The sequence below is a fragment of the Sphingopyxis sp. genome (genome assembly GCF_016793825.1).
Taxonomy (GTDB): domain Bacteria; phylum Pseudomonadota; class Alphaproteobacteria; order Sphingomonadales; family Sphingomonadaceae; genus Sphingopyxis.
On record NZ_JAEULM010000033.1, the window covers coordinates 1 to 55,460 of the forward strand.

At 64.5% G+C, this 55,460-nt stretch carries 59 protein-coding genes and 1 tRNA gene (1 of these 60 running past the window's edge); 23 read left to right on the top strand and 37 right to left on the bottom strand.

Going from position 1 to position 55,460, the window contains the following annotated elements; all coding sequences use genetic code 11:
* The first annotated feature begins 208 nt into the window (after positions 1–208).
* On the top strand, positions 209–1,792 hold the full coding sequence (locus JNM03_RS09785) for a TonB-dependent receptor (RefSeq protein WP_294036267.1): 1,584 nt from the start codon (positions 209–211) through the stop codon (positions 1,790–1,792).
* Between the two features lie 473 nt (positions 1,793–2,265).
* Here JNM03_RS09785 and JNM03_RS09790 read toward each other — a convergent pair.
* From JNM03_RS09790 to JNM03_RS09835, 11 genes are all read right to left on the bottom strand, one after another.
* Positions 2,266–2,342 (bottom strand) — tRNA-Met (locus tag JNM03_RS09790).
* A gap of 61 nt (positions 2,343–2,403) precedes the next feature.
* Positions 2,404–2,589: a hypothetical protein gene (locus tag JNM03_RS18950; RefSeq protein WP_367235743.1), complete on the bottom strand. Its 186-nt coding sequence runs from the start codon at positions 2,587–2,589 to the stop codon at positions 2,404–2,406.
* A 9-nt stretch (positions 2,590–2,598) separates the two neighbouring features.
* Positions 2,599–2,889 (bottom strand): 2'-5' RNA ligase family protein, encoded by a 291-nt coding sequence (locus tag JNM03_RS18955; RefSeq protein WP_367235744.1) that lies wholly within the window; start codon positions 2,887–2,889, stop codon positions 2,599–2,601.
* 230 nt (positions 2,890–3,119) lie between these two features.
* The gene (locus JNM03_RS09800) at positions 3,120–3,872 is read right to left on the bottom strand and encodes an alpha/beta hydrolase (protein ID WP_294036268.1); all 753 of its coding nucleotides are present in this window, start codon (positions 3,870–3,872) and stop codon (positions 3,120–3,122) included.
* Positions 3,872–4,963: a hypothetical protein gene (locus JNM03_RS09805; RefSeq protein WP_294036269.1), complete on the bottom strand. Its 1,092-nt coding sequence runs from the start codon at positions 4,961–4,963 to the stop codon at positions 3,872–3,874. The genes JNM03_RS09800 and JNM03_RS09805 overlap by 1 nt, the downstream gene beginning before the upstream one ends.
* Before the next feature lie 87 nt (positions 4,964–5,050).
* Entirely contained in the window at positions 5,051–5,995 is a 945-nt protein-coding gene (gene mltG, locus JNM03_RS09810) for an endolytic transglycosylase MltG (RefSeq protein WP_294036270.1), read from the bottom strand.
* A gap of 232 nt (positions 5,996–6,227) precedes the next feature.
* The gene (gene fabF / locus JNM03_RS09815; RefSeq protein ID WP_294036271.1) at positions 6,228–7,490 is read right to left on the bottom strand and encodes a beta-ketoacyl-ACP synthase II; all 1,263 of its coding nucleotides are present in this window, start codon (positions 7,488–7,490) and stop codon (positions 6,228–6,230) included.
* A 163-nt stretch (positions 7,491–7,653) separates the two neighbouring features.
* Positions 7,654–7,890: an acyl carrier protein gene (locus JNM03_RS09820; RefSeq protein WP_003039428.1), complete on the bottom strand. Its 237-nt coding sequence runs from the start codon at positions 7,888–7,890 to the stop codon at positions 7,654–7,656.
* A 47-nt stretch (positions 7,891–7,937) separates the two neighbouring features.
* Positions 7,938–9,140, bottom strand: a complete 1,203-nt coding sequence (locus JNM03_RS09825) for a serine hydrolase (protein ID WP_294036272.1) — start codon at positions 9,138–9,140, stop codon at positions 7,938–7,940.
* Between the two features lie 31 nt (positions 9,141–9,171).
* Positions 9,172–10,944, bottom strand: a complete 1,773-nt coding sequence (locus JNM03_RS09830; RefSeq protein WP_294036273.1) for a tetratricopeptide repeat protein — start codon at positions 10,942–10,944, stop codon at positions 9,172–9,174.
* A 591-nt stretch (positions 10,945–11,535) separates the two neighbouring features.
* Positions 11,536–12,060 carry a DUF3617 domain-containing protein gene (locus tag JNM03_RS09835; protein WP_294036274.1) on the bottom strand — a complete coding sequence of 175 codons (525 nt, stop codon included), beginning with the start codon at positions 12,058–12,060 and terminating at the stop codon, positions 11,536–11,538.
* 62 nt (positions 12,061–12,122) lie between these two features.
* Between JNM03_RS09835 and uvrB the strand changes: the two genes are divergently transcribed.
* The 3 genes from uvrB to JNM03_RS09850 all read left to right on the top strand — a co-directional run bounded on the left by uvrB (position 12,123) and on the right by JNM03_RS09850 (position 16,836).
* Positions 12,123–14,309: an excinuclease ABC subunit UvrB gene (uvrB, locus tag JNM03_RS09840; RefSeq protein ID WP_294036275.1), complete on the top strand. Its 2,187-nt coding sequence runs from the start codon at positions 12,123–12,125 to the stop codon at positions 14,307–14,309.
* Between the two features lie 89 nt (positions 14,310–14,398).
* Positions 14,399–15,205 carry a hypothetical protein gene (locus tag JNM03_RS09845; RefSeq protein WP_294036276.1) on the top strand — a complete coding sequence of 269 codons (807 nt, stop codon included), beginning with the start codon at positions 14,399–14,401 and terminating at the stop codon, positions 15,203–15,205.
* Between the two features lie 125 nt (positions 15,206–15,330).
* Positions 15,331–16,836 carry a peptidase S10 gene (locus JNM03_RS09850; RefSeq protein ID WP_294036277.1) on the top strand — a complete coding sequence of 502 codons (1,506 nt, stop codon included), beginning with the start codon at positions 15,331–15,333 and terminating at the stop codon, positions 16,834–16,836.
* 33 nt (positions 16,837–16,869) lie between these two features.
* Here JNM03_RS09850 and JNM03_RS09855 read toward each other — a convergent pair whose 3' ends face one another.
* Positions 16,870–17,307, bottom strand: a complete 438-nt coding sequence (locus tag JNM03_RS09855; protein ID WP_294036278.1) for a hypothetical protein — start codon at positions 17,305–17,307, stop codon at positions 16,870–16,872.
* 130 nt (positions 17,308–17,437) lie between these two features.
* Here JNM03_RS09855 and JNM03_RS09860 point away from each other — a divergent pair, with 130 nt between their 5' ends.
* Positions 17,438–18,136: an NRDE family protein gene (locus tag JNM03_RS09860; RefSeq protein ID WP_294036279.1), complete on the top strand. Its 699-nt coding sequence runs from the start codon at positions 17,438–17,440 to the stop codon at positions 18,134–18,136.
* A 12-nt stretch (positions 18,137–18,148) separates the two neighbouring features.
* Here the strand turns inward: JNM03_RS09860 and infC are convergent, their stop codons facing one another.
* Both infC and JNM03_RS09870 read right to left on the bottom strand, forming a co-directional pair.
* Entirely contained in the window at positions 18,149–18,685 is a 537-nt protein-coding gene (gene infC, locus JNM03_RS09865; RefSeq protein WP_294036280.1) for a translation initiation factor IF-3, read from the bottom strand.
* A 158-nt stretch (positions 18,686–18,843) separates the two neighbouring features.
* Positions 18,844–20,031 (bottom strand): penicillin-binding protein activator, encoded by a 1,188-nt coding sequence (locus JNM03_RS09870; RefSeq protein WP_294036281.1) that lies wholly within the window; start codon positions 20,029–20,031, stop codon positions 18,844–18,846.
* Between the two features lie 10 nt (positions 20,032–20,041).
* Here JNM03_RS09870 and rsmI point away from each other — a divergent pair, with 10 nt between their 5' ends.
* The 4 genes from rsmI (at position 20,042) to JNM03_RS09890 (ending at position 22,924) form a co-directional block, all read left to right on the top strand.
* On the top strand, positions 20,042–20,902 hold the full coding sequence (rsmI, locus tag JNM03_RS09875) for a 16S rRNA (cytidine(1402)-2'-O)-methyltransferase (RefSeq protein WP_294036282.1): 861 nt from the start codon (positions 20,042–20,044) through the stop codon (positions 20,900–20,902).
* Positions 20,899–21,249 (top strand): YraN family protein, encoded by a 351-nt coding sequence (locus tag JNM03_RS09880; protein ID WP_294036283.1) that lies wholly within the window; start codon positions 20,899–20,901, stop codon positions 21,247–21,249. Before rsmI ends, JNM03_RS09880 begins: the two co-directional genes overlap by 4 nt.
* Positions 21,250–21,350: 101 nt before the next feature.
* On the top strand, positions 21,351–22,301 hold the full coding sequence (gshB, locus tag JNM03_RS09885) for a glutathione synthase (protein WP_294036284.1): 951 nt from the start codon (positions 21,351–21,353) through the stop codon (positions 22,299–22,301).
* 23 nt (positions 22,302–22,324) lie between these two features.
* Positions 22,325–22,924, top strand: coding sequence for a DedA family protein (locus JNM03_RS09890; protein ID WP_294036285.1), 600 nt, complete (start codon positions 22,325–22,327; stop codon positions 22,922–22,924).
* Between the two features lie 10 nt (positions 22,925–22,934).
* Here JNM03_RS09890 and JNM03_RS09895 read toward each other — a convergent pair whose 3' ends face one another.
* Complete coding sequence (locus JNM03_RS09895; RefSeq protein ID WP_294036286.1) at positions 22,935–23,825, bottom strand: tyrosine recombinase XerC; 891 nt, start codon at positions 23,823–23,825, stop codon at positions 22,935–22,937.
* Positions 23,826–23,855: 30 nt separating this feature from the next.
* On the bottom strand, positions 23,856–25,001 hold the full coding sequence (hemW, locus tag JNM03_RS09900; RefSeq protein ID WP_294036287.1) for a radical SAM family heme chaperone HemW: 1,146 nt from the start codon (positions 24,999–25,001) through the stop codon (positions 23,856–23,858).
* Here hemW and JNM03_RS09905 point away from each other — a divergent pair.
* Positions 25,000–25,302, top strand: a complete 303-nt coding sequence (locus JNM03_RS09905) for a hypothetical protein (RefSeq protein ID WP_294036288.1) — start codon at positions 25,000–25,002, stop codon at positions 25,300–25,302. The two genes, hemW and JNM03_RS09905, sit on opposite strands and share 2 nt — an antisense overlap.
* 12 nt (positions 25,303–25,314) lie before the next feature.
* Here JNM03_RS09905 and rdgB read toward each other — a convergent pair whose 3' ends face one another.
* The 3 genes from rdgB to JNM03_RS09920 form a co-directional block, all read right to left on the bottom strand.
* Positions 25,315–25,938: an RdgB/HAM1 family non-canonical purine NTP pyrophosphatase gene (gene rdgB, locus JNM03_RS09910; RefSeq protein WP_294036289.1), complete on the bottom strand. Its 624-nt coding sequence runs from the start codon at positions 25,936–25,938 to the stop codon at positions 25,315–25,317.
* Positions 25,939–26,035: 97 nt separating this feature from the next.
* Entirely contained in the window at positions 26,036–26,752 is a 717-nt protein-coding gene (gene rph, locus JNM03_RS09915) for a ribonuclease PH (RefSeq protein WP_294036290.1), read from the bottom strand.
* A 47-nt stretch (positions 26,753–26,799) separates the two neighbouring features.
* Positions 26,800–27,600, bottom strand: coding sequence for a dienelactone hydrolase family protein (locus JNM03_RS09920; protein ID WP_294036291.1), 801 nt, complete (start codon positions 27,598–27,600; stop codon positions 26,800–26,802).
* Positions 27,601–27,692: 92 nt separating this feature from the next.
* Between JNM03_RS09920 and hrcA the strand changes: the two genes are divergently transcribed.
* Entirely contained in the window at positions 27,693–28,736 is a 1,044-nt protein-coding gene (gene hrcA, locus JNM03_RS09925) for a heat-inducible transcriptional repressor HrcA (protein ID WP_294036292.1), read from the top strand.
* Positions 28,737–28,740: 4 nt separating this feature from the next.
* Positions 28,741–29,289, top strand: a complete 549-nt coding sequence (grpE, locus tag JNM03_RS09930; RefSeq protein WP_294036293.1) for a nucleotide exchange factor GrpE — start codon at positions 28,741–28,743, stop codon at positions 29,287–29,289.
* Between the two features lie 104 nt (positions 29,290–29,393).
* On the opposite strand, the gene def is transcribed toward grpE, so the two are convergent.
* The 3 genes from def to recR form a co-directional block, all read right to left on the bottom strand.
* Positions 29,394–29,927 carry a peptide deformylase gene (gene def, locus JNM03_RS09935; protein WP_294036294.1) on the bottom strand — a complete coding sequence of 178 codons (534 nt, stop codon included), beginning with the start codon at positions 29,925–29,927 and terminating at the stop codon, positions 29,394–29,396.
* A gap of 31 nt (positions 29,928–29,958) precedes the next feature.
* The gene (locus JNM03_RS09940; protein WP_294036295.1) at positions 29,959–30,168 is read right to left on the bottom strand and encodes a hypothetical protein; all 210 of its coding nucleotides are present in this window, start codon (positions 30,166–30,168) and stop codon (positions 29,959–29,961) included.
* A gap of 223 nt (positions 30,169–30,391) precedes the next feature.
* Positions 30,392–30,988: a recombination mediator RecR gene (gene recR / locus JNM03_RS09945; protein WP_294036296.1), complete on the bottom strand. Its 597-nt coding sequence runs from the start codon at positions 30,986–30,988 to the stop codon at positions 30,392–30,394.
* A gap of 35 nt (positions 30,989–31,023) precedes the next feature.
* On the opposite strand from recR, the gene fmt reads away from it, so the two are divergent.
* Together fmt and truA are read left to right on the top strand one after the other, a co-directional pair.
* On the top strand, positions 31,024–31,944 hold the full coding sequence (gene fmt, locus JNM03_RS09950; RefSeq protein WP_294036297.1) for a methionyl-tRNA formyltransferase: 921 nt from the start codon (positions 31,024–31,026) through the stop codon (positions 31,942–31,944).
* Positions 31,941–32,681 carry a tRNA pseudouridine(38-40) synthase TruA gene (gene truA / locus JNM03_RS09955; RefSeq protein ID WP_294036298.1) on the top strand — a complete coding sequence of 247 codons (741 nt, stop codon included), beginning with the start codon at positions 31,941–31,943 and terminating at the stop codon, positions 32,679–32,681. The genes fmt and truA overlap by 4 nt, the downstream gene beginning before the upstream one ends.
* Positions 32,682–32,735: 54 nt before the next feature.
* Here truA and JNM03_RS09960 read toward each other — a convergent pair whose 3' ends face one another.
* Entirely contained in the window at positions 32,736–33,263 is a 528-nt protein-coding gene (locus JNM03_RS09960; protein ID WP_294036299.1) for a CarD family transcriptional regulator, read from the bottom strand.
* Positions 33,264–33,575: 312 nt separating this feature from the next.
* Here JNM03_RS09960 and JNM03_RS09965 point away from each other — a divergent pair, with 312 nt between their 5' ends.
* Positions 33,576–34,394, top strand: a complete 819-nt coding sequence (locus tag JNM03_RS09965) for an SDR family NAD(P)-dependent oxidoreductase (RefSeq protein ID WP_294036300.1) — start codon at positions 33,576–33,578, stop codon at positions 34,392–34,394.
* Positions 34,395–34,496: 102 nt separating this feature from the next.
* Here the strand turns inward: JNM03_RS09965 and JNM03_RS09970 are convergent, their stop codons facing one another.
* The 5 genes from JNM03_RS09970 to hisG form a co-directional block, all read right to left on the bottom strand.
* Positions 34,497–36,611, bottom strand: a complete 2,115-nt coding sequence (locus JNM03_RS09970) for a sodium-translocating pyrophosphatase (protein ID WP_294036301.1) — start codon at positions 36,609–36,611, stop codon at positions 34,497–34,499.
* A gap of 199 nt (positions 36,612–36,810) precedes the next feature.
* Entirely contained in the window at positions 36,811–37,743 is a 933-nt protein-coding gene (gene thiL / locus JNM03_RS09975) for a thiamine-phosphate kinase (protein ID WP_294036302.1), read from the bottom strand.
* Positions 37,744–37,921: 178 nt separating this feature from the next.
* Entirely contained in the window at positions 37,922–38,371 is a 450-nt protein-coding gene (gene nusB / locus JNM03_RS09980; RefSeq protein WP_294036303.1) for a transcription antitermination factor NusB, read from the bottom strand.
* 133 nt (positions 38,372–38,504) lie between these two features.
* The gene (gene hisD / locus JNM03_RS09985) at positions 38,505–39,800 is read right to left on the bottom strand and encodes a histidinol dehydrogenase (protein WP_294036304.1); all 1,296 of its coding nucleotides are present in this window, start codon (positions 39,798–39,800) and stop codon (positions 38,505–38,507) included.
* Complete coding sequence (hisG, locus tag JNM03_RS09990) at positions 39,787–40,443, bottom strand: ATP phosphoribosyltransferase (RefSeq protein ID WP_294036305.1); 657 nt, start codon at positions 40,441–40,443, stop codon at positions 39,787–39,789. The genes hisD and hisG overlap by 14 nt, the downstream gene beginning before the upstream one ends.
* Positions 40,444–40,481: 38 nt before the next feature.
* On the opposite strand from hisG, the gene JNM03_RS09995 reads away from it, so the two are divergent.
* The gene (locus JNM03_RS09995; RefSeq protein WP_294036306.1) at positions 40,482–41,561 is read left to right on the top strand and encodes a DUF2332 domain-containing protein; all 1,080 of its coding nucleotides are present in this window, start codon (positions 40,482–40,484) and stop codon (positions 41,559–41,561) included.
* Between the two features lie 37 nt (positions 41,562–41,598).
* Here JNM03_RS09995 and JNM03_RS10000 read toward each other — a convergent pair whose 3' ends face one another.
* The 3 genes from JNM03_RS10000 to JNM03_RS10010 all read right to left on the bottom strand — a co-directional run bounded on the left by JNM03_RS10000 (position 41,599) and on the right by JNM03_RS10010 (position 42,920).
* Positions 41,599–42,060, bottom strand: coding sequence for a hypothetical protein (locus JNM03_RS10000; protein WP_294036307.1), 462 nt, complete (start codon positions 42,058–42,060; stop codon positions 41,599–41,601).
* 60 nt (positions 42,061–42,120) lie between these two features.
* The gene (locus JNM03_RS10005) at positions 42,121–42,606 is read right to left on the bottom strand and encodes a DUF1465 family protein (protein ID WP_294036308.1); all 486 of its coding nucleotides are present in this window, start codon (positions 42,604–42,606) and stop codon (positions 42,121–42,123) included.
* Positions 42,607–42,722: 116 nt separating this feature from the next.
* Positions 42,723–42,920 (bottom strand): DUF465 domain-containing protein, encoded by a 198-nt coding sequence (locus JNM03_RS10010; RefSeq protein ID WP_294036309.1) that lies wholly within the window; start codon positions 42,918–42,920, stop codon positions 42,723–42,725.
* A 126-nt stretch (positions 42,921–43,046) separates the two neighbouring features.
* Here JNM03_RS10010 and JNM03_RS10015 point away from each other — a divergent pair, with 126 nt between their 5' ends.
* Positions 43,047–43,205, top strand: coding sequence for a YdcH family protein (locus JNM03_RS10015; RefSeq protein WP_294036310.1), 159 nt, complete (start codon positions 43,047–43,049; stop codon positions 43,203–43,205).
* Positions 43,206–43,256: 51 nt separating this feature from the next.
* Here JNM03_RS10015 and JNM03_RS10020 read toward each other — a convergent pair whose 3' ends face one another.
* The 3 genes from JNM03_RS10020 to JNM03_RS10030 all read right to left on the bottom strand — a co-directional run bounded on the left by JNM03_RS10020 (position 43,257) and on the right by JNM03_RS10030 (position 45,936).
* The gene (locus tag JNM03_RS10020; protein WP_294036311.1) at positions 43,257–43,643 is read right to left on the bottom strand and encodes a PilZ domain-containing protein; all 387 of its coding nucleotides are present in this window, start codon (positions 43,641–43,643) and stop codon (positions 43,257–43,259) included.
* A 104-nt stretch (positions 43,644–43,747) separates the two neighbouring features.
* Positions 43,748–44,209 (bottom strand): RNA polymerase-binding protein DksA, encoded by a 462-nt coding sequence (gene dksA / locus JNM03_RS10025; protein WP_294036312.1) that lies wholly within the window; start codon positions 44,207–44,209, stop codon positions 43,748–43,750.
* Between the two features lie 707 nt (positions 44,210–44,916).
* Entirely contained in the window at positions 44,917–45,936 is a 1,020-nt protein-coding gene (locus JNM03_RS10030; RefSeq protein ID WP_294036313.1) for a hypothetical protein, read from the bottom strand.
* Between the two features lie 207 nt (positions 45,937–46,143).
* Here JNM03_RS10030 and serS point away from each other — a divergent pair, with 207 nt between their 5' ends.
* The 3 genes from serS (at position 46,144) to JNM03_RS10045 (ending at position 49,527) form a co-directional block, all read left to right on the top strand.
* Entirely contained in the window at positions 46,144–47,418 is a 1,275-nt protein-coding gene (serS, locus tag JNM03_RS10035; RefSeq protein ID WP_294036314.1) for a serine--tRNA ligase, read from the top strand.
* Between the two features lie 114 nt (positions 47,419–47,532).
* Positions 47,533–48,300: a 5'/3'-nucleotidase SurE gene (surE, locus tag JNM03_RS10040; protein WP_294036315.1), complete on the top strand. Its 768-nt coding sequence runs from the start codon at positions 47,533–47,535 to the stop codon at positions 48,298–48,300.
* 129 nt (positions 48,301–48,429) lie between these two features.
* Positions 48,430–49,527: a TrkA family potassium uptake protein gene (locus JNM03_RS10045; RefSeq protein ID WP_294036316.1), complete on the top strand. Its 1,098-nt coding sequence runs from the start codon at positions 48,430–48,432 to the stop codon at positions 49,525–49,527.
* Here the strand turns inward: JNM03_RS10045 and JNM03_RS10050 are convergent.
* Positions 49,484–49,810 (bottom strand): DUF423 domain-containing protein, encoded by a 327-nt coding sequence (locus tag JNM03_RS10050; protein WP_294036317.1) that lies wholly within the window; start codon positions 49,808–49,810, stop codon positions 49,484–49,486. The genes JNM03_RS10045 and JNM03_RS10050 overlap by 44 nt on opposite strands.
* Positions 49,811–49,886: 76 nt before the next feature.
* On the opposite strand from JNM03_RS10050, the gene JNM03_RS10055 reads away from it, so the two are divergent.
* From JNM03_RS10055 to JNM03_RS10065, 3 genes are all read left to right on the top strand, one after another.
* Positions 49,887–50,606 carry an alpha/beta hydrolase gene (locus JNM03_RS10055; RefSeq protein WP_294036318.1) on the top strand — a complete coding sequence of 240 codons (720 nt, stop codon included), beginning with the start codon at positions 49,887–49,889 and terminating at the stop codon, positions 50,604–50,606.
* Positions 50,607–50,625: 19 nt separating this feature from the next.
* Complete coding sequence (gene rimO, locus JNM03_RS10060) at positions 50,626–51,996, top strand: 30S ribosomal protein S12 methylthiotransferase RimO (RefSeq protein WP_294036319.1); 1,371 nt, start codon at positions 50,626–50,628, stop codon at positions 51,994–51,996.
* Positions 51,997–52,155: 159 nt separating this feature from the next.
* Complete coding sequence (locus JNM03_RS10065) at positions 52,156–53,637, top strand: DUF4403 family protein (RefSeq protein ID WP_294036320.1); 1,482 nt, start codon at positions 52,156–52,158, stop codon at positions 53,635–53,637.
* On the opposite strand, the gene JNM03_RS10070 is transcribed toward JNM03_RS10065, so the two are convergent.
* Together JNM03_RS10070 and JNM03_RS10075 are read right to left on the bottom strand one after the other, a co-directional pair.
* The gene (locus tag JNM03_RS10070) at positions 53,638–54,651 is read right to left on the bottom strand and encodes an inorganic phosphate transporter (RefSeq protein WP_294036321.1); all 1,014 of its coding nucleotides are present in this window, start codon (positions 54,649–54,651) and stop codon (positions 53,638–53,640) included.
* A 104-nt stretch (positions 54,652–54,755) separates the two neighbouring features.
* Positions 54,756–55,460, bottom strand: partial view of a DUF47 family protein gene (locus tag JNM03_RS10075; protein WP_294036322.1) — the 3' portion only. Its footprint extends 420 nt past the window's final position; only the last 705 of its 1,125 coding nucleotides appear in the window; the start codon falls outside the window, past its right edge; the stop codon is at positions 54,756–54,758.

A 55,460-nucleotide genomic window follows, 5' to 3' on the forward strand; every position in this document is an offset into this window, starting at 1 on the left:
GAACCACTGTCTCCACGATCAACATCCCGTTCTCGCCAACTGATCAAAACCAGTCGGCCGACTAAATCCCCGGGATGAAGGGGTCCTTTTTGCACGCCGATCACCCCACGAAGGGGGTGCCTATTGCACGCTGATCCTCAACATCGACGTCCGGAGCACCGTCAATTTCGACAATGATGCAGATTATGCGGGCTATTCGGCGTCCGGCATGATCGGGACGCGACAGGACAAATGGTATGCACAGGCAAGCTACGCCCGCAGCTTTACAGATCATTGGGACCTGCCCGACGGTTTCACGCCCATCGTCCCCGCGCTCGAGGACGGCGGCGAACGCGACTTTTCGCGGACGCGCGACTGGCGCGCCAACATCAAGCTCGGCTTCACCCCCAACAACACCGACGAATATACGATTAGTTACACCAAGCAGGCCGGCGCGAAAAACGCGCCGCTGCACGTCAGCGATCTTGTCACGACGCCGCGCTTCTGGAACTGGCCGCAGTGGGACATCGACAGCATCTACTTCCTCTCGACCACCGCGCTCGGCGACCGCGCGACGCTCAAGACACGCGCCTATTACAACCAGTTCGATTCAATGCTGCGTTCGTTCAACGACCGCACGCAGACCGCGCAAAGCCGGCCGTTCGCCTTCGACAGCCCCTATTTCGACAAGGCGTGGGGCGGCTCGACGCAGCTCGACGTTCGGATCGGCGATGCCGACACGCTGCGTCTCGCCTTCCACTACCGGCACGACAAGCATGTCGAGGCGCAGACGAGCTTCTCGACCGCCGGCGTCGGCACGACCGAACCGCCGCAGACGCAGACCGAAAGCAGCTTCTCGATCGCGCTCGAGAATGAGGTCGCGCTCACCAGCGCACTCCGCTTCACGCTCGGCGGCAGCTTCGACTGGCGCGACCTCAAGCGCGCCGAAGAATTCGGCTCGCCGCTCGGCACCTCGGGCACGCCATCGGTCATCTATCAATATCCGCGCCGCGATGCCAAGGCCTGGAACCTCCAGGGCAGGCTCGACTGGAACGCCGGCGGCGCGCTCGCGCTGCACGCCAGCCTCTCATCCCGCGCGCGTTTTCCGACGATTTTCGAACGCTTCAGCCAGAGGTTCAATACCGCCATCCCGAACCCCGCGCTCAAGGCCGAGCGCGCCACCAATGCCGAGGTCGGCGGCCGCTGGACCAGCGGCGACCTGCGGCTCGACGGCGCACTCTTCTATAGCTGGATCGACGATGCGATCTTCGGCGTGCTGACGCCTGCCTACCCCTGTACCGCATCGACCACGCCGCCGGCGACACCCACCCCGGGCTGTACGCTGCGGAACCTGACCCAGAGCCAGAATGTCGGGAGCGGCGAATATTATGGCGCCGAGGCGTCGCTGTCGGGAACGATTGCGCCGGGCCTCGACGTCGGCGCCAACTACACTTTCATCAAGCGTGACCTGACTTACGCGGCAAACCCCGGCTTCCGCCCGACGGGGGTCCCGACGCACAAGGGTCTGATCTATGCCGACTGGTCGCCGCTCGGCGGGCTGCACATCCAGCCGAGCGTCGAGATCGCCTCGAGCCGCTGGACGCTGTTCACCGCCACGCCAACCACGCAGCCGGCGCGCTATTACCGGACCGGAGATTATATCACCGCCGCGCTGCGGGTCGACTATGCGATCACCGACACAATCGAACTCGGCGTTGGCGCGCGAAACCTGTTCGACGAGGACTATAGCCTCACGGACGGATTTCCCGAACCGGGCCGCTCGCTCTATGTAACGCTCCGCGCGCGTTATTGATGCGCCGCGAAACGGAGCGGGCCGACGTAAGATAACCGTCGGTTGCTACGCCGGCCCCTCCAGTCGAATTAACGCGCCAGCAACGCAAGCGCCGCCTAGAAGGTCCCTTGTTTCAGGATCAACGAAAGCTAGTCAAAAATCTGGTTGAACAAGGAAAATCTGTCCCGTGCCTGAAGGGCGGCACCGAGCGCGCTGATTACCAAGATCGGGTTGATCATCGCGCCCCGCGGAGCGAACGGCCGCTTTTGAGGCAACGGCATTAGGGTGGGAGCGACCGCCTCAGGGTGCGAAGCGGATGATCTTTCCTCAGACGGCTCGGTCGATACCCCCCAACCTGTAGCCTGATCCGAACTTTCTGCGCTCATGAGCGAACATGAAATAGCAATATTTCAATCACTTAATTTCACGATCTTCGAATATGGCATCCAATCCACACCTAAGAAAATCGTTTATTTTCAATATCTTAGATAGGATGGTAGCGGAGGAGGGACTCGAACCCCCGACACGCGGATTATGATTCCGCTGCTCTAACCTGCTGAGCTACTCCGCCCCGAAAGGCCGCCGCTTTGGGCGAGCAGCGCCTATAGGCAGGGTCTTTGGCCGGGTCAATATCATCTGCGAAGGCCGCGGAAATTGCGGGTGAAGGCAGGCTCCCAAGGGCCGCCGCGATAATGATAGGCGGCGAGTCCGGTGACCTCCAGCGACGCCGGACGAAAGCTTTTCGAGAGATCGGCCAGCAGTTCGCGCGCCGCCGCTGGCGTCACCTTGTTCTGGACGGTGACGTGAAGCCGCGGCACGCCCTGATCCTACACTGTCAAAAGGCCGTGGAACCGGTCGGCAATGCGCGCGCGGATCGCCAGCAGGTCGGGGCTGTCGATACGAAAGGCGACCCCGCCACCCAACGAATAGATATCGCGGACCAATGCCGCAGGCCGCGGAGTATCCCGCGCGATGACCGCGATCAGCCGTTCGAGTTCATCCAGACAGGAAGGCGGAAGCTGATGAAACAACGTGATATGCGCGGCCAGATGGTTGCGTTCGGGCGGAAAATGCGCGGTGCGCAGCGCATCGAAGAAGCGCTGGTCTGCCGCGCCCATCGTTCCAGTCAGAACAACAGGCGCGGCGCCAGCAACCCGGGTGGGAAGGGGGATGGCCCGGATCACCATGCGCGAGAGGGGATGGCCGACGCGATTGCGGGAGGCATGCCGTCGTCCATGGGACGCCCTGTCTCGTTGGCTGGCGCCTTGGCCGACAGCGGCACTACGATCCAATCGATTAATTGGGTCACTATGATCGCCCTCGACGATGACCTCGAAAAATCACGGACTTAGAGCGTCGCCCAGAAGCCGTGCAGCGCCGCCGCGACGTCGGCCGGGCGCTCGGCGATCGCCCAATGCCCTGCCCCGTCGATTACCGTCAGCGGCGTTCCCGTGCGCCGGGCGAAGCGCTCGGCAACCGACAGTTCGACATAGGGATCGCCCGCGCCCCATATCAGCGCGCCATTCGCGGGCAGCCGGCCGATATCGCGCGCCCAGTCATGTTCGAAACTCAAACCCTTCGCCGATCGATACAGTTTCAGGATCGCCCGGCGCTTGTCCCGGTTCGCCCATTGCACCGCCTCTTCGTCGGCGATATCGGCGGGCATCCCCTGCTCCGCCAGCCCCTTGGCAAGCGCGGCGGGCTTGCTGAGCGCCATGAAGATCTCGCCAAGGATCGGCGTGTTCCAGATGCGCGCGACCCGGTGACCGCGATAGTCGGGATCGATCACCGCATTCGATACGGCCCAACTGCGCAGCAAGTCGGGTCGCAGCATCGCAACGCGCTGTGCGATCAATGCCCCCCAGTCGTGACCGACGATGTCGATCGGTCCATGCTGCGCGAACAGCGCGGCGACCTGATCGATCGCCCAGTCGGCATAGGCCTCTTTCGTGGCCGGAAAACCGGCGGGAAGCGGGGCGGTAAAGCCCGGTAACGCCGGAACGACAACCGGCGTGTCGCCAAGGTCCAGCGCCGCGAGCAACGGACCCCAGATGGCGGGGCTGTCCGGAACGCCGTGGAGGAACAACTTGGCAGTGGTCATCAGCTTGCTCCTCGCGGCAGGTGGATGATCCAGCTCCGGTCCGTCGGCTCGATCTTTCCTTCCCGATAGCCGCCAGCGAGCAACGCGGTCCGTTCGTCAGCGCGTACCAGGGTCATGTAATTCCATTGTCCGCCCAGATCATGATCCACCGGCACGGCGGTTCCGCTGGCGACATCGAAAATCTCGGGCGCCGTGTCGCCCGCCGCCACCAGCACGCGATTGCCGGGCAGAAGCAACAGACCGTCGGCCAGTTTGAAACGGGCGCTGGCGAGCGTTCCGGCGGACAGGAACCGGCCCTGCGCCACGTCGAAACGTTCCACCGAACGCATCTTGCCGCCATAATCGCGTTCGTCCGAGCCGCCGACAATCAGCACGTCGCCATTGTCGAGGCGCACGGCACCATGTTTATAGCGCCCCTCCGCCATTCGCCCCGTGGGCTGGAAACGGCCGGTCGATGGATCGAATATCTCGGCGCTCGCCAGCGCAACGCGCGGCTCGGCATCCGGGCGCCCGCCGCCCGCAATCAGCACGCGGCCATCGGCCAGCAGCGTTCCCGTGGCGCCGCTCCGGGCCACGCCGAGCGATCCGGTGGCGACCATTTTTCCGTTCGAAGGGTCGAAGATGTCGGCGTCGGCACGCACATCGCGGCCACCAAAGCCGCCCGCAATCAGGATGCGCCCATCCGACAGTCGCACCACCGTCGCGCCCGACCGCGGCCCGCCGAGCGCTGGCCCCGCCTGCGACTCCCCGGTCGCGGGGTCAAAGATTTCGGACGTTGCGGACACCCGTCCGTCGACCCAGCCGCCGAGCACAAGGATACGGCCATCGGGCAACAGCGCGGCGGCAGGTTGAATGCGCGCCGCGAGCAGCCGGCCCGTTCTGGCGAGCTTCATCGTGCGCGCATCGATGATATCGACCGTGGCGCTGGCAGGCCCCGCTTCGCAGCCGGCGCGGACGCACCCGCCGATGACGACAAGATAGCTGCCGGAAGTGACGAGTTGGTGCGTGGCGCGGGGCGCCGAAAGCCTGGGGCCCGCCTCGATCCGGACATCGGTTGCGGATTGTCCCGCGGCGCTGCCGCCATTGGCCATGCATGCGGTCATTGCGAAGGAAATCAACGCATATATCGACAGGTTCCGCATCACCGCTCTCCCACTCGTCGGACCGGTCGGCGCCGGCTATTCGATCTCGCCCCGTTCGCGGCGGAGCGCATACCATTTCTGCACATTCGCATTATGCTCCGACAGCGTCCGGGCAAAGATGTGACCGCCATCGCCCTTGGCGACAAAGAACAGATAGTCGTTCGCTTCGGGGTCGAGCACGGCGGCGATCGACGCCTTGCCGGGGTTCGCGATCGGTCCCTTTGGCAGGCCGATCATGCTGTAGGTGTTATAGTCGTTCACGGCGAGAATTTCGGAACGCAGGATGCGGCGACCGAGCGGCTTGCCCCTGGTGATCGGATAGATGATCGTCGGATCGGCCTGAAGCCTCATGCCCACGGCCAGTCGATTGGTATAAACGCCGGCAACGGTCCGGCGCTCGGCCGGCACGCCGGTTTCCTTCTCGACGATCGAGGCCAGCGCGATCGCTTCGTTGCGATCCTTGGCGGCGGTGCGCGGGCTGCGTTTGGCCCACAGAGCATCGAACGCCTTGGTCATCGCCGTCTGCATCCGCTTGACGACGGCGGCGCGCGTCTCTCCGGAGGTGAAGGCATAGCTGTCGGGCAGGATGCTGCCCTCCGCCGGGACAGGAATATCCCCCTTCAGGCGCGGTTCGGCCATCAGCCGTTCCCAGACCATGATCGAGGGCATGCCCTCGGGGATCATGACGATCCGCTGGATGGTCTTGCCCGACTGGAGAAGGCTGAGGACCGCACCGGCGCCCATCCCCTTGCGAACCTGATATTCGCCGGGCTTGATCGGATTGTCGCCGCCAAAGAAGCGCGCATGGTTGCGGAAACCCGACGCCGACGAGACTGCGCCCGCCTTTTCAAGAATCTCGCCTGCCTTCGCGATGCTGGTTCCCGGCGGAATGACGACGACGGTGTCGCGTGGCGCGCCGCCCGAGCACGCAGCGAGCGACAGCGCAAGGATCGCGATCGTCAGCCAGCGGAACGGGTGCACCAGATTCTCCCTATTCGGCGCTTAAGGCGACAAAGGATACGGACGTGCGCGCCGCAACTGTCTCCTTTGTCGCCTTAAGCCGAAATCCGGCGACAGGGTGATAGAGCATGGCCGGCGAGTGTAGGAAAGAGGGTTTTGACAGGCCGTGGGGAGATGGCGACCCGAACGGGTGATGCCCCTCCACCACATATGGCCCCTCCCCACCGCCCCGCGGCGAGGAGGATATGAAGGCTCAGTCTTCGACCGCCTTGACGATCAGGCTGGCGTTGGTGCCGCCGAAACCGAAGCTGTTGTTGAGCGCTGCGCGAACCTTGCGCTTTTTCGCAACGTGCGGAACCAGATCGGCGCCTTCGGTGCCTTCGTCGGGGTTGTCGAGGTTCAGCGTCGGCGGGACGACCTGGTCGCGGATCGCGAGGATGCAAAAGATCGTTTCGACCGCGCCCGCGCCGCCGAGCAGGTGGCCGATCGCCGACTTGGTCGAACTCATCGAGACATTGCCCATCGCATCGCCGAACAGGCGCTTCACGGCGCCGAGTTCGATCGTGTCCGCCATGGTCGAGGTGCCGTGGGCGTTGATATAGTCGATGTCGGCGGGGGTCATGCCCGCCTTCTTGAGCGCCGCGCTCATCGAACGGAAAGCGCCGTCCATTTCGGGGTCCGGCGCGGTGACGTGATAGGCGTCGCCCGACAGTCCATAGCCGACGACCTCGGCATAGATTTTCGCGCCGCGCGCCTTGGCATGCTCATATTCCTCGAGCACGACGACGCCAGCGCCCTCGCCCATCACGAAACCGTCGCGGTCCTTGTCATAGGGGCGACTCGCCTGTTCGGGACGGTCGTTGTAGGTCATGTTGAGCGCACGCGCCTGCGCGAAGCCGGCGATGCCGATCGGGCAGATCGTCGCCTCGGCGCCGCCCGCCAGCATGATGTCGGCATCGTCGTCGCGGATCATCCGCGCCGCATCGCCGATCGAATGCGCGCCGGTCGAACAGGCGGTGACGACGGCGTGATTCGGGCCCTTCAGGCCATATTTGATGCTGACCTGCCCCGAGATCAGGTTGATCAGGCGGCCGTGGACGAAATGCGGGCTGACGCGGCCCGGCCCCTTTTCGGCGAGCAGCAGGCTTTCGCTTTCAATGCCCGGCAGGCCGCCGATACCCGACCCGATCGAACAGCCGGCGCGGACCTTTTGCTCCTCGGTGAGTTCGGCGAGACCCGCATCCTCGAGCGCCTGTCCGGCAGCGTCGATGCCGAAGATGATGAAGGGATCGACCTGGCGCTGCACCTTGTGATCGACGCGCTTGCCGGGGTCGAAGCCATATTCATGGTCGGGGCCCTTGACCTCGCATGCGATCGTGCATTTCTGGTCCGAGGCGTCGAAATGGGTGATCGGACCAGCGCCCGATTTGCCGGCGATCAGATTGGCCCATGTGGTTTCCACATCGGCGCCCAGCGGCGTCACCAAACCCAAACCCGTCACCACAACCCGGCGCATAGACATTCCTTTCGTCGGCCCTGCCCCCGCAGGAGTCCGTATTCACCATTATCGCGATCCCAAGAAAAAAGCTTCCCGGTCACAGTGCGCAAGGCCCTGGACCGGGAAGCCGGAAACGCGCGGGCGCGCGGCGCCCATATCCGGCTATGCCGGACAGGCTACCTTAGCCCTTGTTCGCTTCGATATAGTCGATCGCATCCTTGACGGTCGCGATCTTTTCAGCCGCGTCGTCAGGGATTTCGACACCGAATTCTTCTTCGAACGCCATCACCAGTTCGACGATGTCGAGGCTGTCCGCACCCAGATCGTCGATGAAGCTTGCCTCTTCGGTGACCTTGTCGGCTTCGACGCCGAGATGCTCGACGACGATCTTTTTAACCTTTTCAGCCGAATCGCTCATGCACAATTCCTTTTTTTCTGACTATGGCGTGAATGTTGGGATTTGCCCTAGTGCGCAGCGGCAGGGCTGGCAAGAGGTCTGGCATCGGTCGGTCGGTGAACCGCCTTGTCGATCAGCGTTTCTTCGGCGCTGCTGTAGGCTGAACGCCCCCCTTTCTGGCCATCCGGTACCTGCGTGATGAAATAGGCAATGCCATCGCCCGCTTCAAGATCGAACCACAACCCCGATCGCAGGCCATAGGCATCGCCCGAATGGCCGAGCCGGAGACGGCCGTCGCCGAACAGGTCGTCGTGGCACGCGGGATCGGCGAGCGCCGAGCCGCCGGTGCTGTGCATCGCCATCCCATATTCGCAGAAGAATCCGTCCGTCCCCTCCCCGCTTGTCGGATGCACCGCCGCCATCGCCGCCAGTCGGGTCAGGCTTTCGGGCTTCAGGAACGTCTCCCCGCCGCGAAGGAACAGGATACCGATCCGCGCGAGACCGTTGGCCGAAATGCGCAGGCCGCCCTGCGGGCTGAAGCCCGCGCCATGATGCGCGAGGCGGTATCGGGTCAGGTCGCAGCCGCCGTCCGATGCGGGCACGACCGGGCAGTCGGGGCGCCGGCCACCCAGATCGTCGCGCTGGACCGCGCCGTCGGCGCCGTACAGCACGACCGCCCGTGCCACCGCGGCGTCGCCGCACGTCGGCCAGTTGAAACAGGCGTCGAGGCCGAGCGGCTGGAAGACAAGGCGTTGCATCGCCCGATCGAAGCGTTCCCCGGTTGCGCCCTCGATCACCGCCGCGACGACCGGATAGTTCATATTGGCATATGCGAAGGCGCCGCCGGGCGGGCGGGCGCCGTCCCACGCTGCCGGTTTGGCCAGTTCGGCCTCAAGGTCGGCGTCCAGCGGCAGCGCATAATCGACGTCGTCGGTCAGCCCGGCGCGGTGGCCGAGCAAATGTGCGAGCGTGATCGGGCGATCCGGAAAGGCCGGATGTCGCAGGCGCCAGCCGAGATAGTCGGACACGTCGCGGTCGAGGTCGAGCTTTCCCGCCTCGACGAGCCGCATCACGCCGAGCGCGACGATCATTTTGGAAGCCGACGCGACGCGCACCGGATCGTCGGGGGTCACCGCGCGGCCGCTAGTCCGATCGGCCAGGCCCTCGACCACGCGCGCCTCGACCTGTCCCTGACGGTCGAAATGCACCGCCACGGCGGCAGGCGGCGGCGCAATCGACGCGGCGATCAGAAAGGCAAGGCCGGTTGGCATCCGGCCAGCTTCGCCGCCGCCCTGCCCGCCGTCAAGGGGCGGATCGGCGTCCCGTGGCGGGCGCGACGACGCCCGAGTCGCGAAGCGCGGCGGCCGATCGCTGGATCACGATCGGCGTGATGATGAACTGCTGGAGCACTTTTTCCGCCGGCGCGCTCGCCGGCTGCTTCGTATAGGCAAGAAGGTCGCGCCACAGGGCGCGGGCGGCGGGCAATTTACCCTGCCGCGCGAGCACGATGGCCCGCACCATCAGGAATTGCGGTTCGCGAGCGCTCGACGAGGGCACCTGGTCGAGAATTCCCATCGCGGCGTCCTGATCACCGCCCTCGGAGCGGAGAAAAGCCAGGGTTACCGCAGGGACGCCGGGATAGGAGGCATCGAGGTCGAGCGAGCGCTGCAGCAGGGCGGTTCCCTCTTCGGGCTGATGGCACGCCAGCTTGAACAGTCCCAGAAATCCCGCAAGATCGGCATCATAGGGGTTGAGACGGGCCGCCGTGTCGCCCATCGCGACGCCGCCCGCGCAATTGCCCGCATAGACGTTGGCACGCGCCATCGCGAACTGCCCGGCCGACGTCCCCGCGCCATTTTCATACGCCCGTTCGGCCAGCGCGCGGGCTTCGGCAAACGCGGCGGCGCCCGCCGGCGTACCACGCAGCGGTTGCCAGTCGCCGAAGCGCAGCAGCGACAGCGCATTCAGCGCCACCGGGTCGTGCGGGCTGCGATCGAGCGTGGCGCGCAGGCAGGCCTCGATCTGACGGGCATTCGTCCCCGTGCGCATCTGGCGCATGCGATTGAACTGCGCGAGGCAGGCAAACCCCGGCGCAAAATTGTCGGGCTGGCGCTGCACCTGATCGCGTACGATGACCCCATAGTCGCCGGCGATCTGCGCGATCGCGGTATCCACCGCCTCGAACCCCGGCATATCATTGCCTTCGACGTGGAATTGCTGCGACCAGATCGTCCGCTGATCGGCAACGCGATTGAGCACCAGCGTGACCTCGGCGACTTGACCTTCCAGCTGGCGCACGATCGACACGTCGAGTCGATAGTCGGCGCGATCGGCGGCGGGCGTATTCGCCGGAGCGCGGGCGCTGCGCAGGTCGACCAGATCGAAGCGGCGCAGTCCATCGCGCAGTCGGCCCTCCAGCCCGCGAGCCAGCGCTCGTGACGGCGGCGTGTCGCCGGAGAGCGGCGCACTGATTTCCAGCAGCGGGATATCCACCGGCGCCTTGTCGAACAAGCGGTCCCATTCGCTCGCCAACCACCAGCCGCCCGCGACGAAGAGAACCGCCAGGGCAGCCAGCGCCGTCCACAGTCCGTACCGCACCCGCTGTTCCGGAGCCCCGGGCTGGCGCAATGACGTCATGTCTCCGGCGACCGCCGACCCCATGAATTTCGGATCGACTTCCTCGGCGCCGTCCGGCGCCGATCGCGCCGGCGGCGATGTCCGGTGCTGCACGACGATCTCGTAACTGCCCTGCGGCACCCGGAGCCGGTGAACCCACGGCGTCTCGGCATAATAGCGGTCGAGCAAGGTACGCAGCCGGCCGACCATGACTCGTGGATAGCTGTCGACCGCGGGATCGAAATCGGCGTTGCGTCCCAGCGCCTCGGTCGCGATCGCGTAAGCCTTGGGCGCGCTGCGCCCGCCACGCATCCGATGTTCGACCAGAAACTGCAGCAGACGCGACAATACGGGCGAACGTGTGAACAGCGGCGACGCCAGAAGCCGCTGGAACTCTTCCGCTATAATCCGGTCGGTTTCGCCGGTCTCCGGTGTGTCGTTCGCTTTAACGCGGTCCATGCAACCCTCTAATGCCCTCTGGCGTGGCGGGGCGGTAGATACGCCAATCGGAAGACACGGCCAGCAGGTTTACCGCCATGTAACGGTAACAGCAGGCGGCAGCCTTATAACAAAATCGAATCCTCGCGCCAAATATGGCGAAAATCGGGGCCAAATGGTTAAGAAACCCTTTCCGTTCGGCTACATGCCGCGACGTGACCCCATGTAACTGTCCTCTTCCCGAACAGCGTGGGAAAGTCCCATCGTCGCGATGCGCCCTGTGCCATCGTGGTCTGGGCTGGGCATCCGCCTGGGTTGGACGAATGAGGTCGACAGACCGAAGGGTGCGAGCTGGTCCCTGGCGCCGTTCGAATATTCTGTCATCCTCATAAACAGTGACTTCGCCGGGCAGGATCGTAGCCCCACCTACATCCTGCCCGGCAAGTCCGCCCTTCATCCTTCAAGCCCCCGAATCCGGTTCGCCGCATAACCCGGTTCGACATGAGGATAGCCGCGACTCCGCCGGCTGCTCCCCGGGCACGATCCTACACCCCAACACAAAGGGGCGCCGGCTCGCACCGACGCCCCTTTTCGTTTTCGGCTGTTCGAGCCTCAGCTCTTGGTCGCCGCCGCGCCATCCTTGCAGGGGCCGGTATGGGTGCTGGTCATCTGCAGCACCATTTCCATTTCGCCCTGACCGGCGGGTGATTTGCCCTTGGTCGTGATCGTGACGTCGGTCTTCTTGGCTTCCATCGTCCCGGCCATGGCCATTTCGACGGTCTGGCCGTTCGCCTTGCAGGTGCCCGCGACATCGATCTTGCCGCCGCTGACATCCTTCTTTGTCCAGGTGCATTCGCTGCCATTGCCCGGACCTTTGGCGAGTTCGGCCGCGATATCTTCCTTGTCGACCTGTTCCTGCGTGAAGCACTGATCCAGGCCGCTGGCGCCTTCCAGCATCTTGCCCATGCCTTCTTTCATTTCAGGCGCCATACCGGGCATCTCGAACTTCACCAGCTTGACGTCGGTCTTCCAGTTGCCGGCTTCGCGCTTGACGGTGCCACCGGCATTTTCGCTCTTGCTGCAGCCCGCCGTCGCCAATGCGACGCCAAGAGCGGCGAATGTAATAAGCTTCTTCATATCCATCCCCTTGTGACTCATTGCGATTGTGGACCCGCCCCATCGATACCATATTGGTGGTAATGGCAATCCAGATTCGCACATCACTCGACGAAATCGATACCGCCGAAGGCTATGTCCCGCACCGTCCGGCGCGGCCGGACAAGGTCGAAGGCGGCAAACGATTTGAACTGGTTAGCGACTATGAACCCGCCGGCGACCAGCCGACCGCGATTCGCGAACTGGTATCGACCGCGCAAACCGGCGAGCGCGATCAGGTGCTGCTGGGCGTCACCGGGTCGGGCAAGACGTTCACGATGGCGAAGGTCATCGACGAGCTGCAGCGGCCCGCGCTGATCCTCGCGCCGAACAAGATTCTCGCCGCGCAGCTCTATGGCGAGTTCAAGAGCTTTTTCCCGAACAACGCGGTCGAATATTTCGTCAGCTATTACGACTATTACCAGCCCGAGGCCTATGTGCCGCGGTCGGACACCTACATCGAAAAGGAGTCGAGCGTAAACGAGGCGATCGACCGCATGCGCCATTCGGCGACACGCGCGCTGCTCGAACGTGATGACGTGATCATCGTCGCATCGGTGTCCTGCCTTTACGGTATCGGATCGGTCGAAACCTATTCGGCGATGATCTTCGACCTCAAGAAGGGGCAGACCGTCGATAACCGCGAGATCATCCGCAAGCTCGTCGCGCTCCAGTACAAGCGCAACGATCAGGCCTTTGCCCGCGGCAATTTTCGCGTGCGCGGCGACAGCCTGGAGATTTTTCCATCGCACTATGAAGATATGGCGTGGCGCGTCAGCTTCTTCGGCGACGAGATAGAGGAGATCACCGAGTTCGATCCGCTGACGGGCAAGAAGATCGCCAGCCTCAACTCGGTGCGTATTTATGCAAACAGCCACTATGTGACGCCGGGGCCGACGCTCAAGCAGGCGAGCGAGGCGATCAAGCACGAGCTCGCCGAGCGACTGAAGGAGCTCGAAGCCGAAGGTCGGCTGCTGGAAGCGCAGCGTCTGGAACAGCGGACCAATTTCGACCTCGAAATGATCGCTGCGACTGGATCGTGCGCCGGGATCGAGAATTACAGCCGTTTCCTGACCGGCCGCCTGCCCGGCGAGCCGCCGCCGACCCTGTTCGAATATCTGCCCGACAACGCCCTGCTCTTCGTCGACGAAAGCCACCAGACGATCCCGCAGATCGGCGCGATGTCGAAGGGCGACCACCGCCGCAAGATCACGCTTGCCGAATATGGCTTCCGCCTGCCGAGCTGCATCGACAATCGGCCGCTGCGCTTTGCCGAATGGGACATGATGCGGCCGCAGACGGTCAGCGTCTCGGCGACCCCCGGTACGTGGGAGATGGACCGCACGCAGGGCGTGTTTGCCGAACAGGTAATCCGCCCCACCGGGCTGATCGACCCGCCGGTCATCATCCGGCCGGTCGAGGAACAGGTCGACGATCTGATCATGGAGGCGAAGGCAACCGCGGCCAACGGCTATCGCACGCTTGTCACGACGCTGACCAAGCGCATGGCGGAAGATCTGACCGAATTCCTCCATGAGGCCGGGCTCAAGGTTCGCTACATGCACAGCGACGTCGAAACGCTCGAGCGTATCGAGATCATCCGCGATCTTCGCCTGGGCGTGTTCGACGTGCTCGTCGGCATCAACCTGCTCCGCGAAGGGCTCGATATTCCGGAATGCGGTCTCGTTGCGATCCTCGATGCCGACAAGGAAGGATTTCTGCGCAGCGAAACCAGCCTCGTCCAGACGATCGGCCGCGCCGCCCGCAACGTCGATGGCCGCGTCATCCTCTACGCCGATCGCATCACCGGCAGCATGGAACGCGCGATGCGTGAGACCGACCGACGCCGCGAAAAGCAGACCGAGTATAATGTCGAACACGGCATCACGCCGACGACGATCAAGCGCAACATCGGCGACATCATCGCGCATGTCGCATCGAAAGACGGCGTCACGATCGACATCGGCGAAGACAAGCCCGCACACATGGTCGGCCACAATCTGCGCGCCTATATCCAGGATCTTGAAAAGAAGATGCGCGACGCCGCCGCCGACCTGGAGTTCGAAGAGGCCGGCCGCCTGCGCGACGAGATCCGTCGACTGGAGGCCGACGAACTCGGCCTGCCTGCCGACGAACAGGTCGCGCCCCGCGTCGGTCGCTCGAACGAGGGCAAGCCCGGCACGCGGAAGGGACGGTTCGGGAAGCAGAGCAAGACGCGCTGGGGGCGGTGACGCGGGGCGATGAAGCACGCCAGCGCGCGTAGCGATGCCGCTTGCTGCGGGCGTTTGATAGTGCCAGTGTCGGAGCAAGGGGGAGTGATATGCCCTTTCGTTCGGCCTGGATATATGTGCTGGCGCTGCTCGCGCTGACGTTCGCCGCCTTCTGGCCCGGATATTTCACGAAGCTGCAGACTCACAGCATGGCGCACCATGCTCATGCCGCCAGCTCGGTCCTGTGGATCGTCCTCGCAATCGGGCAGAGCTGGACAGCCCACCACAATCGGCTCGCGCTCCACCGCAAGGCCGGGCTGGCAATCTTCCTGCTCTTCCCGTTCTTCCTGGTCGCGGGGATGTGGGTGATCCATGTCGAGGCCGCGACCCTGGCCGGTGATTTCACGACTGTTGAAGGCAAGCAGATCGCGCAGTTCGGTTTTTTCGATCCGCTCGCCAATGTCGCCTTCGCCTTGCTCTTCTGGTTGGGTCTGAAGCACCGCCACGAGGTCCAGCTGCACGCTCGCTATATGCTTGCAACCCTGCTGTTCGTGATTTCTCCGATCGGATTCCGGTTGCTTGCCATACTCATCCCTTTTTTTCGGCCGGACGAGAATTTTTCCTACGCCATGGCTGGCGGAAATCTGATCGCGCTGGTGATCGCGCTTTATCTGTATCGCCAGACGCCGAGGCATGGCAGGCCATTTCTGATCGCTGCCGGGTTCATTGCGGCGCAGGCCATCAGCTTCGAGACGCTGGGACGCATTCCGGACTGGGCGCCAATCTTCGCGGCCCTTTCCCGTGTCGATCTTCCCTTGCTGCTCTTCCTGACGGCCGTCCTTGGCGCAGGGATAGCCTGGCACGGATGGATTGCCGGCGCTCGCCCTCGACCTCCAAAGGTAGCGTTGGCGGCCTGATAATCGCATCGTCCGACGAACCACCCGGGCGCCTTCGACCAATGCGCCACCGTAACCGACCAGCACCCTTGCCCCCTTTTCGCACGGGGCGTAGCGTCCGGCGCTTCAACCGGGGAGAAATACCAATGAAATCGGGTCTGTCGTTGATCGCGCTGGCGCTTGCCGTCGCCGCACCTGCCGCCCTTCACGCGCAGGAGGCACCCGCCGACAAGACGAAGGCGGAGAAGGCCGAGGACGTCACGCCGCAGGTCCACACGACGAAGCTGTCGGGAACCTTCGGCGGGCAAAAGATCAACTATGCCGCGACGATCGGCGAGACGATCATCAAGAACAACGACGGTGTCCCCGAAGTCGCGGTGGTCACGACCGCCTATGTCAAGGAACCCCGCGACCCGAACCGGCCGATTACCTTCCTGTTCAACGGCGGGCCCGGATCGGGCACCGTATGGCTGATGATGGGAGCGTTCGGGCCGAAGCGCGTCGCAATTCCCGGCAATGGCACCGACGATGGCGCCCCGCCCTATCCGATCGTCGACAATCCCGACGCATTGCTCGACGTCACCGACATCGTCTTCATCGACCCCCCGGGCGCGGGCTTTTCACACCTGATCGGCAAGGCCGACCCCAAGGATTATTACGGGGTGACGCAGGATGCGAAACTGGTCGCCGAGGTGATCCGCCTCTGGCTGAATGACAATGGTCGCTGGAACAGCCCGAAATTCCTGGGCGGCGAAAGCTATGGCACCACCCGGTCCGCCGCGGTCGCCAACCAGTTGATGAACGAGACGTACAATGATGTCGGGTTGAACGGCATCATCCTGATCTCGACCGTCCTCGATTTCGCCGCCGGCGCCGACACGCCGGGCAACGAACTCAGCTACATCACCAACCTGCCTTCGATGGCAACGACAGCGCTCTATCATGGCAAGGCCAGCGCGACGTCGGTCGAAGCCTTTGCCGAAGAGGCACGGCAATGGGCCATCGGTCCCTATGCCGCCGCGCTGCTGAAGGGCCAGAAATTGCAGGGCGAAGAGCGCGCGCAGATACGCCGCGACCTTTCGCGCTTCACCGGCCTTTCCGAAACCTATCTCGAAAATGCCGACCTGCGCGTCACCCCCGGCCGCTTCTACAAGGAACTGCTTCGCGATCGCGGCCTGACCGTCGGACGGCTCGACAGCCGCTATACCGGCAAGGATTATGACAATGCGGGCGAGGAACCCGATAATGATCCCAGCTTCTACGGCATCGATGCGAGCTATACCGCCGCGATCAACAGCTGGAGCCGCGACACGCTGGGGTTCAAGACGACCCGGGAATATCAGTCGATCAGCGGGATCGGCGGCCTGTGGGACTGGCGCATCGGCGGACGCGACACCAACGCCTATATGAACGTCGCGCCCTATATCGGGCAGGCCCTACGCGAGAACAGCGGCCTTAGGATATTCGTCGGTCAGGGCTATTACGACTTTGCGACACCCTTTTTCGCCGCCGAATATTCGTTGTCGCGCACCGGCATCCCGCAGGACCGGATCGAGTATAAATATTATGGCGCCGGTCACATGATGTATATCCGCGACGAGGATCGGCACAAATTGTCCGCCGACATCCGCGCCTTCATCCGCGCGCGCTAAAAATTGGGGGCGCCAAGGGGCGCCCCTTTTCCGTCAGCGCAGGACGCCTTTCGCCTTCATGGCGCGGGCATAGAAGAGCAGCGCCAGCAGAACGACCCAGATGACGATGTTCATATAGAGCGGCGCATCGCCCAGCACTTTTCTGAACGCATCGCCGTTCTGGACGAGCTGGTACCAGGTCATGCCAGCCAGCCCGAGCGCGGAGAGCAGAAATGCGCTGACCGCATGGCGCGAGCGGAACAGCAGCAACAGCGAGCCGAGGAAAGATCCAAAGCCGCCGATCGCCCAGCAGATGTTCGACCAGCCCGGCCCGCCAAGGATAAGCGCTCGCTGTGCCTCGTTATACTGCGAGAGCCACGCCGCATTCTGCAGATTGGTCATCGTGAAATCGACAACGGGAAATGCGTTCCATAACAGCGACAATCCCCCGACCACCCACAGATGCCAGGGCGTTTTGACGGCTACGTCCATGTTCGTCTCCCCCTCCAGAAAGAGGGCGGAGATTATCATCATTCCCGATTGCCCGCAATCAGTGACATATCGACACAACACACCAAGGCGAACGCTTGGCAAATCGGCTCCAACCGCCGATAGGGCCTCCATGTGCGTCGTCGCCCTCGCCCACCGCGCCCACCCCGACTGGCCGCTGATCCTGATCGGCAACCGCGACGAATTTCACGCGCGGCCCGCGGCGGCGATCGCCGAATGGGATGACGACAGCGGCATCGTGGCCGGGCGTGACCTGCAGGCGGGTGGAACATGGCTCGGCGTCCATCGGCCAAGCGGTCGCGTCGTCGTCGTGACCAATGTCCGCGGTGCGATGCCCGATCCGTCGAAGGAATCGCGCGGGGCGCTGGTGAGCGACATGCTGCGCGGCGAAGGGCGCTTTGCTTGCCCCGCCGCGGAGGATCTTCCGCGCTTCAATGCGTTCAACGTGTTTGCGGTGGACAGCGCCGCGGCGCGGCTGCTGACCAACCGTCCGGTTCCGCTGATCATGCCGTTGGAGTCCGGCATCCATGCGCTCGCCAACGAACCTGTCGACAGCCCCTGTCCGCGCGCCGAGCGACTGCGCAGCGCCCTGGCGGAGGTGGTCGAAACCGGCGCCGATCCCGAAGCCCTGCTCGATACGCTGATGGAAGAGGACGATCCGGCGCTTTTCCTGCGCGGAGACGTTTACGGCACCCGGGCTTCGACGCTGGTTACGGTCGCCGCCGACGGCGAGGTGCGGATGACCGAGCGCCGATATGAAGCGGGCGGCCGTCCCACCGGAACGACCGCCCTGAATTTCCGCATCGGCTGAAAGCCGAAACCGCTATTTCGGCGCGATGACCATCAGCATCTGGCGGCCTTCGGTGCGCGGATGTGCTTCGACCTTCGCGATCTCCGAGGTCAGTTCGGCGACGCGCTGAAGCACGTTGAGGCCGAGCTGCGTGTGGCTCATTTCGCGGCCGCGAAAGCGCATGGTCATCTTGACCTTGTCGCCTTCGCCAAGGAAGTCGAACACCTTGCGCATCTTCACGTCGAAATCATGATCGTCGATGTTCGGACGCATCTTGATCTCTTTGATTTCCTGCGTCTTCTGGCTCTTGCGAGCGAGGTTCGCCTTTTTCTGGGCTTCGTATTTGAACTTGCCCACGTCCAGGAACTTGCAAACCGGCGGATCGGCGTTGGGAGAGACTTCGACCAGATCCAGCCCGACGGATGCGGCCTGCTCGATCGCTTCGGCCGTCAGCATTACGCCCAGATTTTCGCCTTCCTCGTCGATCACGCGGACTTTGGGGGAGGCGATGAATTCATTGTATCGCGGGCCGTTTTTGGGCGGCAGCGGCGCCATCGGGCGACGGGTCATGGGCGGTGGTATAGCTGTATCTCCTGGTCGTTGAGTACGGACGCGCGGAATCGACGCAGTTTCCGCACGCCATGCTCATATAGTGAACGCGGGCGCGCCGTAAAGGCTGCCCGTTGCACAAAGATGACGCTTTCGCTGCCCCTGTGGCGGTTATGCCACTACCATTTGGTCGGTGCGGGGTCGATCACGCGGAACCCGCCCGCGCCGATTTCGCTGACCTCCAGCGCGCGGATCGCGATACCGCGATTGTTGAAACGAAAGATCCCGTCGATCCCCCCAAAGCCGTCCTCGGCGAGCAGGCGGGTGGTCGGAAAGCTGGTTCCCGGTTTCCAGTCACGCGCAATGCGCACCGTCAGCAGCACCGAGTCATAACCCAGGCTGGCAAGCCGGTACGGCGACTTCCCAAAACGCGCGCGATATTTCCCGGCGAGTTGCCCATAAAGGCCATCCGAAACGCTCGCGAACCACGACCCGCGCATCGCGGCATTGCCGCCCAGCGTCGCGTCGGTGTTCCAGAGTTCGGTGCCAAGGATCTGCTTGCCCCCCGCGCCCTTGAGCACGGGCACGGCGCGGATCGCGTTTCCGCCCGAATCCGCGATGAGGACGGCATCGATCGCGCCCGCGTTGGCGAGCCGGCGGGCGGCGCCAGTGAGCGCTGTCGCGCTGCGATCATAGCTTTCGACCGCGACGAGCGTCCCGCCGGCCGCCGTCACAGCGGCACGGAATGCCGCGGTCGAACGGTCGCCATAAACGGTCTTGGGTACGAGCGCGCCAAAGCGCTGATGCCCCTTGGTGCGGGCATAGGCGACGACGCGCTCGACCGACTGGCCGGGAACGAAGCCCATGATGAAGACGCCGTTGCCCGCCACGCTGCTGTCGTTCGAAAAGCTGAGCACGGGGACCTTTGCGTCCCGCGCGATCGGCGCGACCGCGGCGACATCCTCGCTGAGCAGCGGGCCCAGGATCAGCTTGTTGCCGTCGGCAACCGCCTGCCGCGCCGCGGCCGCGGCGCCAAGGGCGGTGTCATAAGTGGTGATGCGCACCTTTTCCGTCCGCGAGTCGAGCAGCGCGATCGTCGTGGCATTGGCGATTGCCGTACCGACGTCGGCATTCGGGCCTGTTTGCGGAACCAGCAGCGCGACGCGGTGACGATCGGTGTCGGTCGGAAGCCCGGGACCGACATTGTCGGTCGGCGTCTCGGGCGGCGGCGGCGTCGCCGGACCATTGGCTTTCGGGACCATCTGGCAAGCCGCGAGCAGCCCCCCGAGAGCCAGCGTGGCCATTCCGCGCAGCATTCGGCGGCGCGACGACGCATTCACTTGGCGCTCGGCGGAAGTTTCTGCCATTTTCGGCTCCATGCCGGATTCGATCATCACACATTCTCCCTTGCCCGGTCTCTATATCGTTGCGACGCCCATCGGCAACCTTGGCGACATCACCGCGAGAGCGGCCGCGACGCTTGCCGCCGCCGACGTGATCGCGGCAGAGGACACGCGCGTGACCGCGAAGCTGCTGTCGCATCTGGGTTTGCGTATTCCGATGACCCCCTATCACGATCATAGCGACGAACGCACCCGTGGCGCTCTGGTTGCGCGAATGGCGGACGAAGTCGTCGTTTTGGTCTCCGATGCCGGAACGCCCCTGATCTCGGACCCCGGTTACAAGCTGGTGCGCGACGCCCGCTCCGCCGGACGGCATGTGACCACCCTGCCCGGCCCCTGTGCTGCGATCGCCGCGATCACGCTGTCGGGATTGCCGAGCGACCGCTTTCTTTTCGCGGGGTTCCTGCCATCGAAGGCCAAGGCGCGCGCCGACACGATTGCGGAATTCGCGGCGCTGCGCGCGACGCTGGTCTTTTACGAAAGCGGACCGCGGCTCGCCGCAGCGCTGGGCGCGCTGGCGGAAGGACTTGGAAATCGGGACGCGGCGGTCGCGCGTGAGATCAGCAAACTCTACGAACAGTGCGTGACCGGCACGCTGACCGAACTCGCCGCCCACTACGCCGACGCCCCGCCAAAGGGCGAGATCGTGATCATCGTCGGCCCGCCGGGCGAAGAGGTGCCCGAGGAAGCCGACGACGCGAGCATCGATGCCGCCCTTCGCATGGCGATGGCCGACCATACGGTTGCGCAAGCGGCCAAGGCGGTGGCGAAACGCTATGGGCTCGATCGCCATGCGATCTATGCCCGCGCCTTGTCCCTGAAGGATGCCGGTTGAACCGCGCCGCCGCCGAAGCTCGCGGTCGCAAGGCGGAGCGGCGCGCCGCGTGGTGGCTCCGCCTCCATGGCTGGCGAATCCTCGGCCAGCGGCTGCGTGTTCCCGTCGGCGAGGTCGATCTGGTCGCGCGGCGCGGGCGCACGCTCGCCTTCATCGAAGTGAAATGGCGCGAAAGGGCGGCCGACCTCGATTTTTCCATCGACGGGCATCGGCTGCGCCGCGTGGCGGCAGCGGCGGAAATGCTGGCGCCGCGCTTTGCGAAGCCCACCGACGATATCCGGATCGACGTGATGCTCCTTGCGCCGAAGCGATTGCCTCGCCATCTGGTCCACGTCTGGCAGCCTTAGGCTGCCTCAATGACGCCCTTGTCCGTCATCCCGGTAGAGGCCGGGATGTCGAATCGGGTTGGGTGGCGCGGATTTCGGCGCGCGCTTTAGGGAGAGCAAGAATGACGCTTCGCGCAGCCGTGCAGATGGACCCGATGGACGGCGTCAACATCAATGGCGACAGCAGCTTCCATCTGATCCTGAAAGCGCTCGATCGCGGATATGAGATCTATCATTACGACGTTCGCGGCCTGACCTGGGAAGCCGGGCGCCTGACCACGAAAGCGCATCGCATCATCGAGGCGAAGCGCGAAGCCGGCGCGCATTACCGGTTCGGCGAGCAGGTGATGCTCGACCTCGGCCGCGATATCGATGTCGTGCTGATGCGGCAGGATCCGCCCTTCGACCTTGGCTATCTGACCGGAACCTGGCTGCTCGAACGGATCGCGCACGAAACCTTGGTCGTCAACGACCCCGCCTCGGTCCGCAACGCGCCCGAAAAGGTGTTCGTCCTCGATTTTCCCGAATTCATGCCGCCGACGATGGTGACGCGCGATCTCGACGCCGTGAAGGATTTTCAGGCGCGTCACGGCGCGGTCGTCATCAAGCCGCTGCACGGCAACGGCGGCAAGGCGGTGTTCCGCATCGATGCGGACGGCAGCAACCTTGGCGCGCTGGTCGAACTGTTCGGCCAGGTCTGGCCCGAACCCTTCATGGTTCAGCAATTCCTGCCCAGCGTTTCGCAGGGCGACAAGCGTATCGTCCTCATCGACGGTGTCTTCGCCGGCGCGATCAACCGCAAGCCCGGCGAAGGCGAATTCCGGTCGAATCTCGCCGTCGGCGGCTATGCCGAAGCCGCCGAACTGACCCCGCGTGAGCAGGAGATTTGCGACGCGCTGGGCCCGCAGCTTCGCGAGCGCGGCCTGTTGTTCGTCGGAATCGACGTGATCGGCGGCGAATGGCTGACCGAAATCAACGTGACCTCGCCCACCGGGATCGTCGCGATCGACCGGTTCAACGGCAGCGATACGGCGGCCATGATCTGGGACGCGATCGCCGGACGGATCGGCTGACCCGGCAGCCGCGTTCCTGTTCCATGACCGACGTCATTCTCGACCTGATCCAGAGCTGGGGCTATCTCGGCATCTTCGTGCTGATGTTGCTCGAGAATATCTTTCCGCCAATTCCCTCCGAAGTGATCATGGGGCTTGGCGGAATCGCGGTCGCGCAGGGACGTTTCGATTTCTGGACGTTGATCGCGGTTGCCGTGGCGGGGACGACCGCCGGCAACTGGGTATGGTACGCGATCGGACGATGGATCGGCTATGAAAGGCTCAAGCCCTTCATCGACCGGCACGGCCGCTGGCTGACGATGGACTGGGCCGAGGTTGAGCGGCTGCACGCCTTTTTCGTGAAATATGGCCCCGCAATCGTCTTTGTCGCGCGCTTCATGCCGGTGGCGCGGACGATGGTGTCGCTGCCCGCCGGAATGGTGCGGATGAACCAGGCGAAATTCCTGCTGTGGACCGCCGCCGGATCGACGATCTGGATCGCGGCGCTGGCGGGTGCCGGAAGCTGGTTCGGCAGCCGCTTCGCCAACCTCGACGCCTTCGTCGGGCCGGTGGCGCTGGTGGCGATCGGGTCGCTGGTGCTGATCTATATCTGGCGGATCTTCACCTGGAAGCCGAGGGCCTAGGGTCAGGATCCTATGCCCGCGGGTGCGCGCTGCGATAAATGTCCAGCAGGTGCGCAGCGTCGACCGCGGTATAGATTTGCGTCGAAGCAAGGCTTGCGTGCCCCAGCAGTTCCTGCAGGCTGCGCAAATCGGCCCCGCCCGCCAGCAAGTGCGTCGCAAAGCTGTGGCGTAGCGCGTGCGGCGTCGTCCGTTCGGGCAGGCCAAGGGCGCGCCGCGCCGATCGGACACTGGCTCGCACGACACCGGGTTGAAGCGGTCCGCCGCGTGCTCCGAGGAACAGTGGCGTTTCCCGATCGATGGGCCATGGGCTGACGGCGACATAGCGCGCGACCGCCTCCGCAACCGCCGGCAGGATCGGCACGATGCGGGTCTTGTTCCGCTTGCCCGTGACGCGCAGCGTGTCGCCGAGCGGCAGCGCCGCGCCCGTAAGGCCCAACGCTTCGCCGATCCGCAGTCCCGCGCCATACAGCAGCAGCAGCAGGGCAAAGTCGCGCGCGCCGACCCAGCCCTCGCGGGCATTGTCCTCGACATCCTGCGCGAGCTGGAGCGCTTCGGCGGGCGCGATGGGACGCGGAAGGCCCTTTTTCACGCGCGGCCCGCGCATTTGTGGCACGCTGGCGTTCGATCCGCCGACGAAGCGCAGGAACGTGCGCAGAGCGGACAGCTCGCGCGCCGCCGACGCATTGCCCAGCCCCTCTGCGCGGCGGTCGGCCAGATAGGAGCGTAAATCGTTCGGGGTCAGCGATCCGAGCAGGCGCGCATCGACCGCACCGCCGCGATGGTGCGACAGGAAGGCGCAAAAGCGCTCCGCCGTCGCGATATAGGCGCGGCGCGTATGCTCCGACCGGCGCTTTTCATGCGCCAGATGGGCATCCCAGTCGCGGATCAGATCGCGCGCCAAAGCATCTCCTTAAGAATGAGCCCGCCAAGCCTAGTTGGTTTTGACTACCTCGGAAAGGATACTGTCGAGCAGCAATATCCCGTCGTCGGTCACGGTGAGCCGGCTCTCGTCCTGCCTCAACAGCCCCTGCCCCTCCAGCCGCGCGACTGCAGCCGCATCGACGAACGCCGCACGCGCCAGACCGCTGCGCCCCTCGATCCGCGCCAGGTCGACTCCCTCGGTCAGGCGCAATCCCATCAGCATCGCCTCGGTCGCGCGTTCATGCGATGGCAGATCGGCCTCCACCTTCAGTCCATGACCGTTTCGTGCAATCGCCGAGAGAAAATTCTCGGGCTTCTTGTGCCGCTCGGTCGCCTGCATCAGCCGACGCCCATGTGCGCCGGGGCCAACGCCGGCATAGTCGCCATAGCGCCAATAAGTCAGATTGTGCCGGCTCTCGTCGCCGGGCCGCGCATGGTTCGACACTTCATAGCGCGGCAGGCCCGCGGCGCGGGTGATCGCCTGTGTCGCGTCGAACAGGTCGGCGGCGGTGTCGCCGTCGGGGATGACGAGGTCGCCCTTCGCCGCGAGCGTCGCGAAGCGTGTGCCCGGCTCGATGGTGAGCTGGTAAAGCGACAGATGCCCGGTGCCGAACGCCAGCGCTTCGCCCAATTCCGCTTCCCACGCGGCGAGGGATTGGCCCGGCCGGGCATAGATCAGGTCGAAACTGACGCGCGCGAAATGGGCCTGGGCCGCGGCAATGGCGCGGCGCGCCTCGTCGCCACTATGCGCACGGCCGAGGAAGCGCAGGATTTGCGGGTCAAAGCTCTGGACGCCGATCGAGACGCGATTGACCCCCGCGGCGGCCAGCGCGGCGAAGTTCGCGACCTCGACCGAATTGGGGTTCGCCTCCAGCGTGATCTCGCAATCGCTCGCGAGGCCCCATGCGTCATCTGCCGCCGCGATCACGGCCGCAACGGTTTCGGGCGGCATCAGGCTGGGCGTGCCGCCGCCGAAGAAGATCGACGAGACCGGACGATCGGGAAGAAGCGCGGCCTCATGCGACAGATCGCCGAGCAGCGCGGCGCGCCACGCATCCTGATCGACGCTCTCGCGGACATGGCTGTTGAAGTCGCAATAGGGGCATTTGCTGACGCAAAACGGCCAATGGACATAGAGGGCGAGCGGTTCGACCATGCGGGGCGATATAGGTACTTTTCAGCGATTGTCTGCATGGCTAGAATCGCATCGGAGACCTGCCATGGACATCGCCAATCAGGATTTCATCCAGTTGGTCAAACGCACGCGCGAGAAATTCGGCGTGAACATCGACGATGCGCACGACCTTATCTTCGCCGATGAAGAAATGCGCCGGTTGATCGCCCGCCGTATCAACCATGATCCCGAGTGTCGGAAACAGGCGCTGCGCGACATGCGTGACAAAGGAGACAACTCGCGCTTTGTCGAGATCGAAGGCAAGATCAGGTTCCGCGCCTGACGCTTCGGTAGCTTAAAACGCGCCCGCCACCAACTTGGCAAACGCATCGGCCCGATGGCTGATCGCATGCTTTTCCGCGGGATCGATCTCTGCATAAGTCAGTATGTTACCGACCGGAACAAACACCGGATCATAACCAAAACCCAGCGCGCCGCGCGGTGGCCAGGTCAGGCGCCCCTCTGCTCGCCCCTCGAACAGCTCGGCATGGCCATCGGGCCACGCGAGCGCAAGGGTGCAAACAAAGCGTGCGCTGCGGTCGACGTCCGGCCCCTGTTCGGCGAGCAAGCCTTCGACCTTGCCCATCGCCATATACCAGTCGCGGCCATTCGCGCCCTCGAACCATTGCCGTTCGGCCCAGTCGGCGGTGTAGACGCCGGGACGACCACCCAGCGCCGCCACCTCCAGCCCGCTGTCATCGGCGAGCGCGGGCAGACCCGCCGCCGACGCGCTCGCATGAGCCTTCAGCAACGCATTCTCCGCGAAGGTCGTCCCCGTTTCCTCGGGCTCGGGAAACCCCAGGTCGCCCGCCGATATGGGCTCAATGCCATAGGGTTCGAGCAGCGCGCGGATTTCGCGCACCTTGCCCGCATTGTGGCTCGCGATGACCAGCTTGCCCGGGGTCAGTTTGCGGGTCATTCGAAGATCCCTTCTTCGTCATGCCGGACATGATCCGACATCCATTCCAGCATTGGCGTCATGGACCCCGGATCATGTCCGGGGTGACGAGCGATATTCAGCGGCCCACCGCCTTTGCCTGCGCGGCGAAGATGTCGGTGCAGCCGATGCGCGCGAGGCGCAGCAGGCGCAGCAGGCCTTCCTCGTCATAAGTCGCGCCCTCGGCGCTGGCCTGCACCTCGACGATCCGGCCCTTGCCGGTCAGGACGAAATTCCCGTCGGCCTCGGCCACCGAATCCTCGTCATAGTCGAGATCCAGCACCGGCGTTCCCTTGTAGATGCCGCACGAGATGGCGGCGACGCTGTCCTCGATCGGGTCGGCGGCGATCAGCTTCGCTTCGAGCAGCTTGTCGACCGCGAGGCGCATCGCGACCCATGCGCCGGAAATCGACGCGGTGCGCGTGCCGCCGTCGGCCTGGATGACGTCGCAATCGATCAGGATCTGGCGCTCACCAAGCTTCGCCATATCGACGACAGCGCGCAAGGATCGACCGATAAGCCGCTGGATTTCCTGCGTACGTCCCGACTGCTTGCCCTTTGCCGCCTCGCGGCTGCCGCGCGTGTGGGTGGCACGGGGGAGCATCCCATATTCGGCGGTGACCCAGCCCTGCCCCTTGCCGCGCAGGAAGGGCGGCACCTTCTCTTCGACGCTCGCGGTCACCAGCACCTTGGTGTTGCCGAAGGAGACGAGGACGCTGCCCTCGGCATGGATAGTGAAGTTGGTTTCGATGGTGATGGAGCGCATCTGGTCGGGCGCGCGGCCGGAAGGGCGCATGGATGTTCCTTTCGATTGACGATGGCGCCGCCCTTAGGCCGCCGTCGTCAATCGCTCAACCGCATCTTGAAGAAATCGAGGATTTCATCGCGCGCCGCGCGCGTCGGCTGGCCTTCCTCGTCGATCAGGTGGAGCGTGACGACGCTGTGCGGATTCTTCATCGGACTGTCGGGATTGGCATGTTCGTCGGCAAGCACCCGGCCCTGAAAACGGTCGCCGAGCGCGGCTTCATAGGCGGCAAAGCGCGCGGCCTTGCAGAATTTGTCGCCTTCGAAGCGATAGGCGAGCACGGTCAGATCCTCGGCATCCATACGGGCCTTGACCGCGGCGAGCTCATCAGGGGCGATATGCATCCCCGCCGGATCGTTGATCGGCAGCGACGGCTGCGACAGAACCGGCGCCAGCACAGCGGGCTCCAGCATCATCGACAGCGCGAAATTGCCCGTGAAGCACATGCCGATCGCCCCGACGCCCTTGCCGCCGCATTCCTGATGCGCCAGCGCCGCAAGCGCGCGCAGCCACTGGACCGCCGGCGAGCTTTCATTCGCCTGAAAGGCGCGGAACTGGCGGCTGATGCACCCGCCGATCATCGTGAACAGCGCGCCCGGCATCCGCGGCACCGCGCCATCCTTGCCAAAGATATGCGGCATATAGACGGTGAATCCGGCATCGCGGACCCAACGCGCGAAGCGCGCGACGTGCGGGCTGATGCCCGGCATTTCGGTCATCACGATCACCGCGGGGCCGCTGCCGATCACATAAACGAGCCGGTCGTGGCCGAGCAGCGAGATGGTGCGGCGTTCGAAGTCGTCGAGCGGGTCGTCGCGGTTCAGCGGTCGGTCGGTCATGGCTCTCTCCCCTGCGCAGAAGGCTAACGCGACTTGAATGCGCTGGCCAGCAAAGCTTGCCCCTTTCCCTCGCCGTCCCTAAATCCCTTCTCATGATGACGCCGCCGATCACCGAATTGACGACGCGCGCCCGCGACGTGTTCCGGCTGGTCGTCGATGCCTATCTGGAAACCGGACAGCCGGTCGGATCGCGCACCCTGTCAAAACTGGCGACGCTGAACCTTTCCCCCGCGTCGATCCGCAACGTGATGCAGGATCTGGAGGAATTTGGCCTGCTCGCCAGCCCGCACACCAGCGCGGGGCGCCTGCCCACCGAACAGGGGCTGCGATTGTTCGTCGACGGCATGATGCAGGTCGCCGAACCGTCGGCCGAGGATCGCGCCCAGATCGAGGCGAGCCTTGCCGAAGGCGGCCCGATCGAAAGCGCGCTCGCACAGGCGACGGCTGCGCTTTCGGGGCTTTCGGCATGCGCCGGCCTGGTCCTGGTCCCCAAGCATGAGCGGGTTCTGCGGCAGGTCGCATTCGTGCCGATGTCGGGCACGCAAGCGCTCGTCGTCCTTGTCGCCGGCGATGGAACGGTCGAAAATCGCATCATCGACGTGCCCGCGGGGCTCAACCCCTCGGCGCTGATCGAGGCCGGCAACTATATCTCGTCGATGCTCGGCGGCCTGACGCTCGGTGAAGCGATGGCCCGCGTGCGCCGCGAAATCGAGGCCGAACGGATCGCGATCGATCGCGCCGCCGCCGACGTCGTGTCGCGCGGACTGGCGATCTGGTCGTCCGACGGCAGCGACCGCCCCGTGCTGATCGTCCGCGGGCAGGCGAACCTGCTGGACGAAAATGCCGTCGGCGACCTCGACCGCGTCCGCCAGCTTCTCGACGAGCTTGAAACCAAGCAGGAAATTGCCGGGCTGCTCGACAGCGCGCGCGACGGCGCCGCCACACGAATTTTCATCGGGTCGGAGAATAAATTATTCTCGCTTTCGGGTTCGTCCGTGATAGCGGCGCCCTATCGCGGATCGGACGGGCGCGTGGTCGGTGTCGTTGGCGTCATCGGCCCCACGCGCTTGAACTACGCCCGGATCGTACCCATGGTAGACTTCACCGCACAATCGCTCTCTAGACTGATACGATAGGTTTATGACGAACATCGAAAACGACACGCCCGTCGACGACGGCGCCACCGAAGAAGCTGAAACCGCGACCCCGGCGGCAGAACCGCAGGACGACGCCGCGCGTTTCGCCGAACAGCTTGCCGCACTTCAGCAGGACCTGCTCTACGCGCGCGCCGAGACGCAGAACGTCACACGCCGCAAGGACAAGGAAATCGCGGATGCGCACGCCTATGCATCGACCAAATTCGCGCGCGATATCCTGTCCGTCGCCGACAACCTTGGCCGCGCGCTGGCCACGCTGACCGCCGAACAGCGCGAAGATGCCGCGATCAAGCCGCTGATCACGGGGCTCGAGGCGACCGAGCGCGAGTTGCTCAGCGTGTTCGAACGCAACGGCATCACCCGTATCGCCGCGATCGGTCTGCCGCTCGATCCGAACCAGCATCAGGCGATGCTCGAAATCCCGAGCGACAAGGAATCCGGGACGATCGTGCAGGAAATGCAGGCCGGCTACATGATGAAGGACCGCCTGCTGCGCCCCGCGATGGTCGGGGTCGCAAAAAAGGCGGACTGAGGCCGGCTTACGCAACGGTGGTCATGCCGGACATGATCCGGCATACATTGCTGCAGCGCGATACGGGCCCCGGATCAAGTCCGGGGTGACGAATTTGTCCGGAATCAGGCGGCTTTGCGCATCTTCGCAAGCTTCTTCAGCACCATTTCGCGCTTCAGTCGCGACAGATGGTCGATGAAGAGGATGCCTTCCAGATGGTCGTGCTCGTGCTGGATGCAGGTCGCCATCAGGCCGGTCATGCGTTCGCGGTGCTTGTTGCCGTCCTCGTCCTGCCAGTCGACGGTGACCTCGGCGGGGCGCGTCACCTCGGCATATTGTTCGGGGACCGACAGACAGCCCTCCTGATAGACGCTATGCTCCTCGCTCTCGTCGGAGAAGACGGGATTGATGAACGCCCGCGGATCGCGGATCACCTTCTTGCCCTCTTCGTCCTCGGGATCGGGTTCCTGCAGGTCGATGACGAGGATGCGCTTCGCCACCCCGACCTGGATCGCGGCAAGTCCGATGCCGGGGGCGTCGTACATCGTCTCGAACATATCGGCGACCAGCGTCTTCAGCTCGGCGTCGAAGGTCTCGACGGGCTTCGAAATGACGCGCAGCCGCGGATCGGGGGTCTCTATGATGGGTAGGATGGCCATGGGTGCGAGGTATGATCGCGGGGGCGCGGGGTCAAGGGGCTGCGCGTTTCTCGCAATCGAGATAGAGTTCTTCGCGCTCGGTTGCGAAAGCGCCGCGCAAACAGCGCGGTTCAGAGCACGCTCCGCCTGCCAAATCATCATAGCTCTTTGGCCTGACACGGCCGGCGATGACTGATCGGCCGTCCGCACGCTCAAGCTTGAACTCGATCATGCGCTTGTCGAAATTTTCGAGCCGTTCCATGCGATTCTCGCGCTTTGCCGCAGCGACTTCATCCGCTGTAAAATCGGCATGCGGACATATGTTCGCCGCCAATTTTCAAGATTCCTTACGCAGCGATGCCTTGAAAGCCGCTTTTCGAGTTTGGCGATTTCAGCATCCGTCGGATGAAAGTCGGTCGAAGAAGAGCAAGCTGACAGCCCCAAGGATAAAACAAAAAGAATGGCAGTTGTCGGATACTTCATCGTCATCCCACCGGCCGCCGTGCCCTGAGCGCCTGCGCCAGCGTTCCCTCGTCGAGGTAATCGAGCTCGCCGCCAACCGGCAGACCGTGCGCGAGTTGCGTCAGACGCACCGGATAGCCCTCCAGCCGCTCGGCAAGATAATGGGCGGTCGTCTGCCCCTCCAGCGTCGCGTTCATCGCCAGCACGACCTCGTCGATGCCTCCTGCCGCGACGCGCGCTACCAGCCCGTCGATGCTGAGATCCTGCGGACGCACGCCTTCCAGCGCCGACAGTCGTCCACCCAGCACATGATATTTGCCGGGGAACAGACGCGACTTGTCGAGCGCCCACAGGTCGGACACCTCCTCGACGACACACAGGCTGCGCGCATCGCGGCGCGGATCGGCGCAGATCGCGCACGGGTCCTGCGTATCGACATTGCCGCAGATGCCGCAGGTCACCAGCCGTTCGGACACCGTCTGGAGCGCCGCGAGCAGCGGCGCGAAGCTGCTCTCGCGCTTCTTCATCAGGTGCAGCACCGCGCGCCGCGCCGAACGCGGGCCGAGCCCCGGCAGGCGGGCGAGTTGCTGGACGAGCGCTTCAATCTCTTGCGATGCCATGACGGATCGTCTTAAGCGGCGCGCAAGAAATGACAATGCGCATCGCCTTTATGGGAACGCCGCCCTTTGCGGTACCGACGCTCGCGGCGCTCCACGCGGCCGGACATGCCATCGTGGCCGTCTATACCCAGCCCCCGCGCCCGGCGCAGCGCGGGAAGAAAGTGCAGCAGAGCGCGGTACACACCTGGGCCGAGGAATATGGCCTGCCCGTACGCACACCGAAAAGCCTCAAGACCGAAGAGGCGCAGGCGGAGTTCGCCGCGCTCGACCTCGATATCGCGGTGGTCGCGGCCTATGGCCTGATCCTGCCGCAGGCGATCCTCGACGCGCCGCGCGAAGGCTGCCTCAACGTCCATGGCTCGATCCTGCCGCGCTGGCGCGGTGCCGCGCCGGTACAACGCGCGATCCTGGCGGGCGATGTCGAGACCGGGGTGACGATCATGCAGATGGACGCGGGGCTCGACACCGGCGCGATGCGGCTGGTCGAAACCACGCCGATCGCGCGCAAGACAGCCGGCATGCTGACCGACGAACTGGCGGAAATGGGCGCGCTCATGATGGTAAAGACACTGAGCGACCTCCACGCCTTCGTGCCCGAAGCGCAGCCCGAAACCGGCGTTACCTATGCCGCAAAGATCGACAAGAGCGAGGCGCGGCTCGATTTCCTGACCAGCGCGATCCAGATAGAACGGCAGGTCCGGGCATTCAACCCGGTGCCGGGCGCCTTTTTCGAACTCGATGGCGAACGTTACAAGATTCTCGCGACCGAGGTCATGCATCCGGCCGGGACCGTCGCGGGCGCCGCACCGGGCGTCACGCTCGACGACGCGCTGACGATAGCCTGCAATCCCGGCGCGATCCGCGCGACGCGCATCCAGCGCGCGGGCAAGCCCGCGATGGACAGTGCCGAACTGCTGCGCGGCCGGACGATCCCGAAGGGCACGCGGCTCGCATGACGCGCTTCGCCCTTACCATCGAATTTGACGGCCGCCCCTATATGGGCTGGCAGCGGCAGGCGCACGGGCCAAGCGTCCAGCAGACGATCGAGGAAGCGATCCACCGCTTTACCGCCGAGGATGTTCAGGTGTTCAGCGCCGGACGCACCGACGCGGGCGTCCACGCCATCGCGATGCGTGCGCATGTCGACATCGCCAAGCCGCTGACCCCGTTCAAGCTGACCGAGGCGTTGAACGCACAGCTTCGCCCGGCGCCGATCGCCATCATCGCTTGCGAAATCGCTCCCGACGATTGGCACGCCCGCTTTGCCTGCACCGGACGATCCTATGAATATCGTATCGTCAACCGCCGCGCCCCGCTGACATGGGACAAGGGGCTGTCATGGCAGGTCGCGCGGCCGCTGGATGCCGCCGCGATGCATGACGCGGCGCAGCAACTGATCGGCCTTCACGATTTCACCACCTTCCGATCGGCGCATTGCCAGTCGCAAAGCCCGGTCAAGACGCTCGACAGACTATCGGTCAGTCGCCACGGCGACGAGCTGATCATCGAGGCTGCGGCGCGAAGCTTTCTCCACCACCAGGTCCGGTCGATGGTCGGCTGCCTTGCGCTGGTCGGTCATGGAAAATGGTCGGCGCGCGATCTGAAGGCGGCGCTCGACGCGGCGGATCGCAATGCGCTGGGACTGAATGCCCCACCCGACGGGCTCTATTTCGTCAGCGCCACATATCCCTGAATCAAAAAGGGCGGCCCTTGCGGACCACCCTTTTGATTGTTCCAGGGCCTCTTCTTACACCTTTTCGGCGTAGTAGAGCGGCGCATGCTCGTTGAGGATCTGGAGGATCTTCGCCTGCGCGGTCTTTTCGTCGCTTTCCTCCATCGCGCCCAGTTCGCGCGCGAGACGGCTCGACGCCGCTTCGAAGATCTGGCGCTCCGAATAGCTCTGTTCGGGCTGGTCGTCGGCGCGGAACAGGTCGCGCGTCACTTCGGCGATCGACACGAGGTCGCCCGAATTGATCTTCGCTTCATATTCCTGTGCGCGGCGCGACCACATGGTGCGCTTCACCTTCGGCTTGGTGGTCAGGACCTGCAACGCTTCCTTCAGCGTCTTGTCCGACGACAGCTTGCGCATCCCGACGCCTTCGGCCTTGTTGGTCGGAACGCGGAGAGTCATCTTTTCCTTTTCGAAACGCAGAACATACAGTTCTAGCTGCATTCCGGCGATTTCGGATTTCTGCAATTCGATGACGCGCCCCACGCCATGCTTCGGATACACCACATAATCACCAACTTCGAACAAGAGCGTGCTTGCAGACATGCGACTTCCTTTTCTTGTACCTTGTCGATGGACGGGAAAGCGCAAATGCCGGTGTATCCTGCCCTCATGAAGGGGGATCGGGGCGGTCGGCGGCGCTAGCCAGTCAGAGTGACAAGGGATATGGCTCCACAGGAACGCCGCAAGAGACCCCCGGCCAAAGGCGGGACGAGGCAAACTGTCGGCGTGTTGATATTTATTATAACAGAGTCGCAACAAAATTGCCACCCCTGCGCGGAAATGCGTGGGTCGGTACCTTGACGGCCTGCCATGCCCGTTTCAGGTTGCAACGAAACCGCAAATGGGGATGTCGATATGCAGGATCAAGTCTGGTGGGTTACCGGGGCCTCTTCGGGGATTGGCGCGGCGCTGGCCCGCGCACTTGCAGCGCGCGGCGCGCGATTGATCCTGTCGGGGCGCAATGTCGCGGCGCTTGAGGCTGTCGCAAAGGATTGCGGGCCCGGCACGATGATCCTGCCGTTCGAGGCGACCGATTATGCCGCGCTGCCGTCGCTCGCCGAAGAGGCCTGGAACTGGTGCGGCCGGATCGACGGCCTCGTCAACAATGCCGGCATTTCGCAGCGCAGCCTCGCGATCGACACCGATTTTTCGGTGTACGAACGGATCGTCGCGGTCGACCTGCTGGCGCCGATCGCACTGACACAGCAGCTTTTGCCGCGCATGGTCGCGGCGGGCGGCGGACAAATCGTAGCGATTTCCAGCGTCGCGGGCATCGCGGGCGTGCCGCTGCGCAGCGCTTATTGTGCCGCGAAGCACGGGTTGATCGGCTATCACGACAGCGTGCGGGCCGAGAATGAGCATCTGGGACTGAAGGTCCTCGTCGTCGCTCCGGGATCGGTACAAACCAACGTCAGCCGCAACGCGCTGAACGCCGACGGCACCGTGCGCGGGGAAAGCGACAAGGCGATCGACAATGGTCTGTCGCCCGACGTCGCCGCGGCGCAGATACTGGACGCGGTCGCAAACGGCACGCGCGAGCTGGTGGTGGCGGAGGGTGTCGAGGCCGCCATCCCGGCGCTTCGCCGCGGCAACCCCGACGCGCTGTTCGATCAGATGAGCGCGATGGTCCAGGCAGGCTATGCCGCGCAGATGAAGGCGGCGTCGGCATCCTGAGCCGAAGGCGGCTTCTTCCTTCGCCCCGCAGGCAGCGGCCGATATGAAAAGCCCCGCCGGATCGCTCCGGCGGGGCTCTTTCTTGCCCGCAGGCAGCGCGACTTAGGCCGCGCCGTGGGCCAGCGCCGCGAGGAGCAGGATCGCCACGATGTTGGTGATCTTGATCATCGGGTTGACGGCCGGACCCGCGGTATCCTTGTACGGATCGCCAACGGTGTCGCCGGTCACCGCGGCCTTATGGGCTTCGCTGCCCTTGCCGCCGTGGTTGCCATCTTCGATATATTTCTTGGCATTGTCCCATGCACCGCCGCCCGAGGTCATCGAGATGGCGACGAACAAGCCGCCGACGATGACACCAAGCAAAAGCGCGCCCAGCGATTCAAGGGCGGCCGCCGGACCGGCAACCGCACGGATCACGAGGAACACGACGATCGGCGCAAGCACCGGCAACAGCGACGGGATGATCATTTCCTTGATCGCCGCCTTGGTCACCAGATCGACCGTCCGCGCATAGTCGGGCTTGCTTTCATAGGTCATGATGCCGGGGTTGTTCTTGAACTGCTCGCGAACATCCTTGACGACCTCGCCCGCCGCGCGGCCGACAGCGGTCATCCCGAACGCCCCGAAGAGGTACGGCAGGAGAGCGCCGAGCAGCAGACCGACGATGACGTACGGCGACGACAGCGAGAAGGTCAGCGGCTCACTCAGACCGAGCTTGGCCGAATATTCGGTGATGTCGGCGGTGTAGGTACCGAACAGCACAAGCGCCGCAAGACCCGCCGACCCGATGGCATACCCCTTGGTCACGGCCTTGGTCGTGTTGCCCACGGCGTCGAGCAGGTCGGTCTTTTCCCGAACGCTGTCGTCGAGGCCCGCCATTTCGGCGATGCCGCCGGCATTGTCAGTCACCGGACCATAAGCATCGAGCGCGACGACCATGCCGGCCAGCGCCAGCATCGCGGTGGCGCCAAAGGCGATGCCCACGATACCCGCGATCTGATAGGCGATGACGATGCCCGCACAGATGACGAGCGTCGGCAGCGCGGTCGATTCAAGGCTGATCGCAAGCCCCTGGATCACGTTCGTGCCATGGCCCGTTTCCGAAGCCTTGGCGATCGAGCGCACCGGACGATAGTTGGTGCCGGTGTAATATTCGGTGATCCAGATGATCAGGCCGGTGATGACGAGACCGAGCAGCGAGCACTTAAACAGATCGATGCCGTTAAAATCTGTACCGGCAATGACCGTTTCCATGTCGCCCAGCGCATAGTTGGTCGAGACCCAGATCGCCGGGATCGACAGGATCGCGGTGACGAGGAAGCCCTTGTACATCGCGCCCATGACATTCTTTCCGCCGCCGAGGCGAACGAAATAGGTGCCGATGATCGAGGTGATGATGCACACGCCGCCCATCAGCAGCGGCAGGCTCATCAACGGCAGAAGCTGGTCGCCCGCGCCCTTCAGCAGCAGCGCGATCAGCACCATGGTGGCACCGACGGTGACGACATAGGTTTCGAACAGGTCGGCCGCCATACCGGCGCAGTCGCCGACATTGTCGCCGACATTGTCGGCGATCACGGCGGGGTTGCGCGGATCGTCTTCGGGAATTCCGGCCTCGACCTTGCCGACCAGGTCGGCGCCGACGTCGGCGGCCTTGGTAAAGATACCGCCGCCAAGACGCGCGAAGATCGAAATCAGCGAAGCGCCGAAAGCCAGCGCGACGAGCGCGTCGACAACGGTGCGGTCGTCACCGCCGACGGTATAGCCGCCGGGGCCGATCAGGTACCAGAAGAAGACCGAGATCGCGAGCAGCGCGAGGCCCGCCACCAGCATGCCGGTGATCGCGCCGGCGCGGAACGCCATGGTCAGGCCCGACTGCAGCCCGGTCTGCGCCGCGGCCGCTGTGCGGACGTTCGCTTTCACCGAGATGTTCATGCCGACGAAGCCGGCGACGCCCGACAGGACGGCGCCAATCACGAAGCCGGTGGCCGAAATCGGGCCGAGAAACCATCCGACCAGAATGGCGACCACGACGCCGACGATGGCGATGGTGCGATATTGACGGCCGAGATAGGCCTTCGCGCCTTCCTGAATGGCGGCGGCGATTTCCTGCATCTTCTCATTACCCGCCGATGCTCCAAGCACCTGCCGCGAGGTAATGAACCCATAGAGTACGGCCAGCAGGCCGCACCCTATCGCGATCAAAACCGGATTCATGCGTGTATATTCCTTCCCCATTGAGAAGGGCGAACGCGAAGTTAGCAGTCGAACGTCCGACTTGTTGATGCCGGCTCGCTCTCTCCCCTGATGCGACCGCCCCAAATTTGGACGGGCGGGTTATGGGAAGAAAGACCGGCGAGGGCAAGCCCGCAATAATCACCCGTTCGTGCGTGGGTCGCGACGGCACAGCGGCGGCTCAATGCATGAAGCCCAATCGTACGGGCAGCGCGACCCGCTGTGCCTTGTGGACAAGTCCGATCCCCTCGCCCACCCCGGCATGGCCGACCGGCGTCACCGCGATTCCCGTTTGCGCCGCGACATCGCGGACTGTCGCCGCCGCGCCGGGGTCGGCTGCGAAAAGCAACTGATAGTCATCGCCGGCGGTCGCCGCAGCAAGCCGCGTGTCAAGGACGTCGGGGCGGACCGAAAGCAGCGCCGCCGACAGGGGCACCGCCTCGATCATCAGCGTGATGTCGCAGCCGCTGGCCCGCGCCATGCGTTCGGCGTCGATGAGCAACCCGTCGGAAATATCCATCATCGCGTGGACATGCGGGGCGATCGCCTGTCCGAAAGCAAGCTGCGGCAGCGGCCGCCGATAGGCCGCGAGACAGGTTTCATTGGCATCGATCTCGCCCAGCCGCATGGCCAGCCCCACGCCGGCGTTACCGATCGTGCCCGTGACCCATAGCTGGTCGCCGGGCCGCACGCCGCTGCGCGCCGGGGCGCCGCTCGCCGGCGCCTTGCCGATCGCGGTCAGTCCGAAACTGCGCGGTGCCCCCGCGGGGATGCCGACGGTATCGCCGCCGAGCAACGGCACCGCATAGCGGCCGAGCACCTCGTCCAGCCCTGCGGCAAATGCCGCATCCCATGCCGCGTCGCCGCTCAGGCTATAGCCGATCAGCACGCCAAGCGGCTCCGCGCCCTTTGCCGCGATATCCGACAGATTCACGGCGACAAGCTTCCACGCCACATCCTGCGGCCGGTCGTCGGGAAGGAAATGGACCCCCTCGACGATCATGTCGTGGGTGAGGACCAGATCGCCCAGCACGGCCGTGTCGTCGGCCAGTCCACGCGCGGCGGGATCGGTAGCGATGGCGCGCAGGCGGGCGATGAAATCGGCTTCGCTCATCCGAAAACCCTAGCGAATACCCTTGCGGTATAAAAGATACCGCTCGATCCTCCCTGTGGCGAAGCCATCGGGAGATGGCGGCGCGAAGCGCTGACGGAGGGGCCATGTCGCTGGCCCCTCCACCACGCGCTACACGCGCGGACTCCCTCCCCACCGCAGCGCGGCAGGGAGGAATTTTCTATTTTGCCCGTACATTCTTGCCGATCGCGTCGAGCAGGCCATTCGCGAAACCCGCTTCGCGCGCATCGAAGAACGCCTTCGCGACATCGACATATTCGCTGACCACCGCCCCCACGGGCACGTCGCCGCGCGCGATCAATTCATAGGTACCGGCGCGCAGGATCGCCTTCATCGTGCGGTCGAGCCGTTCCATGGTCCAACCGCTCGCGAGCCGCGCGGTAATGGCGGCATCGACATCGGAAAGCCGCGCCAGCGCGCCCTTCACGATATCGTCAAAGAAAGGCAGGTCGGCCTCGGCATATTCGGCATCCTCGATGATCGCGCCGATACGATGCTGGTGGAATTCATGGATCAGCTGGGCAACCGGCGTCGCTTCCATTTCATGCTGATAAAGCGCCTGCACCGCGGCAAGGCGGGCGGCGGAGCGGGATTGGGCGCGTTTGTTCATGGCGGTTGCCTTATCTTAAATCGTCATCTGCTCAAATCGTCATCCCGGCGAAGGCCGGGATCCCACCTTTGCGTCAAGAGCCACCGGAGAGATCCCGGCCTTCGCCGGGATGACGAATGGGAGGGTTCGAAGGTTAGTGTTTCAATCTGTTCTGGACGCTGAGCGCATGAGCGGGAAGCCCCTCTGCTCCGGCGAGCGCGACGGCCGCCGGACCGATGGCGGCAAGGCTTGCTTCGTCGAGCGCAAGGAAGCTGGTGCGTTTCATGAAATCGGTGACCGACAGCCCGCTCGAAAAGCGCGCGCGGCGTCCTGTCGGCAGGACGTGGTTGGGACCCGCGACATAATCGCCGATCGCCTCGGGCGTTTGCCGGCCCAGGAAGACCGAACCTGCATGACGTACCTTGGCGAAAAGCGCGTCCGCATCCGCGGGATCGACCGCAAGCTCCAGATGTTCGGGCGCGAGGCGATCGCACAGCGGGATGGCGTCGGCGAGGTTGCCGACCACGATCACCGCGCCATTGTCGGCCCAGCTTTCCTGCATCGTGGGCGCGGTCGACAGCGTCGGGATGACCTGCGCCACCGCCACCGAGACTGCGTCGGCGAAATCGCCGTCATCGGTGAACAGGATCGACTGGCTCGTCGGGTCATGCTCGGCCTGGCTCAAAAGGTCGGCGGCGACGACATGCGGTTCGTTCCGGTTGTCGGCGACCACGACGATTTCGCTCGGTCCTGCGACCATGTCGATGCCGACGACGCCATAAAGCTGGCGCTTCGCCTCGGCGACCCAGGCATTGCCGGGCCCGGTCACGACATCGACGGGCGCGATCCGGCCCGTGCCATGGGCCAGCGCCGCGATCGCCTGCGCGCCGCCGACGCGCCATATCTCGTCGACCCCGCCGATATGCGCGGCGGCCATCACCACCGGATTGACCTCTCCGCCCGGCGTCGGCGTCATCATCACGATCCGTCCGACCCCCGCGACCTTCGCGGGAAGGATGTTCATCAGCACCGACGACGGATAGGCGGCCCGACCGCCGGGGACATAGACCCCGGCCGCATCGACCGCATTCCACCGCGCACCCAGCCGCGCGCCTGTTCCGTCGCGATAATCGCGATCCTCGGGAATCTGGGCGGCGTGATAGGCGCGAATGCGGTCCGCCGCGAGGTCCAGCGCATCGCGCAGATCGGGGGCAAGCGCCGCATAAGCCGCGGCGCATTCCGCCTTTGAAATGCTCCAGCCACTGGTATCGAGATCGAAGCGGTCGAACTTTGCGGTATAGTCGGCCAGCGCCGCGTCGCCGTCGATCTTTACTCGCGCAATGATCGCGGCGACATCAGCCGACACGTCGGACGCGCTTTCGCGCCGGTCATTGACCAGCGCGTCGAACTCGGCCGCAAAGCCGGGTTCGGAGGTGTCAAGCCGCCGCATCGCCCACCGCCTGCCGAAAGCGCTCGACCAGTGCCGGAACTTCGGCCGAGCGCAGTTTGAAGGCGGCGCGGTTGACGATAAGCCGCGCCGACACGTCGCTGATCAGCGTTTGCTCGGCGAGCGCATTTTCGACGAGCGTGCGGCCCGTCGAGACAAGGTCGACGATGTGCGACGCAAGGCCAAGCTTCGGCGCAATCTCCATCGCGCCGTTGAGCTTGATGCATTCGGCCTGGATTCCCTGCGCGGCGAACCAGCGATGCGTGGTGGCCGGATATTTGGTCGCGACGCGGATATGGCTGTCGGTCAGCCCCGGCGGAGCGCTGCCTGCCGGCCCCGCGAGCGACAGCCGGCAATGCCCGATGCCGAGGTCGACCGGCGAATAAAGCTCGCTGTAATCGAATTCGTCGACGACGTCGGATCCGACGATACCAAGCTGCGCCGCGCCGTGCGCGACAAAGGTCGCAACGTCGAACGCACGCACCCGGATCAGCGAGATATGCGGCTGGTTCGTCGCGAAAACGAGCGCACGGCTGCTCTTGTCGAAAAAGTCCGCCGCCGGCTCGATCCCGACGCGCGCAAGCAACGGCAGCGCTTCGTCGAGAATGCGTCCCTTGGGGATGGCAAAGATGATCGGTTCGGGCATAAGCACGGCGCCTTTAAGCGGCGACGGGAGAAAGGGCAATGAGCGAGCGTTACGAGTTCGTCGACATCAACGCGACCGGAGCCCGGGCCGTCCGCACCGCCTTCGTCAATCAGGTCGCCTATTGTCGTGCCAGCGACGCACCCGTCACCGCGCGTATCGTCGCCGCTCTTGCCGCGCTGCTCGACAAGCCCGCGACGGGCTTCGCCCGGCGCATTGCCGACTGGCGGGGGGCGCCCCTCGCCGACGCCCTGCCGCTCCGTGCCGCGGGCGCATTGCACGCGCTGCACCTCGCGGGCACGGCGCGCGAACTCGCGCCGATCTATGCCGACGCAGAGGATATCAACGACGCGGCCATCGTCGCCGGCGTCGTGGCGCGCCACGAAGCGGCGCTGCTCCCATGGCTGGACGGGCCGCCGCAGACCAACGAGGCCGGACGCTCGTCGAACTTCATCGCGGCGATGCTGTGGCTTGCCGAGCAAGGCCTGCCGCCGCATTTCAACTGTCTCGAAATCGGGTCCAGCGCCGGCATCAACCTGATGATCGACCGCTACCATTACGATCTTGGTGGCGTGCAGGTCGGTCCGCAGCCGGGCGTGATGGCTTTCACGCCCGAATGGCGCGGCACGCATCCGCCGCAGCAACCGATCGAGATCGTCGGCCTCAAGGGCTGCGACGTGGCGCCGGTCGATCTGACCGATCCCGCGCAGGCGCTGCGCTTGAAAGCCTTTATCTGGCCCGAACATGCGGTGCGTTTCGCGCGCATGGAGGCGGCAGTCGCCGCCGCGCGGCAGAAGAGACCCGATATCGTCCGCGCCACCGCCCCCGATTTCATCGAGGCCGAACTCAGGAAGCCGCAGACAAAGGGCACGACGCGCGTGCTGATGCATTCGATCGTCTGGCAATATGTTCCCGAGGACCAGCAACTGCGTGTCACCACCGCGATGGAGGAAGCCGGCGCCGAAGCCACGCCGGACCGCCCGCTGGCGTGGATCGCGCTCGAGGCGAACCGCACGGTGCATCATCACGAACTGGTCGTGCGTTACTGGCCCGGCGGCGAAGCCTCGAAGATGCTCGGCCGCGCACATCCGCACGGGGCGTGGGTCGAATGGATGGGATAAGGTTTACGGCGTCCGGAACGCCGGAGACGACAAGACCCTAGCTCGCTGACATGGCCGGATCGCCGTCGGGCAGCAACGTCCGACATCCGTCGAAAATCGCATCCAGCCGCTCGCGAATTTCCTGCCACAGCAACTGCTCGTCACCGGCATCCGCAGGTACCGTCGCGACGATCACGTCGATCGTCGCGTCGACCAGTCCCTGATACCAGCCCAGCGACACATCCAGCGTGAAATGATGATGCGGCACCGAGCTTTCGAGCAGAATCTCGATCTCGGCGCGCCGGTCGAGGCAATGCATCAGGCAATAGAGGCAGTTTTCGACCATCTCGCCTTCCAGCGCCGCGGTCTTGCCCAATCCGTGATGTTCGAAGCTCGCCGCAGCATCGGGATAGCGCGCATAGTATCGCGCCATCGCATGCGGCGTGACATCGCCCAGCGCCTCGGCCGCGCGCATCAGGCTGTTGTCAAGCAGCGCAAGCTTTTCCGCCGGGTCCATCATCGCGTCTCCCTTCACGAAAGAAGTATTTCATATACTCCTTTCAGGGCAAGCGAAATTGCATCAGAGGCGCGCCGACAGTTCCGCCAGCATCGCCTGCACCGGGGTCGCGGCCTCGGGGGCGTCCCAGCCGGCCTCGATCGTGGCGATCCGGTCGAAAAGCCGCTCGCTTGCCGCGACGATGCGGCGCAGCGGCACCTCGAATCGCGCGCAGATATCCCAGTCGACCACAACCGGCTCGCCGATGCGGGCCGCGCTGTCGTTCGGACCGGCATGGGGATCCCCCGCGATCATCGCGCGGCGATGGAGCAGCCACGCGATGATGTGCATCAGCCGTGTCGTCGTCTTCAGTGATTCGCAGGCCAGGCTGACCTGCAACAGCGCGTCGCGGCGCGCACCGCCCGCGCCCACCAGGCCGAGATCGCGTTGCGCGGCAAAGGCGGCATGCGCTTCATCGGCGAGCAGCATCGCCTCGACATAGAGATTTTCGACCTGCGCCCGCTGTATGGGAAGCCGCATCGCATCGCTGGCTGTTCGACCCGTGACCATGTCCGGGAGATGGCATGCCGCGGGCCCGAACCGCAACGACGGTAACCATGAAATAAGATGGCTCCGGCGTCCCGTTTTGATTCAGTCCGGCCCTTGCGGCCCCGCGACGCCGCCACTCAGGCGATGATGTCGGGGATCATCTGGTCTTCGCACCAGGCGATCTCGTCGCGCAGGCGAAGCTTGCGCCTTTTCATCCGGGCAAGCTGCAACTGATCGGGGATCGCCGTTTCACCGAGGGCGATGATCGCCGCATCGAGATCGCGATGCTCAAGGCGGAGCAGTTCGAGGCGCTGGGTGATTTCTTCGGCGGTCACACCCTGCCTCCTGCCACGATCACGGCCCGTCCGCAACGGGCACCGGCTGGCCGAATCGTCACGACATCGGCCCCGATTCATGTTTTACTCGGCCTTGCCTACACGAGTCGAAAAGGAGAATGGCTTATGAGCGTTTCGCACCTTTCCGCCCTGAAGTCCCGTCATGCGGACCTCGACGCGAAAATTGCGAATGAAGAGCGCCGCCCCAGCCCCGATACGGCATTAGTGGCGCAGATGAAAAAGCAGAAATTGCGAATCAAGGAAGAGATGGCCGCGACCGCCTGACCGTCGCATGACCGCTACCGCCTTCGCTGTCGCCTCTCCACATGGAGCGCTTCAGCGCCGGCGGTAGAGAGGTCCGTTATTCAGTGCCGAGATATGCGCCGGCACTTCCATCTTCTGGACAACCTGACGACGCACCGCCTGCGGATCGACCGGATGGTCGAACGCGATGCCGAACTTGCCCTCGCCGACCCAGACGACGCGCCCCGGCACAAAGCCGACGTTGCGCAATTCGGCCTCGATGGCGGCCCCCTGCGCGAGGCCGCGCACCTTGGCTTCGGCCAGCATTCCGCCGGCGGACAGGTTGCGCACGCGCACCGTGACCGGGGTCTGCTGCCCTGGAATCAGGACGTTCGCCTGCATGAACAGGCTGTCCCGGTCGGTGCTGCGCGACAGCGCCGCCACTTCTTCGTCTGTTGTTGTCGGTACGCGCGATTCCATTGCGACCTGTTCCCCGCGTTGGTGTCTGGCCTGTAAACTAGACCCGAGCCCCTTGCGGAAACGTAAATGGAACGCCGATTACGCAGATTGTGTAGCGGTACGGATCAATCTTCGCGCGAGATGCGTTCGTTGCGCTCGTGGCGCTCCTGCGCCTCCAGCGTCATCGTCGCGATCGGACGCGCCTGAAGCCGGGCCAACGAGATCGGCTCACCGCTCACCGCGCAATAGCCATATTCGCCCTCGTCGATGCGACGAATCGCTGAGTCGATCTTGGCGATCAGCTTGCGCTGGCGATCGCGCGTGCGCAGTTCGATGGCCCAATCGGTTTCGCTCGACGCGCGGTCGGCCAGGTCGGGCTCGCGCAGCGGACCGTCCTGCAACTGGGCAAGGGTCGATTCGGATTCGGACAGGATCGATTTTTTCCAGGCGAGCAGCAGCCCACGGAAATAATCCTGCTGCCGCTCGTTCATAAACTCTTCGTCGTCGCTGGGGACATAGTCCGAATCGAGGTTCGATTTGGCTTCGCGGAGCGCATCGGCGCCAACATCGGCAATCTGGGTTGGCATAAAAGACTCTTTGCGTCCTTTCCTGTCGCCCTGCCGCCCGGAACGAACCGACCAGGGGAATGCGCCGGGCGTATAGCCAGCCGCAAAGACCGACACAAGCGCCGAAGAAGGCGGCTAGTCGCAAGACCGTGAAGCGAAGCTGAACCGGCCCTTCGGCGGCGGCGATTCTCGGTCTCGCGACGGCCTCGCCGGGTCGCCCCGCTGACGCGACAAATTAACCAATGGGACCGAATTGAAAGGGTTTTCGTACTGATTTGGGACAGTTACGGCGTTTTTTGTTGATTCCGGCCGTCTTTTCCCGATCACGGACAGACAAACGCAGTTAACGCGATGGACGCATTCACGAAGCTTTGGCCTTTAGGGATTAGCGGAGGTGCAACAGGTCGCCTTGTCCCACCTGCAACGGGTAAAAAGAAAGAGAACGATATGTCTGTCCGGATGGCCCTCGCCAAGCTTTGTGCCTGCACCTGCGGGGGCGCACTGATCGGTAGCGGCGCGATGCAGATCGCCGACGTTCCGGCTGCGGCACAAGTCCGGAAAGCAAAGTCCTGCACGCCCTGCACGACGAAAAAGGTCGTGCGCAAGCGGCACGCGGCCAAGAAGCCGGTGAAGCGTATCCGCCGCGTCGTCACGACAAAGCGCGTGATCCGCACCGCAACGCCGCAGACCCAGGTCGTGACCCAGACCATTCCCCTGCCCCCGATCCCCTATGCACCCTTTCCGCAGCGCGGCTGGGAAGGCGGCGGCGGCGGCGGCGGTGTGACCGTGATCGGCGGCGGCTTCGGTGGCGGTTTCGGCGGCGGCTTCTTCGGTGGATTCTTCGGCGGCAGCTCGGGCGGCGGTGGCGGCAGCGTCGTCGTGACATCGACGACCACCGGTGGCCTCAGCTCGACGACCAGTTCGACCTCGGGCGGTGTATCGACGTCAACCGGTGGCGTTTCGACCTCGACCTCCACCGGCGGCGTATCGACATCGACGGGTGGGGTTTCGACCTCCACCGGCGGCGTATCGACGTCGACGGGCGGCGTCAGCACGTCATCGGGCAATGTGTCGACTTCGTCGGGGAACGTCTCGACCTCATCGGGCAACGTCAGCACGTCGTCGGGCAATGTATCGACCTCGACCGGCGGCATCAGCAGTACCTCGTCGAGCAGCAGCTCGTCGTCGAGTTCCTCGTCCTCTTCTTCCTCCTCGTCGTCGAGTTCATCCTCGTCGGGCGGCGGCAGTTCGTCGAAGGGCGGAAGCTCGCACGGCAGCTCGGGCTGGGGCAGCTCGTCGAAGGGCGGAAGCTCAGGCAGCTCCGGCGGCTCGAGCAGCAGCTCCGGTGGATCGAGCAGCAGCTCGGGCGGTTCCGGCAGCTCGTCCTCGTCGTCAAGTTCGTCTTCGTCCTCCTCCTCCTCTTCGTCGAGCACCAGCAGTTCCAGCGGCGCGACCTCGTCGGGCGCGACCAGCACCAGCAGCAGCTTCGGCGGGTCGAGCAGCAGCAGCTCGTCGTCCTCTTCTTCGTCGTCGAGCAGCAGCTCGTCGTCTTCGTCCAGCTCGAACGGCAGCAGCAGCCATGGTGGTTCGTCGGGTGATCCGACCCCCGTGCCGGCGCCGCCGATGATGCTGTTGTTCGGTGCCGCCGCTGCCGCGCTCGTTGCGCGCCGCCGCGCCGCGAACCGCAACGACGACGACGCCAACGCGGCGTAACCCGATCCACTGGCGGTTGCGGGGGGGGGGGGCAAAACCCGGACCACCTTACTGAGGGTCGCTCTTCGGGGCGGCCCTCTTTTCATGGGCGCACCGCCTTTGCCAGGCTGACGATATCGGCGACATCTCGCCAGCGTGGTCCGCAAAACGGCCGCGCCCGCCAAATCCTCGGCATCGCGCGAGGCAAGAAGGGGCACACGACAGGCTTGCACCTTCTCGGCCGCGCCGTCATAGCGCGGCGCATGCACGACATCCGCCTGATCCGGGAACACCCGCAAGCTTTCGACGCCGGCCTCGCGCGCCGCGGTATCGATCCCCTGTCCGCGCAGATCCTCGGCGCCGACGCATCGCTGCGCGCGCTCCAGACCGATATCCAGGCATCGCTCGCACGCCGCAACGAAGCGTCGAAGCTGATCGGCCAGGCGATGGCGCAGGGGGACAAGGACCGCGCCGAGGCGTTGAAGGCCGAGGTCGCAGACCTCAAGACGACGCTTCCCGCGAAAGAAGAGGCCGAACGCACGGAGTTCGCCGCGCTGCACGACATGCTGGCCGCGCTGCCCAACCTTCCCGCCGCAGACGTTCCCGACGGCGAGGACGAGGACGGCAATGTCGAAATTTCGCGTTGGGGTACACCGCGAAGCTTCGACTTCGCGCCGCAGGAGCATGCCGATTTCGCGCCCGCGCTCGGCCTCGACTTCGAAACCGCGGCCAGGATGTCGGGCGCACGCTTCGCCTTCCTGAGGGGCCAGATGGCGCGGCTCGAACGCGCGATCGGCCAGTTCATGCTCGACATGCAGACGGGTGAGCCCGGCTATGTCGAATGCGCGACGCCGCTGATGGTCCGCGACGAGGCGGCGTTTGGCACGACCCAGCTACCCAAGTTCCGCGAGGATCTGTTCCAGACCACTGACGGTCGCTGGCTGATCTCGACCTCCGAAATGAGCCTCACCAACGCGGTGCGCGAGGAAATCCTGCCAGAGGCCGCGCTGCCGATCCGCATGACCGCCCTCACCCCCTGTTTCCGGTCCGAGGCCGGCTCGGCGGGGCGCGATACGCGCGGCTATATTCGCCAGCATCAGTTCTGGAAGGTCGAACTCGTCTCGATCGTCCGACCCGAGGACAGCGACGCCGAACTCGAACGCAAGACAAGGGCAGCTGAGAAGATATTGGAAGCACTCGACCTTCCCTATCGCAAGATGCTGCTGTGCAGCGGCGACATGGGCTTTGCGGCACGGCGCACCTATGATCTGGAAGTGTGGCTTCCCGGACAGAATTCCTATCGCGAGATATCGAGCTGTTCCAACTGCGGCGACTTTCAGGCGCGCCGCATGAACACGCGCTTCCGCCGCGAAGATGCCAAGGGCAACGAGTTCGTCCACACGCTGAATGGCTCGGGGCTTGCGGTGGGCCGCACGCTCGTCGCGATCCTGGAAAATTACCAGCAGGCAGACGGCAGCGTCGATATTCCGGCGGCGCTGCTGCCCTATATGGGCGGTATCACCAGACTGACTCCCTGATCGTCATTGCGAGCGTAGCGAAGCGACCTCCAGCCTTCGACCGCGCGCGATATTCCCTGCTGGAGATCATATCGTCGCTGCGTTCGGCGCAGCGGCGACCGTTTGGGACAAGATATGCGGATCCTCCTCACCAACGACGACGGCTATCATGCCCCCGGCATGGCCGTTCTCGAAACGATCGCGCGCCAGCTCAGCGACGACATCTGGGTCTGCGCGCCCGCCGAGGAGCAGTCGGGCGCAGGGCATTCGCTAACCCTCTCACGCCCCGTCCGCGTGCGCCAGCATGGCGAACGGCGCTGGTCGTGCAGCGGCACGCCGACCGATTCGGTGATGATGGCAATCGGCAAGTTGATGCCCGAAAAGCCCGACCTCATCCTCTCGGGCGTCAATCGCGGCGCGAACCTTGGCGACGACATCACCTATTCGGGCACTGTGTCGGCGGCGATCGAAGGCGCACTCGCGGGTATCCGCTCGATCGCGCTCAGCCAGGTCTATGCCCGCGAAGGCATGGGCGACAGCGTGCCGTTCGAAGCGGCCGAAGCCTGGGGCGCCAGGGTGCTGCGCCCGCTTCTGGGCCGGGACATGCCGCCGCGCACGCTGATCAACGTCAACTTCCCCGCGATCCCGGCGGCCGCGGTTCAGGGCATCCGCGTCACGCGGCAGGGCTTTCACGACTATGGCCGGGGTTCGATCGTCGAGGGCACCGACCCGCGCGGGTATCGCTATTACTGGTTCGGCCTCCACGGCATCGAACATTCGCTCGGCCACGACAGCGACCTCGAGGCGATCGACGACAAATATATCTCGGTCACCCCGCTCCAGCTCGACCTGACGCACGATGCCTCGCTGGCCGCGCTACGCGGAGCCTATGCGGCGGAATGACCGCCCATCATCCCGGCGACGGCCGGGATCTCGACCCTTCGTCCTGACGCACCGATGATAGCCCGTCCTTCGCCGGGATGACGGAGGAGGGGCTGGCCATCTCCCCTCCCCTTTGGCAAAAGGGCGGTGATGAGCCGGCGGTCCAATCCGAAGCTGAAGCTGCAACAGGGCCTCCACACGCTGCGCCGCGCGGCGAAATGGCCGATCTGGGCCGATCTCGTCACGCGACTTGGCGTCGCCTTCCTCCTGATCGCGATCGTGGTGCTCGTCCACTGGATCGACCGCGCCGGGCTGCACGACAGCCACGACGGTCAGATCAGTTTCCTCGACGTCGTCTATTTCACGATGATCTCGGTGACGACGACCGGCTTTGGCGACATCGCCCCGGTCTCCGACCGCTCGCGGCTCATCGAGGCGGTGATCGTCACGCCGATCCGCATCGCCGTGCTCTTCATCTTCGTCGGCACCGCGTATAGTTTCGTCATCAAACGCACATGGGACAAATGGCGTATGGCCCGCATCCAGGCAAAACTCACCGATCATATCGTCGTGCTCGGCTTTGGCATCAGCGGCAGCGAAGCGGTCAAGGAACTGATCGCGCGCGGGACCGATCCGGCGTGCATCGTCGTGATCGACCCCACCCGCAACCGCGTGGCCGCCGCGGAAGCGATGGGCTGCAACGTGCTGGAAGGCGACGCATCGAGCGACGAAACCTTGCTCGACGTCCGGATCGCCGAGGCTCAGGCGGTGCTGGTCTCGGCCGGGCGCGACGACACCTCGATCCTGATCGTCCTGACCGTCCGCCACCTCGCCCCCGACGTGCCGATCAGCGTCGTCATCCGGACCCAGGACAATGAACTGCTCGCACGGCAGGCGGGCGCAAGCAACGTCATCAACCCCGTCAGTTTTACCGGCCTGCTCCTCGCCGGATCGGCGCAGGGCGAACATGTCGCGGACTATATGGCCGACCTCGCGGCCGTCGGCGGCCGGGTGCAGCTTCGCGAACGCCCGGTCAGCGCCGAGGAAATCGGACGCGGCCTCGACCAGCTGGCCAGCGGCGGACGCGGCCTGCGCGTCTATCGCGACGGCAAGCCCTATGGCTTCTGGGAACCCGCGGCACAGCGGCTCGAAGCGGGCGACAAGGTCGTCGAAGTCATTGGGTGCGAGGAAAGCGAGGCGGAGGTCAGCCTCGCCAGTAAAGCCAGGCCGTCCAAAACCACCCGATGATCAGCAGCGTTCCGCCGATCGGCGTGACCGCACCCAGCCAGCGCGGCGCACCCAGTGCCATTGCGTAAAGCGTGGCCGCGAACAGTATCGATCCGACAAGCAGCATGATCGCGGGTCCGCGCGCGCTGCCCATGATCGCCAGCGCCGCGACGGCATGGATCAGCTGGTACAGGCCGCCGGTCCGCAGCCATTCGGCCTCCTGCGGTCCCGACGCACCATGGGCGCCGAAGGCCCCCGCCGCTACCGCAATCGCCGCCGACACTGCCGCAAATGCTCCGATCACGCCCGTCCCCTTTGCCTATCGGCTTGCAAAACAAGCCCGATGCGCCAAGCTATAGGCGGACAGGAGGGATAAGGCGATGCCCCGCGACGTTCCGCTGCCGACGGGCCTGAAACCGCCGAGCCGACTTGCGCAGCTTGGCGAGCTGGCGCTGCCGCTGGAAATGCTGCGCTACGGCCTCGGCGGCCACCATCTGATCGGCGCGCCGCGCGGCGACGGCCGGCCGGTCGTACTGCTTCCCGGCTATGGCGCCAGCGAATTGTCGATGCGCCCGCTCGAAGCCTGGCTCCGCCATCTCGGCTATCATGTCCGCGACTGGGGCATGGGCCGCAACGAAGGGCGCGTCGCCAGGGATGTCGAACGCTTCGCCACGCAGGCCACCGAATGGGTCCAGGCCGACGGCGCACCGCTCACCCTCATCGGCTGGAGCCTGGGCGGCGTCATCGCCCGCGAAACGGCCCGGACCTATCAACAGCTCGTTCGCGAAATAATCACCCTGGGCACCCCCATAATCGGCGGCCCCAAATATACCGCGCTCGCCCGACGCTTCGCCGGCCGCGATTTCGATGCGATCGAGCGCGAGATTCACGCGCGCAACCTCAAAGGCCTGAGCCAGCCGCTGACGGTGATCTATTCCGATCGCGACGGCATCGTCGGGCCCGACATCGCGATCGACATCTACAATCCACAGGCTCGCAATCTGAAGGTCGACGCAACGCACCTGGGCCTCGGCATCCATCCGCGCGTGTGGCGGATCATCGCGGACACACTGGCGGGCGTGACAAAGCCCCCGAAATAGACTAGGGGCGCCGCCAATCATGACAGTCAAAACGCTCCCCGCCCAGCCGAAAGTCGGCATGGTTTCGCTCGGCTGCCCCAAGGCGCTTGTCGACAGCGAACGGATTCTGACCAAGCTGCGCGCCGACGGCTATGGCCTGTCGCCCGACTATGCCGGCGCCGACGTCGTCCTCGTGAATACGTGCGGCTTTCTCGACTCGGCGAAGGAAGAAAGCCTGGAGGCGATCGGCGAGGCAATGGCCGAGAATGGCCGTGTCATCGTCACCGGCTGCATGGGCAATGAGGCCGACGTCATCCGCGCCCGATTTCCCAAGGTCCTCGCGGTCACCGGCGCGCATCAGTATGAGCAGGTGGTCGATGCCGTCCACGACGCCGCACCGCCGACGCAGGGCCCATTTATCGACCTCGTGCCGGAGGGCGGGCTGAAGCTGACCCCGCGTCATTATAGCTATCTGAAAATTTCCGAAGGCTGCAACCATAGCTGTTCCTTCTGCATCATCCCCGACCTGCGCGGCAAACTCGTTAGCCGCCGTATCGACGCGGTGCTGCGCGAGGCCGAGAAGCTTGTCGCTGCAGGCACGAAAGAGCTGCTGGTGATCAGCCAGGACACCTCGGCGTACGGCGTCGATATCCGGCATCAGCCGCGCGAATGGCACGGCCGAGAAGTCCGCGCCCATATGACCGACCTCGCGCGCGAGCTCGGCCGGCTTCGCACCACCGAAGGGCGCGCACCGTGGACGCGCCTCCACTATGTCTACCCCTATCCGCACGTCGATGCGGTGATTCCGCTGATGGCCGAAGGTCTTCTCACCCCCTATCTCGATATCCCGTTCCAGCACGCGAGCCCGAGCGTTCTCAAGCGGATGAAGCGTCCCGCTAATGAAGCGAAGGTGCTTGAGCGGCTGAAGGCATGGCGCGCGATCGCCCCCGACATTTCGATTCGGTCCAGCTTCGTCGTCGGCTTTCCCGGAGAGACCGAAGCGGACTTCCAATATCTTCTCGACTGGCTCGACGAAGCGCAGCTTGATCGCGTCGGGGCCTTCCGCTTTGAACCTGTCGCAGGTGCTCAGGCGAACGCGCTCGACGATCCGGTGCCCGAAGAGATCAAGGAAGAACGCTATCAGCGCATCATGGCAAAAACTGCCGCGATCAGCGCCGCGAAGCTCGAAGCTAAGATCGGCCGCATTCTGCCGGTGATCATCGACGAAGTCGGCGAGGCCGACGAAGACGGTAGCATAGGCGCCACCGGACGATCGCAGGCCGATGCGCCGGAGATCGACGGCCACGTCTACCTCCGCGATGTCGCGGCGACACTGAGGCCCGGTGACATCGTCGATGTCGAGATCGAGGATGCCGATGAACACGACCTGTTCGGTGTGGTTGGGGGCTGACGCGATCTCGGGTTGAGATGCCGACGGCTCTTTCCGCAGCGGAAGAGCATCTTCACAATTGCAGGGCGGCACGCTTCGCCGCACCGCTTGATTTCGCTTTCGCCCGCTCCACGAAGTTTCTAGGCTTCGATACCGGCCGGGTGTATCAGGGGCGGAATCATGCGTGTAATCAGGGAATTGGCTGCCGCACTTTTGCTGACGGCGCTGTTGTCCGCCTGCGATCCGGCGAAAGGCGGCGCGAAGGCGCCGCCACGCGCGACCGACGCCGCACCCATGCCCAGCCAGCGTTCGCTCATTGCCGTGCCAATCGATGCCGATATCGCGCCGCTGAAAGCACAGCTTGAACGCGCGTTGCCGAAAACGCTGTGGACCATCAACCAGCGCGAAAAGGCATGCGTCGCGCCGCAGCGGGTCAAGCTCTTCGGCAAGCGGGTGAAAGTTACGCCCGCCATCCCCTGCACGATCGTCGGTCAGGTCACGCGCGGCGCGCTCCGCCTGCGCGGCGAAGGCAATGAAATCATCGTCGACATGCCGCTCCACGCCACGGTCGCGGCGCGAGATATCGGTGGGGTGTTGAAGGGTGAGACGGCAACAGGCGCGGCGTTAGCGCATGCTCGCGTCCGCATCGATCTGGCGCCCGATTGGCGCATGCAGGGCAAGGCTAGGATCAGCTATGGCTGGACCAAGGCACCCGGAATCGACTTCCTCGGCAAGCGGATCACCTTCACCGATCAGGCCGACGCGAAGCTGGCGCCCGTCGTCCGCGACGTCGAGCGCGAGGTGAACCGAGAAATCGGCAAGATCAACATCCGCGCGCAGGCGGCGGAAATCTGGCGCCAGAGCTTCACCTCACTCGAACTCAATCGACAGAATCCGCCGGTCTGGATGCGCGTGACGCCGCAGCGCATCCTGTACGGCGGATATCGGCTGAGCGGCAACCGGCTGAGCCTCAATCTCGGCATTGAGGGCGTCACCGAAACCTTCGTTTCCGAGCGGCCGGAAAATCCTGAGTCGGTGCCGCTGCCGAAGCTGGTCCGCGAAATGCCACATCCGCATCTCGACATTCGCGTCCCGGTGGTCGCGGATTACGAACAGCTTCAACCCGTCATCGACCGTGCCCTCGCCAAGCGAGCGAAGCGGCCCTTCGTGCTGCCGAAGATTGGCCCGATGATGGTGAGTTTCGGCAAATCGACCGTCTATGGCGCACCCGGCGGCCGGATCGCGATCGGCGCCGACGTCGAAGCCCGTTTGCAGTCCCGCGCTGGAGAGCCCACCCGCGGACGCATATGGATGACGGCCGTTCCGGTGAACACACCCGGGTCGACCGAGGTCCGGTTCACGCAACTCGACATCAACGGCGATACCGACGGCGTCGGCGGCGACCTCCTCATTGTGCTCGGCCGCAGCGAAGGGTTCTCGGCGTTGATTGCTGCGGCTTTGACCCAGAATTTCGCCAACGACCTGTCCGAACTGGAAGGCAAGATCAAACGCGCGGTCGATCAGCGGCGCGAAGGCGCGTTCATCATCCGTACGCACATCGACGGGTTCGAAACCGGCGAGATCAAGGCCTATGGCAACGGGCTTTACCTGCCCGTCCGCCTGACGGGCGGCGCCAGCGTGGATTATCGGCCGAAGCGCTGATCAGAAAAGACGGGTCAACGCATAGAAGGCGGCCGCGACGACTGCGCTGGCGGGGATGGTAATGAACCAGGCGGCCACCACGTTCCCCGCAACGCCCCAGCGCACTGCACTGGCGCGCCGCGCAACGCCGGCGCCGATGATCGCACCCGTAATTGTGTGCGTCGTCGATACGGGAATACCGAGCAGACTTGCCGTAAACACGACCAGCGACCCGCCGGTCGACGCCGCGAACCCTTGATGGTGCGACAATTTGGTGATGCGCCCGCCCATCGTTTCGATGATCTTCCATCCCCCTGACAAGGTACCGAGACCGATCGCAATATAGCAGGAGATCGCCACCCAGTGCGGAACATGAAATTCGCCGGTCAGATAGCCGGTGGAATAGAGGAGCACGGTGATCACGCCCATCGTCTTCTGCGCATCGTTGAGCCCGTGACTGAGCGAATAGGCGGCGGAAGAGAAAAGATGCAGATAGCGAAAGCTGCTCTCCGCGAACTTCGCGGTCGCGCGGCGCAGCGCCCAACTGCTCAGCAACATCACCAGCATCGCGAGCAGCATCCCCAGCATCGGCGACAGGAAGATCGCGATCACGGTCTTGTTGAGCCCCGCCCACTGGATGCCCTCGAACCCGGCGTGCGCGACGCCCGCGCCGACGATCCCGCCGACCAGCGCATGGCTCGACGAAGAGGGAATCCCCTTGAGCCAGGTTACGACATTCCAGAACATCGCGCCGACGAGCGCACCGAACACCACTGACGGGGTTACGAGATCCTTGTCGATCAACCCCTTGCCGATGGTTTCGGCAACCTTGTGCAACGCCGGAAACGCGAGCGACAGGAAATAGGCCGCGAAATTGAAGAAGGCGGCGAACAGCACCGCCTGCACCGGCCGTAGCAACCGCGTCGCGACGACGGTCGCAATGCTGTTCGCTGCGTCGTGCAGACCGTTCAGAAAATCGAACGCCAAAGCGAGCACGATCAGACCGACGAGCAGAGGAAAGGCAAGTTCGTGCATGGCCTAGATCGCTCCGGCCTTGTCGGCCTCACATCGGCCCGGCAGGCCTTGCGACATCGCCGGGCGCGAACGGATTGTCTTGCGGGACATGCGGTATCGCTCGATCATGCGTGGTCGATGACGAGACCGTCGATTTCGTTCGCGACATCCTCGAAACTGTCGGTGACGCGCTCAAGATGCCGGAAGAGTTCGCGCGCGATCAGAAAGCGCGTCGGATTGGCCTCGCCATGCTCCTTGAACAGGCGCTTGAGGCCCGCAGCGTGGATATCGTCGGCATGGCCTTCCATGCGGACGAGCCGCTCGGTCAGTTCGTGCAGGCGCGGCCCGTTGGCCGAGATGTTGCGGAGCAGAGGCAGGGCTTCGGCGGTCAGACGCGCCGCATCGACAATGATGCCCGCAATATCGCGCATTTCCGGCTCGAACTGGGTGACATCGTACAGATCGACGGCGCCCGCCGTCTTCTGCATCTCGTCGATCGCATCGTCCATCGATGCGATGAGATCGGTGATCGCGCTGCGGTCGAATGGCGTCAGGAAGGTGCGCCGCACCGTCTGAAGCACTTCGCGCGTGATCGCGTCGGCATCGTGCTCGCGCTCGATAATCTCCTGAATATGGTCGGCGACGCCGTCGCCGCCTTGCAGCATTCGCGCGAGCGCTTCCGACCCGGCCGTGAGCGTCGCAGCATGCGCTTCGAAAAGCTCGAAGAAATTGCCCTGCTTGGGAAGCAGGCGCTGGAACCAGGCAAACATGCGATTGACCCCTGTCTTTTCCGCAACACTGAAGACGACGCCCGACTGGCGCGCCGCGGC

Coding starts and splice junctions, on each gene's coding strand:
- JNM03_RS09785 (WP_294036267.1), top strand. CDS start 209: ATGATCGGGACGCGACAGGACAAATGGTATGCACAGGCAAGCTACGCC.
- JNM03_RS18955 (WP_367235744.1), bottom strand. CDS start 2,889: ATGGGCGCGGCAGACCAGCGCTTCTTCGATGCGCTGCGCACCGCGCAT.
- JNM03_RS09800 (WP_294036268.1), bottom strand. CDS start 3,872: ATGACCACTGCCAAGTTGTTCCTCCACGGCGTTCCGGACAGCCCCGCC.
- JNM03_RS09805 (WP_294036269.1), bottom strand. CDS start 4,963: ATGGCCAATGGCGGCAGCGCCGCGGGACAATCCGCAACCGATGTCCGG.
- fabF (WP_294036271.1), bottom strand. CDS start 7,490: ATGCGCCGGGTTGTGGTGACGGGTTTGGGTTTGGTGACGCCGCTGGGC.
- JNM03_RS09820 (WP_003039428.1), bottom strand. CDS start 7,890: ATGAGCGATTCGGCTGAAAAGGTTAAAAAGATCGTCGTCGAGCATCTC.
- JNM03_RS09825 (WP_294036272.1), bottom strand. CDS start 9,140: ATGCCAACCGGCCTTGCCTTTCTGATCGCCGCGTCGATTGCGCCGCCG.
- JNM03_RS09830 (WP_294036273.1), bottom strand. CDS start 10,944: ATGGACCGCGTTAAAGCGAACGACACACCGGAGACCGGCGAAACCGAC.
- JNM03_RS09835 (WP_294036274.1), bottom strand. CDS start 12,060: ATGAAGAAGCTTATTACATTCGCCGCTCTTGGCGTCGCATTGGCGACG.
- uvrB (WP_294036275.1), top strand. CDS start 12,123: ATGGCAATCCAGATTCGCACATCACTCGACGAAATCGATACCGCCGAA.
- JNM03_RS09845 (WP_294036276.1), top strand. CDS start 14,399: ATGCCCTTTCGTTCGGCCTGGATATATGTGCTGGCGCTGCTCGCGCTG.
- JNM03_RS09850 (WP_294036277.1), top strand. CDS start 15,331: ATGAAATCGGGTCTGTCGTTGATCGCGCTGGCGCTTGCCGTCGCCGCA.
- JNM03_RS09855 (WP_294036278.1), bottom strand. CDS start 17,307: ATGGACGTAGCCGTCAAAACGCCCTGGCATCTGTGGGTGGTCGGGGGA.
- JNM03_RS09860 (WP_294036279.1), top strand. CDS start 17,438: ATGTGCGTCGTCGCCCTCGCCCACCGCGCCCACCCCGACTGGCCGCTG.
- infC (WP_294036280.1), bottom strand. CDS start 18,685: ATGACCCGTCGCCCGATGGCGCCGCTGCCGCCCAAAAACGGCCCGCGA.
- JNM03_RS09870 (WP_294036281.1), bottom strand. CDS start 20,031: ATGGCAGAAACTTCCGCCGAGCGCCAAGTGAATGCGTCGTCGCGCCGC.
- rsmI (WP_294036282.1), top strand. CDS start 20,042: ATGCCGGATTCGATCATCACACATTCTCCCTTGCCCGGTCTCTATATC.
- gshB (WP_294036284.1), top strand. CDS start 21,351: ATGACGCTTCGCGCAGCCGTGCAGATGGACCCGATGGACGGCGTCAAC.
- JNM03_RS09890 (WP_294036285.1), top strand. CDS start 22,325: ATGACCGACGTCATTCTCGACCTGATCCAGAGCTGGGGCTATCTCGGC.
- JNM03_RS09905 (WP_294036288.1), top strand. CDS start 25,000: ATGCGGGGCGATATAGGTACTTTTCAGCGATTGTCTGCATGGCTAGAA.
- hemW (WP_294036287.1), bottom strand. CDS start 25,001: ATGGTCGAACCGCTCGCCCTCTATGTCCATTGGCCGTTTTGCGTCAGC.
- rdgB (WP_294036289.1), bottom strand. CDS start 25,938: ATGACCCGCAAACTGACCCCGGGCAAGCTGGTCATCGCGAGCCACAAT.
- rph (WP_294036290.1), bottom strand. CDS start 26,752: ATGCGCCCTTCCGGCCGCGCGCCCGACCAGATGCGCTCCATCACCATC.
- JNM03_RS09920 (WP_294036291.1), bottom strand. CDS start 27,600: ATGACCGACCGACCGCTGAACCGCGACGACCCGCTCGACGACTTCGAA.
- hrcA (WP_294036292.1), top strand. CDS start 27,693: ATGATGACGCCGCCGATCACCGAATTGACGACGCGCGCCCGCGACGTG.
- grpE (WP_294036293.1), top strand. CDS start 28,741: ATGACGAACATCGAAAACGACACGCCCGTCGACGACGGCGCCACCGAA.
- def (WP_294036294.1), bottom strand. CDS start 29,927: ATGGCCATCCTACCCATCATAGAGACCCCCGATCCGCGGCTGCGCGTC.
- JNM03_RS09940 (WP_294036295.1), bottom strand. CDS start 30,168: ATGGAACGGCTCGAAAATTTCGACAAGCGCATGATCGAGTTCAAGCTT.
- recR (WP_294036296.1), bottom strand. CDS start 30,988: ATGGCATCGCAAGAGATTGAAGCGCTCGTCCAGCAACTCGCCCGCCTG.
- fmt (WP_294036297.1), top strand. CDS start 31,024: ATGCGCATCGCCTTTATGGGAACGCCGCCCTTTGCGGTACCGACGCTC.
- truA (WP_294036298.1), top strand. CDS start 31,941: ATGACGCGCTTCGCCCTTACCATCGAATTTGACGGCCGCCCCTATATG.
- JNM03_RS09960 (WP_294036299.1), bottom strand. CDS start 33,263: ATGTCTGCAAGCACGCTCTTGTTCGAAGTTGGTGATTATGTGGTGTAT.
- JNM03_RS09965 (WP_294036300.1), top strand. CDS start 33,576: ATGCAGGATCAAGTCTGGTGGGTTACCGGGGCCTCTTCGGGGATTGGC.
- JNM03_RS09970 (WP_294036301.1), bottom strand. CDS start 36,611: ATGAATCCGGTTTTGATCGCGATAGGGTGCGGCCTGCTGGCCGTACTC.
- thiL (WP_294036302.1), bottom strand. CDS start 37,743: ATGAGCGAAGCCGATTTCATCGCCCGCCTGCGCGCCATCGCTACCGAT.
- nusB (WP_294036303.1), bottom strand. CDS start 38,371: ATGAACAAACGCGCCCAATCCCGCTCCGCCGCCCGCCTTGCCGCGGTG.
- hisD (WP_294036304.1), bottom strand. CDS start 39,800: ATGCGGCGGCTTGACACCTCCGAACCCGGCTTTGCGGCCGAGTTCGAC.
- hisG (WP_294036305.1), bottom strand. CDS start 40,443: ATGCCCGAACCGATCATCTTTGCCATCCCCAAGGGACGCATTCTCGAC.
- JNM03_RS09995 (WP_294036306.1), top strand. CDS start 40,482: ATGAGCGAGCGTTACGAGTTCGTCGACATCAACGCGACCGGAGCCCGG.
- JNM03_RS10000 (WP_294036307.1), bottom strand. CDS start 42,060: ATGATGGACCCGGCGGAAAAGCTTGCGCTGCTTGACAACAGCCTGATG.
- JNM03_RS10005 (WP_294036308.1), bottom strand. CDS start 42,606: ATGGTCACGGGTCGAACAGCCAGCGATGCGATGCGGCTTCCCATACAG.
- JNM03_RS10015 (WP_294036310.1), top strand. CDS start 43,047: ATGAGCGTTTCGCACCTTTCCGCCCTGAAGTCCCGTCATGCGGACCTC.
- JNM03_RS10020 (WP_294036311.1), bottom strand. CDS start 43,643: ATGGAATCGCGCGTACCGACAACAACAGACGAAGAAGTGGCGGCGCTG.
- dksA (WP_294036312.1), bottom strand. CDS start 44,209: ATGCCAACCCAGATTGCCGATGTTGGCGCCGATGCGCTCCGCGAAGCC.
- serS (WP_294036314.1), top strand. CDS start 46,144: ATGCACGACATCCGCCTGATCCGGGAACACCCGCAAGCTTTCGACGCC.
- surE (WP_294036315.1), top strand. CDS start 47,533: ATGCGGATCCTCCTCACCAACGACGACGGCTATCATGCCCCCGGCATG.
- JNM03_RS10045 (WP_294036316.1), top strand. CDS start 48,430: ATGAGCCGGCGGTCCAATCCGAAGCTGAAGCTGCAACAGGGCCTCCAC.
- JNM03_RS10055 (WP_294036318.1), top strand. CDS start 49,887: ATGCCCCGCGACGTTCCGCTGCCGACGGGCCTGAAACCGCCGAGCCGA.
- rimO (WP_294036319.1), top strand. CDS start 50,626: ATGACAGTCAAAACGCTCCCCGCCCAGCCGAAAGTCGGCATGGTTTCG.
- JNM03_RS10065 (WP_294036320.1), top strand. CDS start 52,156: ATGCGTGTAATCAGGGAATTGGCTGCCGCACTTTTGCTGACGGCGCTG.
- JNM03_RS10070 (WP_294036321.1), bottom strand. CDS start 54,651: ATGCACGAACTTGCCTTTCCTCTGCTCGTCGGTCTGATCGTGCTCGCT.